We start from the raw sequence: 40,893 nt of genomic DNA, 5'->3' as shown, positions 1-40,893 counted from the left end.
CGTGGCGGCAGGAGCGATTGTGGTGGCAGCATCGTCGGCGTCCGCCGAGACCGCGACCGCCGGCTTCTCGATCTCGAGGCTCTCGGTCTTCGGCGACTCCGCCTTCGGCGACTCGGTCTTCACCGGCTCGGTCTTCGGTGACTCGGTCTTCACCGACTCGGGGCCAGCCGATTCCGCCTGATCGGGCGCCCGGCCAACTTCCGTTTCCTTGCTCACATCGGTCCGCTGAGTACGCGGCCGCGGTACGAACCCCGTACTACGGGGTGAACGCTCGGGCTTCACGTCCGGCCCACGGCGCGTGGGCGCGGGGACGGGACGCTGCGCCGCGGCACGCTGCTCGGTCTGATCGTGCGACTGATTCAGCAGGTCACCTGCCGCCGTCGTCGAGCCCGACAACAACTCGGGCTCGCTGAATCCAGTGGACCCGGTAACGGGCGACTGCCCAGCCTTCGGCGCGGCCTTGGGTGCGGCCTTGGGTGCGGCCTTGGGTGCGGGATCGGCGATCACCGGCGCCTCGTCCGAGGCTGGATCGGCTCGAACCACCGGGATTTCACCGGTCAACTCGGCGACCGAGATTCCACCCTTGACGCCACGCCTGCGACGTCCACCCGAACTGGCGGCAGTCGTCTTCTGACCGTTACGCGCCAACAACTCGGCAACGGAAATCTGCCCGGTGTCCTCCGGGTTGGAGTTGTTCTCGGTCATGTCGAACGCACCACCAGATCGCTGTCCGATTCAGTGTCCAGCTTCCGCAAAATCAAACCTTCCCTCAGCGCCCACGGGCAGATCTCGATCGTATCGATCGACAGCGCTCGCATACTCGCTTCCGCCACCAGCGCCCCGGCCACCAATTGCGGCGAGCGGTCGGCGCTGACTCCTTCCAATTCTGCACGGTCCGAGGCCGTCATCCGCGAAATGAACGCAATGAGTTGCCGCAAACCGTCCGCCGTCAGCGTTCTGGTCACTCTCGGGCCGGCGGCCGACGGGGCGGCACCGGTCAGTCTCGCGAGCGACCGGAATGTCTTGGACGTGCCCACAGCGCGATCCGGATCACCCGCCGACAAGATCTCCTTCGCCGGCGTCGCGAGCTCGGCGTCGAGCCAATCCCGCAGCACCGCCACGCGTCGCTTGCCGGGCGGGTCGGCGTCGAGCCAGTCCCTGGTCAGGCGGCCTGCACCGAGCTGAAGCGAGAACGCGGCATCGGGGTCCTCATCGCTGCCCGAGGTGAGTTCGAGAGACCCGCCGCCGATGTCGAGATTGAGAATGCGCCCGGCGCTCCACCCGTACCAACGCCGAACTGCGAGGAACGTCAGACGGGCCTCGTCGACGCCCGACAATGTCTGCAGGGTCACCCCCGTCTCGGTTCGCACGCGCTCCAAAACTGCGTCACTGTTGTGTGCGTCACGTACCGCCGAGGTCGCGAACGCCATCAGCTCTTCACAACCGGACTTTCTGGCGATCGTGGCGAAGTCACCGACCTCGCCCACCAGGCGGTCTGCACCTGCACGGGTGATGTTGCCAGCGGCATCGGTGTTCTCCGACAGCCGCAATGTGGCCTTCGAAGAGCTCATGGGTGTGGGATGCCCACCTCGGTGGGCATCCCACCAACAGATGCACTGTGTTGCTTCCGACGTCGAGCACCCCTAATCGCACAGGTCCACGGTACTGGGTCTAGCGTCGTCTCTTGTGACAGCAGGTGGTAAAGCGCAGACGTTCGCTTCAGAGGTAGAACTGGACTTCCCCCGAGAATGGGTGGAGTTCCCCGATCCGGACAACTCCGAGCACATCATTTCGGCGGACCTGACATGGCTGCTGTCGAATTGGACGTGTGTGTTCGGCACACCTGCCTGCCAGGGCACCGTCGCGGGACGTCCCGACGACGGATGCTGCTCGCACGGCGCCTTCCTCTCCGACGACGACGACAAGAAGAAACTCGACGCGTCCGTCAAGATGCTCACCGCCGAGGACTGGCAGCTGATGCCCAAGGGGCTGGGCAAGAAGGGATACGTCGAGTACGACGATCTCGACGACGAGCAGTCGCTCCGGACACGTCGCTACAAGGGTGCGTGCATCTTCCAGAACCGTCCCGGGTTTGCCGGCGGAATCGGCTGCGCGCTGCACTCGATGGCTCTGCGGAAGGGCATCGAGCCGCTCGAGGTCAAGCCCGACGTGTGCTGGCAGCTGCCGATCCGCCGAACCCAGGACTGGGTGACCCGGCCGGACGGCACGGAGATCCTCAAGACCACCATCGGCGAATACGACCGCCGAGGATGGGGCGAGGGCGGCCACGATCTTGACTGGTACTGCTCGGGTTCCCCTGATGCCCATGTCGGCAGCAAGCAGGTGTTCGAGTCGTACAAGCCGGAGCTGACGGAGCTACTCGGCAGAGCGGCTTACGACGAGTTGGCATCGTTGTGCAAGCGTCGACGCGGGCTCGGGCTCATCGCTGTCCACCCTGCTACCCGCGAGGCCCAGCGCACCAAGTAAGCGGCTTCGCCGCATGTGCGCGGAAATACATAGCCTGCTATGTATTTCCGCGCACATGCGCGCAGCGCCTAACCCTCCAGTTTGTAGCCCAACCCGCGGACAGTCACGAGGTGCTCCGGCTTCGCTGGGTCGGACTCGATCTTCGAGCGGAGCCGCTTGACGTGCACGTCGAGGGTCTTGGTGTCGCCGACGTAATCGGCGCCCCACACTCGATCGATCAACTGCCCACGCGTCAGCACGCGACCCGAGTTCCGGAGCAGGTACTCGAGGAGGTCGAACTCCTTGAGCGGCAAAGTGATCTGCTTGGAGTCGACCATCACCACATGCCGTTCGACGTCCATCCGAACCGGTCCAGCTTCCAACACACCGGAATCGGCCACGCCATCGAGTTCGGCGTCGCTGCCCCGCCGCAGCACTGCGCGGATACGGGCGATGAGTTCACGCGCCGAGTACGGCTTGGTGACGTAGTCATCAGCGCCGAGTTCGAGGCCGACGACCTTGTCGATTTCGCTGTCGCGTGCGGTCACCATGATCACAGGAACGCCAGAGCGGGCACGTAGCTGCTTGCAGACGTCGGTTCCGCTCATACCGGGGAGCATCAGATCGAGGAGGACGATATCCGCTCCGGCGCGATCGAACTCGGCGAGCGCCGACGGCCCGTCACCGACGACTGTGGCTTCGAACCCCTCCTTTCGCAACAGAAAGGCAAGGGGATCTGCCAACGACTCTTCGTCTTCGACGATCAACACGTTGGTCACTGCAGTTCTCCGGTCGCCGAAGTTCGTGTCACTGTTGTTCTCCTTCTGACGACGCGAGGTCGTCTTCTTCGAAATACGCAGGAATCTGCAGAGTGAAAGTGGATCCGGTGCCGAGCTTGCTCCACAGCGAGATGGTGCCGTTGTGGTTGGCTGCGACGTGTTTCGCGATGGCGAGCCCTAGGCCGGTGCCACCGGTGGCCCTCGAGCGTGCTTTGTCCACCCGGAAGAATCGTTCGAAGACCCGCTCCTGGTCCTCTTTGGCGATGCCGATGCCCCGGTCGGTGACGGCGAACGCGACGAATTCCCCGCGGAGCGCGCGGCTGACAGAAACCGGAGACCCATCCGAGGAATACGCGATGGCATTCTGGATGAGGTTGGCGAGCGCGGTGACCAAGAGCGCCTGGTCCCCCAGCACCTCCAGGCCGCTGGGATGGTCGGTAGTGACCGTGATGCCGGCGTTCTCGGCCGCGAGTTTCGATCGATCGAGGGCCTCGTTGACGACTGTGTCGACATCGACGACTTCGAGATCGGGCAGCTTCTCGGCACCTTGCAGTCTCGAGAGTGCGATCAGTTCTGTCACCATGTTGCCCAGGCGCTTGGACTCGGCGACGACCTTGCCACCGAAATGTCTGACGGAGACCGGGTCCTCGGCTGATTCGAGCAACGCTTCGGCGAGCAGGCTCATCGCGCCTACTGGCGTCTTCAGTTCGTGGCTGACGTTGGCGACGAAATCGCGACGGGTCGCTTCCATCCGGACCTGCTCCGAATCGTCGTCGGCGAAAAGCACCACGAAGCGTTCGTCCTGCTTGCTCAGCATCCGTGCCACGCATCGCACCGCCATCCGATCCCGGCTGGTGCTCAGACGTACATCTCTCGAACTGATGTCCACCTCGACCGGATGCCCGTCGGCGAGAACCTTCTGCGCAGCCTCCCAGGCGCGATCCTCGATGAGTCGGTTGTGCACCAGACCGAGTTCCTCGGCGCGGGGGTTGGACAGCACCACGTCGTGGTGCCGGTCGACAACGGCGATCCCGCTTTCCGAAGCCAGGATGATCAGGTCCAGGACCTGCGACATCGTCAGACCCGAGGACGCCTGACGCCGCTCGGAATGCCGTGTTGCGAGGTAGGGGATAAGAACACTGCCGACGAGGTATCCCCCGAAGGCGGCGGCGATAGCCAGTAGTACGGCCGATGCAACACTCACACCGGAATCGTACGTTCGATGGACAGCTCACATACGCAGGGTGCAGGCATTTCCCTGGTGGTCATAGTCCCCGTCGGCAGTGTTCTTCGAGCGTTCACCTGAAGTTGGGCGGAACCCCTACTTGGCGCCCTGGTTCGCCACCGCCGCCGCGCCGGCTGCTGCTGCCTCGGGGTCGAGGTAGGTGCCACCCGGGTTCGACGGGACGAGCTTGCCGCCTGCGCCACCTTCGGCGAAGTCGTACTGCAGCGGGATGCCCGTCGGGATGTTCAGGCCGGCGATATCGGCGTCGGAGATCTCGTCGAGGTACTTCACCAGCGCACGCAACGAGTTGCCGTGGGCCGCGACGATGACGTTCTTGCCCGCCTTCAGGTCCGCGACGATGGTGTCCTCGAAGTACGGAATGAGACGATCGACGACATCCTTCAGGCATTCCGTGAGCGGGACGTCGGGCAGCTCCGCGTAGCGCGGGTCGGCGTCCTGGCTGTACTCCGAGCCTGCCTCGATGGTGGGCGGAGGGGTGTCGTAACTGCGACGCCACAGCATGAACTGCTCGTCGCCGAACTTGTCCTTGGTCTCGGCCTTGTTCAGACCCTGCAGCGCACCGTAGTGACGCTCGTTGAGACGCCAGTCCCGGACGACGGGGATCCAGTGCCGGTCAGCGGCGTCGAGTGCCAGGTTCGCGGTGCTGATCGCACGCCGCAGCAGCGAGGTGTACAGCACGTCGGGCAGCACACCCGCCTCGGCAAGCAACACACCGGCTCGCTTACCCTCCGCCTCACCCTTCTCGGTGAGGCGGACATCGACCCACCCGGTGAACTGGTTGGACGCATTCCATTCGCTCTCGCCGTGACGAAGCAGGATCAAAGTTCCGATACTCATGGGGAAAGTTTCTCACGTGGCCGGGTCGTCTTCCTTCTCAGCCGGGCTGCGTCGCAGCGGCGTGCGCATCGGTCGTCGGCTGGCGAAGCACGAGCACGACGACGATGAGTGCGATGACGATGGCTGTCAGCGCGAAGGGAATCGGGATGAGCGGATCGAGGAGTACCAAGACCGCTCCGACAGGAACGGCCGTGTTGACGACGCGGTCCGCGTTGTCCTTGATGGCGATGTACCAGACGCCGAGGACGAAGATGGCGATCGGAACGGTCACCGTGAACGACGCCGCCAGGTCCCCGAGTTCGCTGTGATCGGTGAGTACATCGATCTCCACCTCGACGCCGGCCGAGAAGGCGCCCGCTGCGGCGAATATGAAGTAGTGCGCGTATCCGTACTTGAGCGAACTGCCCAGGTCCGAGATCGCTGCGTGATGCGGTGGCCAGAAGTAGATCCACCACAGACCTGCTGTCACCACAAGAGCAAGGACCGCCAGAGTGATCAGAGGAAGGAGGGCCGTATCGCCGCGCAGAGCTTCGATGATGGCATTCGCAGATGCGAGCAGGCTCTCACCGAGAAGGATGATCGTGAACAGGCCGTACCGCTCGGTGATGTGATGCGCGTGCCAGGGAGTCGTGCCTTTTCTCTCCGCGATGACCGGAACGGAGAGTTCGACGAGGGCGAGGACGACGAATCCCAGAATCTGTGCCGGACCTTCCGGAAGCAGAAGCCACAGCAACCACAGCACCTGCACGCCCGCAATGCCGGCCGCGTAGGTCAATGCAGTCTTCTTGTGCTCCGGCGATCTCGATGCGCGCAGCCACTGTGTGACCATCGCGAAACGCATGACGACGTAACCGACAACCACGATGACGAAGTTCGAATCGGTGAACGCCGGCCCGATACCGGCGGCCAGGACGAGCACACCCGCCATCTGAACGACCGTCAGGACGCGGTAGAGCCAGTCGTCGGTGTCGAACGAGGTGGCGAACCACGTGAAGTTCATCCATGCCCACCAGATGGCGAAGAACACCAACATGTAGCTCAGCAGGCCGTCGACGATGTGGTTTTCGGTGAGTGCATGGTGCAGCTCGACCGCGGCGGTAGCGACCGCGATCACGAAGACGAGGTCGAAGAACAGCTCCAGCGGGCTCGCGGATCGCCCCTGCTCCTCGGGGTCGCGCGGACGCATCGGTATCAGACGAAAGCGCGTGTTCGACGTGGTTGAGTTCACGACGCAGACGATAAACACCTTCGGCGCAGTTGTCGCGTGTTGTGCGAATCTTGTCGGTCCAGTCGGGTGGAGCGACTCCGAGTCGGTTCACCGGTGTCACACGTCAAATACAGATTCCCGACGAATCCGCCGCTCCTCATCCCGAATCTGGGCATGCCGGTACGCGATGAACGCACCAACCCCGATGATGAACAACCCCAGCAGAACGAAGAACAGGCCCATCCCATTCTCGACGACATGCCAGACGAACCATCCAAGCCAGATCAATCAGCCACTGGAAGCTCCCCGTGTTCAACCTTCCCAACACAAGGAATATCGCGGTGACTATCAAGACCACGGCCCTCCCTTCGGCCTTCGCTCCTTCTTCCCATTCGAGCCGTGGACCGTACCCAGGCGGTTCGGGGTGTGGCTTCCGAGGAGGGATGGTCGGTGTCTTTCGCGAAACAGATACTGATCGGGGCGCTGCGGGGGGGGCGAGGCTCACCCGACACCGGATTGGGCCGAGGCGGTAGATCTGTCGAACTCCAGTCCGAGCACTTGCTCGACGCGCATGGCACACTTCGGCACACGATGGCATACTTTTCTCATGAGTGTCACGGTGACGTTGGGAAAGCAAGGCAGGTTCGTCGTACCTGCCGATCTTCGGGCCGAGTTGGGTCTCAGCGAAGGCGACGTGCTGTCGGTTCAGCGAGTGGGCACGAGGTTGATCGTCGAGCGCCCATCCGATGCCGCACGCTCGATGCGCGGAATGCTCGCGGACCATTCGAACGGGCGATCACTGGTCGAGGAATTGCTGGCCGAGCGAATCAGTGAGGCCCAGGCCGAGCGGTGACCATTCTGGACGCCTCGGCGGTGCTCGCTGTTCTCAACGACGAACCTGGGGCGGATGTCGTCGAACAGGCCATGTCGACTGGCGGCACGACCATGTCGTCGGCGAATCTCGCCGAGGTCTTGGGCAAGGTCGTCGACGTCGGCGGCGACGTGTCGGCGGTGACAAGCGCTCTGCGTGCGTCTGGGGTCGAGATCGTTCCGTTGGACGAAGCCGATGCGGCGGTCGTCGCGGCGCTCCGCGCCGTCGATGGCGGCAAGTCACTGTCACTAGGAGACCGATGCGCACTTGCCTTGGCGGCTCGGAGTCGGCCGCCAGTGGTACTGACTGCCGATCGCGCATGGGCGGACCTCGACCTTCCGCTCGAGGTCAAGCTGATCCGCTAGCCCAGAAGCATTGACTGACAATAAGACTCGGGCATCTCGGTTGCATCCCCCACGTGCCCGAGATTGCGCGCAGCTGCGGGTAGTCGGAGACTCGGACAGTTGGCGTGTCAGGGTTCCTCATCGCCCCTCCTGTGCGTCGGTTTGGAACCAAGGTTGCGCCCGCACCCGCTCTCAGTGCGGCGGCTTATCCTTGAACCGGGCACTGTTCCAGTCGATCAAAATTGTCGCGGAATCGGTGTCACCGAGGCAACCAACCGACGACAACGGCCCCCTCCCGATTGTCGGAAAGGGGGCCGCGTCGAGAAAGATCTACTTGCCGGCTTCTGCGGCGCGCAAATCCTTTCGAAGAATCTTGCCTGCGGCCGACTTCGGCACGGTCGCGATGAACTCGACCTTGCGGACCTTCTTGTGCGGCGAGACGCGCTCGGAGACGAATGCCATCACGGCCGCCTCATCGAGCGAGGCGTTCTCCTGCAGCACGACGAACGCCTTGGGCACTTCCTCACCGTCCTCGTCATGGACGCCGATCACGGCAGCGTCGGCGATGTCGGGGTGCGTGAGCAGCAACGCCTCGAGCTCCGCGGGCGGAACCTGGTAGCCCTTGTACTTGATGAGTTCCTTGAGCCTGTCGACGATGTAGACGACGCCCTCCGAGTCCACGACGGCGATGTCGCCGGTGTGCAGGAATCCGTCATCGTCGAGGGTCTCTGCCGTCGCGGTGGGGTTGTTGAGGTAGCCCGCCATGACGTTCGGGCCCTTGACCCAGAGCTCGCCCGGCTCGGACAGGCCTTCGGTGGGGAGGTCGATCTCGGCCTCGGTCGCCGGATCGACGAGCTTGTTGACGGTGTTGGCCAACGGCAGACCGACCGAACTGAGGGGAATATCGTCGCGGTCGAACGGGATGGCATGACTGACGGGGCTGAGTTCGCTCATTCCGTAGCCCTGACGCACCCGGGTGTTCAGCCGCGTGGCGACGGCTTTGCCCAGTTCCTCGTCGAGAGGCGCGGCACCGGAGAAGACGGTGTGGACGCTGGAGAGGTCGTACTGATCGATGAGCGGGTGCTTTGCGAGTGCAAGCGCGACCGGCGGCGCGATGAACAGGTAGGTGAGCTTCTGGTCCTGGATGATGCGCAGGAATTCGGCCAGATCGAACTTCGGCATGGTCACCAGACGCGCACGCAGTTTGAGCGCGATGTTGAGCAGCACGGTCAGGCCGTAGATGTGGAAGAAGGGCAGCAGCGCGAGAACCGCGTCGTCGGAGTCGATGCCGACCCGCGGTTCCATCTGCGCGATGTTTGCGACGAGGTTGCGGTGCGTGAGGATGACGCCCTTGGGGACGCCGGTGGTTCCCGAGGAGTACGGGAGGACGGCGATCTGGGTTGCGGGGTCGAATGTCACCTCCGGTGCCGGTGCACCCTGGGTGAGCAGATCACGCAGATTGGGGTGTCCCTCGGCGCCGTCGAGCACGATGACGTGGTCGTCGGCAATGCCGGCTTTTTCTGCCGCGGCCTTGGCCTGCGGGTACAGCGGCGAGACGGTGAAGAGGAACTTCGCCTCCGAACCGGTGAGCTGCTTGGCGATGTCCTCAGCCGTGTAGAGAGCGTTGATGGTCGTCGCGGTGCCGCCGGCACGCAGAATGCCGTGCAATACCGAAGCGAACGCCGGGACGTTCGGCGAATGCAGCCCCACCACGTCGCCCAGCTCGAGCCCACGGGCAGCGAGGGCGCCGGCGATTGCGTTGATCTGCCCGATCAGAGTCTCGTACGTCGTGACCGCGCCCGAGGTGCCGTCGATCAGTGCGGGCTTGGCAAGATCGGAATCTGCGATGGACCCGAACAGGTAGTCGTAGATACTCAGGTTCGGAATCTCGACATCGGGGAAGGGGCTGTTGAAGCTCATTACTCTCCTTCGAACATGCAGCGGCAATATGGTGAAACCTTACAGTGAAAGCCATCACAGCGGACAGGCACCTACCTGCCGGTCAGTTCCCTTTCGCCCCGGCCGAAACAGGGCCGAAGTTACGATTTCACGTAGGGTTTGCCCGCAGCTGCCGGGGCGCGCACATGCCCCACCAAGCCTGCGACGGCGAAGATCGTCACCACGTACGGAAGCATCAGCATGAACTCGCTCGGCACCGGTGATCCGATGATGCCCAGCACGTTCTGCAGGTTGGACGCGAACCCGAACAGCAAGGCCGCCAACGCCGCTCGCACCGGGTCCCAGCGTCCGAAGATGACAGCGGCGAGTGCGATGTAGCCCGCACCGGCTGTCATTTCCTTGCCGAAGGATCCGACCGAGCCGAGGGTGAAGTACGCGCCGCCGAGCCCCGCGATCGCTCCGGCGAGGCAGACGTTCCAGAATCTGGTGCGCACCACATTGATACCGACGGTGTCGGCTGCCTGCGGGTGCTCACCCACGGCACGCAGCCGCAATCCCCACTTGCTGCGGAAGAGACCGAACCACACCAGTGCGACCGCGATGTACATCAGGTAGACGATCAACGTCTGCTGAAACAGAACCGGTCCGATGACGGGGATCTGCGAGAGGACCGGGATGTCGATGCGCCCGAACCGCGGTGGAGAGTTGAGGGTCTCGGAATTCTTCGTCAGCACCACCGAGTAGAGGAAACTCGTCAATCCCACGATCAGCACGTTGAGCACGACGCCGACGATGACCTGGTTGACGAAGTACTTGATGGAGAACATCGCGAGCAGCGAGGCGGTCAGTGCTCCTGCGATCAGGGCGGCGAGCAGTGCGACGTAGGTGGATCCGGTCACCGACGCGACCACGGCGCTGACGAAGGCGCCGGAGAGCAGCTGCCCTTCGATGGCGATGTTGATGACGCCGACGCGCTCGGAGATCACCCCGCCCATCGCCCCGAAGATCAACGGGGTGCTCAGAGCGACGGCTCCGATCAGCAGTCCCGGCACTGGGATAGTGGCCCCCGCCGCGGCCCAGGTGAGGAACCCGAACACGAACAGCACGCCGTACACGGCCAGCAGCCATACAGGTGTGGACAACCGGCGAAACACGTTCACTCCCGCATACACGGTGATGATCGCCAGCAGCACCACCAGCACGATGCCCGTCGCGCGCGTCGGGACACCCACCGCGGGCAATCTCACGAAGTCGGTGCCGGTGGCGAGATCGAAGGTGGTGGTACCCGACTCGGCGCGGAGCACGAACAGAACCAGAGCCAACAGCGTCACGACGCCGAGGACGCCGGGAACCTTCCAGCTACGAGCGGGGGCCGATGCCTCGCTGTGCGCGGCAGGATGGTTCTCGGTGTGATTGTCGACGGCGGTCACAGCGCGCCTACCTTCGCGGTCTCGGGCCGACCGGCGCTGTCGGCGCCCGGTGGTGACAACCGGAACACCGCGCGAACGAGTGGCGGGGCAGCAATGAAGAGCACGATGACCGACTGCACGACGAGCACGATGTCGATCGGGATGCCTTCGGCCGCCTGCATCGCGAAGCCGCCTGCCTTGAACCCGCCGAACAGGATGCCCGCGAAGAACACTCCCCACGGCTTGGATCGGCCCAGCAGTGCCACGGTGATGGCGTCGAATCCGATTCCGGCGTCGATGTCGGCTCCGAACCCCGTCGTTACCGTGCCGAGCACCTGCGCAACTCCGGCGAGTCCGACCAGCGCGCCCGAAAGCACCATCGCGTACAAGTACATGCGGTTGACGTTTATACCGGCGATCTTCGACGCCTCGGGGTTCTCCCCGACGGCGCGGAAGCGGAAGCCGAGTGCTGATCGCTCCAGCAGCCACCACACACCCACCGTCGCGAAAATCACGAGGACGAAACCGAGATGGAGGTTGTACTGGTCGCCGAAGAGCTTCGGAAACACCGCCGTCGATTCCATCCCCGGGGTCTTCGGATTGTTCTGGCCAGGGGCTTGAAGGGCTCCCGGCGTCCGCAGCAGGTAGGCGACGAGGTAGAAGCCGATGTAGTTCAGCATGATCGTCACAATCACCTCGTGGGCGCCGGTGCGCGCCTTGAGAAGTCCGGCAATACCGCCCCACACGGCGCCGCCGATGACGCCCGCGGCGATCGCGAGGACGAGGTGCAGCCCGGCGGGCAGTTGGAAGGTGAATCCGACCCAGCCCGCACATGCTGCCGCGATGAGCATCTGCCCGCGTCCGCCGATGTTGAACATGCCGACCCGAAATGCCAGTGCCACACCGAGTCCGGCCACGATCAGCGGCGTCGCGAATGTCAGCGTCTCCATCAGCGGCCGGATGCCGTTCTCGAACCCTGGCCGGCGGAAGTTGTACACCGCCCCTTGGAAAAGCGACGAATAGGCGCCCGATACCGAATCCCACACGGCGAGAAGCATGTCCGATGGTCGCGAGAAGAAGTAGCCAGCGCTCTCCTGCACCTGCTCGTCGGTAGCCGCGATGAGGACGGCGCCGACGAGTACCGCGAGCAGCACCGCGAGCACGGAGATGATGGCGTTGCCGGTGACGATCTGCCTTAGAACCTTGTGTGCTCGCGACGGCTGCGGCTCAGTCATGTTCTCCACCCATCATCATTCCGAGAACCTCGCGGGACGTCTGAGCCGGCACGATGCCGACGATGGTCCCCCGGTACATGACGGCAATGCGGTCGGCGAGGGCCGCGACCTCGTCGAGTTCACTGGACACCACGATGACCGGGACACCCGAGTCCCGGGTCGCGACGATCCGCTTGTGTACGAATTCGATCGATCCGACGTCGATTCCGCGGGTCGGTTGCGAGGCCACGAACAGCCTCAGCTCTCGGCTCAGTTCGCGGGCGAGCACCACCTTCTGCTGATTTCCACCGGACAGCCGACCCACCGGGGTGTCGATTCCGGGGGCGCGGACGTCGAACTCCTGCACCTTCTCCACAGCGAACGTATCGAGAGTCTCCCGTTGGATAGCCCCGTGCCGCACGAAAGGCTCACCTGTCGATCTGTCCAACATCAGGTTCTCGGCGATCGAGAATTCGCCGACGAGGCCCTGGGTCTTGCGGTCCTCGGGGACGAAGCCGACGCCCGCCCTAAGCACCTCGTGCACCGAGGACCCGACGAGCGAGTTGCCGTCGAGAACAATGTCACCGGTCACCTGTTTGCGAGCGCCGAGAAGCGCCTCGACCAACTCGCTCTGGCCGTTGCCCTGCACACCGGCGATGGCGAGAATTTCCCCGGCGTGCACGTCGAAGCTGACATCGTCGACCACCTTGTGCCCGTTCGAGTCGAACACCGTCAGGTTCCGGACCTCGAGTGCTGTCCCGCCGGGCTGCGCCGGTTCCTTCGACACCGTGAGCTGCACGTCGCGTCCGACCATCAGCGCCGCGAGTTCGGCGTTGCTCGCGGACGGTTCCGCTTCGCCGACCACCTTGCCGAGCCGGATGACGGTGATCCGATCGGCCACCTCACGCACTTCACGCAGTTTGTGCGTGATGAAGACGATGGTGGTGCCCGACTCGGCCAGCTCACGCATGATCGCCATGAGGTCGTCGGTTTCCTGCGGGGTGAGTACCGCGGTGGGCTCGTCGAACACCAGCACTTCAGCGTTGCGTCCTATGGCCTTGATGATCTCGACGCGCTGCTGCACGCCGACGGGGAGATCCTCGACCTTGGCGTCGGGATCGAGCTCGAACCCGAACCGAGAGGATATCTCCCGCACCAACTTTCGAGCCGCGTCGAGATCGAGCCGGCCACCTGCACGGGTCGTCTCGTGGCCGAGGATGATGTTCTCCGCGACCGTGAACACCGGAATAAGCATGAAGTGCTGATGCACCATGCCGATTCCGGCGGTCATCGCATCTCCCGGGCCGGCGAAATGCTGCTGCACGCCGTCGAGAAGAATCTCGCCCTCCTCGGCCCGATAGAGGCCGCTGAGAACATTCATCAACGTCGACTTGCCGGCACCGTTCTCACCGAGCAAACAGTGGATCTCGCCCGATTCCACCACTAGATCGATCGAATCGTTGGCGACGAGAGATCCGAACCGCTTGGTGATGCCCCGCAGTTCGAGCTTCATGTACTCAGTTGGGTGAAGAGGGCGACTCGACGGTGATGGAACCGTCGATGATGCCGGCTTCGATCTCGTCCAGCTCGTCCTGCAGTGCCGGGTCGACCTTCGACTCGAAATCGTGGAACGGGGCGATACCGACGCCTTCGTTCTCGAGTGTGCCTACGTAGGGCGAGTTGTCGAACTCGTCGCTGCCCGAGGTGGTCACCACCTCGTCGACGCTCTCCTTCAGACCCTTCATCGCCGAGGTGAGCACGAGGTCGCCCACCGACGGGTCGGATTCGAAGACATCGGCGTCCGCGCCGATCAGCGCGACTGGACGCGAGGAGTCGCGAATCGCCTGCGCCGCACTCTGATAGATCGGCCCACCGACGGGGAACACCACGTCGGCGTTCTGATCGATGAGCGCCTGCGCTGTGTTCTTCGCGACGGCGTTGGCCTCGAATCCACCGGTGAACGAACCGTTCTGGGCTGCGACGTCCCAACCGATGACGCGAACGTCCTCGCCCTTGCTCTCGTTGAAGTACGCGACGCCGTCGGCGAATCCGTCCATGAAGATGGTGACAGTCGGGAGCTGGGAGCCACCGAACGTTCCCACCACACCGGTCTCGGAGTAGCTGGCCGCTGCATAACCCACGAGGAACGCGGACTGCGCGGCGTCGTAGGTGAGCGGCTTGACGTTGGGCAGGTCGATGCTGGCATCGTCGATGATCGCGAAGTCGATGTCCGAGTTGGCCTCTGCCGCAGCCTTCGTCGCGTCGGCGAGATCGAAACCGACCGTAAGGATCAGTGAGCAGCCCTGATCGATCAGGTTGGAGATGTTGGGGTTGTAGTCCGTCGGAGAAGCGGACTCGACCGTGATCGGCTCGACCCCCAATGCGTCGGAGGCCTCGGTCAGACCTTCGAAGCTGAGCTGGTTGAAGGATTTGTCGTCGAACCCGCCGGCGTCGGAGACCATGCACGGCTTGAAATCTGAGGAAGCAGTGGTCTCGGCTCCGGATTCACTGTCCTCGGGTGCCGAACCGCAGCCGGCGACGAGTGCGAGTGCACCGAGCGAGGCAATTCCGCTCACCGTCACCTTCCGGGAGAACAACGTCCGACTCTGTAGACGGGTGACGGTCAAAGGTTCCTCCAGTGTTGTCCAGACAGGTGTTGTGCAGACGGGTGTACCCGCCTCGTGAACGAGCCGTATTCGTGCGCGACCAGTTTTCTCTGAGAGCGGACGCTACCCCCAGCTCGGGATGTCCGCATATTTTCAGCTCACGAGGAGATGAGATGCTCGAATGCCTGGAGGTTGGCCAGAGATTCACCGCGGGACACGCGCCAGGCCCATTCCCGTTTGATGGACTCGGCGAAACCGAGTTCGAGCAGCATGTTGAAGTCGCCGTCGGCGGCCTCGAGCACCTGCCCGAGGATGCGGTCGATTTCGTCACCCGTCACCGCATGCAGCGACAGGCGTCCGACGAGATAGATGTCGCCGACCTTGTCGATGGTGTAGTGGACGCCGTAGAGCCTGCGATTGCGTCGGAGCAGGTACCGGTAGACACCCTCGAAGTTCTCGTCGGGTTTGCGGCACACGAACGCCTCGATGCGGACTCCGTGATGGCCGACTGTCAGCATCGTCGTCGTCTTCAGTTTGCGCTCGCCGGGCAATTCGACTACGAACGAGTTCTCGCCTTTGCGTTGGTAATCGAGCCCACGTTCGCTCAAAATCGAGTCGATGAGTGTGACAGTCTCGCTCATGCAGTGACTCCTTTTCGTCGTAGCTTCGAAAGACCGCGCGTGCGCCGGGGCGAGAATTCACTCGGCGCCTCATGCCGGTCGAAATGCGATTTCGCGGCACGGTAGCTTCCGATAAGGCCCTCGGCGGTGTGCTCCCAGGAGAAGTCCGCGGCGTGTTCGGGTGCAGCGGAAGCCATCCGGGCCAAAGCTTCGCGGTCGCGAACCATCGCCGACAATGCCGTAGCCCAATCCTCGGTTCGATGGCCCTGAACCAGCACCCCGGTCTCGCGCGACCGTACGGCCACGCCGAGCCCGCCGACATCGGCCGCGATCACCGGGGTACCGCTCGCCTGGGCTTCGATGGCGACCAGCCCGAACGACTCGTTGTAGCTGGGGACAGCCACCACATCGGCGGCCCGGTAGATCTGCACCAGCTTCTCGGACGGCTGCGGCGGCAAGAACGTCACGCGCGCAGTGATGCCCAGCTCGGCGGCGAGTTCGATGAGACTGTCAGGCCGGTCGAGACCACTTCCCGACGGTCCTCCGACGACAAGGACACGCAGCGGTATGCCCGGCTCACGCACGAGCAGTTCCGCGGCGGCGCGCAGCAGCACGTCGGGCGCCTTCAACGGTTGGATTCGGCCGACGAACGCCACGACGGTCTCGCGCGGATCGATGCCGAATTCGGCGCGGGCAGCGAGCTTGTCTCCGGGACGGTACCGACTCAGGTCAGCGCCCGGTGCGACGACGTCGATGGCATCGGGCAACGCGCCGTAGATCTCGATGAGCTGCTTCGCCTCTTCGGCGGTGTTGGCGATGAGGCGGTCCGCTTCGGCGACGACCTGCTGCTCACCGATCTGCCGTGCTGCCGGTTCCGGGGCGTCCCCTACTGCGAGAGATGCGTTCTTCACGGCTGCGAGTGTGTGGGCCGTGTGTACCAGCGGCACGCCCCACCGATCGCGAGCCAACCAACCGACCTGGCCCGAGAGCCAGTAGTGCGAATGGATGATGTCGTAGTAACCGGTGGCGTGGCGCGCTTCCTCGCGGAGAACGCCCGCAGCGAACGCACAGAGTTGCGTCGGCAGATCCTGTTTCTCGAGGCCCTCGAAGGGGCCGGCCACGATATTGCGCACCAGAACGCCGGGGGCTGCCTCGCGCACCGGCTCGTCCGACGAGGACGTGGCGCGGGTGAAGATCTCCACCTCGATACCGCGTCTGGCCAGTTCTTTCGCGCTCTGGAGAACGTAGACGTTCATCCCGCCCGCATCCCCCATCCCGGGCTGGGCCAGCGGGGAGGTATGCAAAGACAGCACCGCGACCCGGTTCAACTGGCGATCACTCACCGTTCCAGTCTGCACTCTCCCACCCTACGGACGTTCACAGCCCCTCGACGAAGTCCGATACCTCACGCGCGAAGCGGTCGGGGTCGGCGACGAACGGACCGTGGTCGACGCCCTCCCAGTACGACTCGGTGACCTGCGGGATCAGCGACGCAGCGTGCCGTCCGGCAGCGACGTCGACGACGGTGTCCTCGGTGCCGTGCAGCACGAGTGTCGGCACGTCCAGCGCGCTCAACACGTCGTCGTGCGAGGCCGTGCGATCGAACAAGGCTGCGCGAACACGGGGAGCTGTGGACAGTGTGGCGCCGAACAGGGCCTGTGCCTGCGCACCCTTTCCCTCTACCGGGCCGGTCAGCGCGAGCCCGAAGCTGCCGAGCGCCTTGATCGCGATACGCGGCTCCTCGGCCATCGCCCCGGGGATCGCCGCGCGCATGGCTGTGCCGACGCGTCCCCCGGCCTCGCCGCGGCCGATGCTGGTGATGGCACCGACCAACACCAGACCCGCCACCGCGTCGGTTCCGTGCTCGGCGAGGTAGTCGCAGATGACGAGGCCGCCGTAGGACCAGCCGAGCAGTACTGCGTCGGCGGTGATGTCCTCCGCGGTCAACACTGCATGCACGTCGCCGGCCCAGATCGCGGAGTCCGCGTATCCGCTTTCCGGCGCATCGGAGTAGCCGTGCCCACGAAGATCCACCGCAATCACGCGGAACCTCGTCGCCAATTCGGCGAGGAGTGCATCGCCCCAGCATGCCGACGACTGCGCCCATCCGTGCACCAGCACAAGCGGCCGGTGAGATGGATCGCCCGATACTCGGTAGACGATGTTCGCCCCGTCGATGCCCTGCGCCTGCCGTACCGGTCCTGTTTGTGCCATGACGTTCATGATGGACGGTGACCCCGGCGCACCTGCAGCCGGGACTAAGATCTCCGGCATGGCATTGTCAGAACAAATCTCCCCCGACGCCCGCATAGCCGTCGTCACCGGAGCCAGCTCGGGCATCGGCGAGGCCACCGCTCGCCAGCTTGCCGAGCAGGGCTACCACGTCGTCATCGGTGCCCGTCGCGTCGACCGGCTCGAAAAGCTTGCCGACGAGATCGGCGGCACCGCTCTGCAACTCGACGTCACCGACGAGGATTCGGTGGCAGCCTTCACCTCCGTCATTCCTCGGGTGCACGTTTTGATCAACAATGCCGGCGGCGCCAAGGGGCTCGCTCCCGTCATCGATGCAGATCTCGACGACTGGCGCTGGATGTGGGAGACCAACGTGCTCGGCACGCTGCGCGTGACCAAGGCTCTGCTACCCAAGCTCATCGACTCCGGTGACGGACTGATCGTGACGGTGACGTCGGTGGCCGCGTTCGAGGCGTACGACAACGGCTCGGGCTATACCTCCGCCAAACACGCGCAGGCGGTGCTGCACCGGACGCTGCGCGGCGAACTGCTCGGCAAGCCCGTTCGGCTGACAGAAATTGCGCCTGGCGCCGTGGAGACCGAGTTCTCACTGGTGCGCTTCGATGGGGACGAGTCCAAGGCCGGGGCGGTCTACCAGGGCATCACCCCGCTCGTGGCGAGCGATATCGCCGAGGTCATCGGCTTCGTCGCTTCCCGGCCCTCGCACGTCAACCTGGACCAGATCATCATCAAGCCGCGCGATCAGGCCGGTCCGGGGCGCTTCGCCCGCACGTAGGCGCCTAGCGGCGCCTACAACGCCGACATCGACTCCCACGTCGGCCAGTCGATGGCCCAGTCGTAGAGGTCGCCGTCGGCCGCGGACAGGTCGATCCGAGTTCCGGACACTTCCACCGGGTCGCCGTACAGCGCAGTCTGGAAATACTCCTGGGCATCGGCGTCGGAGAGATTGATGCACCCGTTGGTGACGTTGGAGGCGCCCTGCACCCCCGTCGTCAACGGGTTCGCGTGAATGAACTCGCCGTTGTTGGAGATACGGACGGCCCAGCGTTCACGCACGTTCTCGTAGTACGGCGGGTTCGACATCAGAAAATCCTCGTGCTTCTCGGTCACCACGTGAATGCCGCTCCGAGTGACGTTGCGGTCCTCGTTGCCCTCGCCGTAGCTGACCGGGATGTCCAAGATCGTCTGACCGTCACGGACCACCAGCATGCGATGGCTCGTGGCGTCGGCGATGACTACCTGACTGCGGCCGATCGAGAAGTCCAGCGTCACATCGTCAGCGCCGTACACCCCGCCGCCGTAATCGACGCCGTACAGTTTCGCGACCACCGACACCGTCGTGCCCGGCGCCCAGTAGTTCGTCGGCCGCCAGTGCACTCGCGAGCCGCCGTCATCGGGGAGCCAGGCCCACGCGCCGGGCGTCGGCGGGTTGGTGGTCACCGTCAACGCCTGCTCGACGGCAGCCTTGTCCTCGATCGCGGAGTCGAACTTCAGGATGATCGGCGCCGCGATCCCCACTTCCTGACCGTCGCCGATGTTGGTGCTCACCGAGCTGCGGCTCTCAGGAGTGACCGTGGTGAAGCTGCCGTCCACCGGGACGGTCTTGCCGTCGGTGCCGACGGCGGTGCCGGTCCAGGTGTACGTCGAGCCGTACCCGAGGGGTTCGGTGATGGTGTACGACGCCTGCTTCGGTGCCAACTCTCCCTGCACGAGCTTGCCGTCGGGATTGGTGAGCGCGATCTCACGCAATGTTCCGTCTGTCACCGTCACCGAGATCGGGGCGACGGGGCTGACGTCGACGGCTCCGGCTGCCGGGTTCTGGGTTACCACGGCCACGGGGGACGCCTCAGCGCTCGGGCCTGCACCACCCGGGGACGTGCCGCTATCGCCGATGGTGCACCCGGCGATCAGAGCTGCCACCGCCGCGATCGCCGCCAGCAACAACCAACGAGTCCGCTTTGTCCGTTCTACCTGCGCATACACGTGTTCCAAGGTACCTGCGGAGAATCAGTGAGCCTCAATCGAGAACATTTCTCACACCTTCGACGACCGCAGTTCGTGCCCCTTGGAGGTCAGGCACCGTCCGGTGTCGAGGTTCCAATCCCAACCGTGGAGGTTGCAGGTGAGTTTGTTGCCCTCGATGATCCCGAACTTCGACAGGTCCGCCTTCAGGTGCGGGCAGCGACGCTGAATCTCCCAGCCGTCCTTGACGATGGTCGCGGTGTCGTCGTGTGCCTCGGCGAACCAACCGTCGGCGTAGGCGATGCGCTCGTCGGTCAAGCATTTGAAGAACGTGTAGAGGAACTCGTTGTAGCCGCCCACACGGCGAGCGCGGAACCGCGTCGAGAGGAAGATCGTGTTGACCCAGTCGGGTTCTCCGTCACGCACCACGGTGCGAACCAGTTCGGGGGCGATGGTGAAGCTGTATCGGAACCGTTCGTTGGCGATGGGTTCGCGCACCATGCGCTTCGGGAAATCGAGCACGACGGTCTCCGCGCCGAGCATCAGCGCGACGGGATAGCCGATGCCGTCGCAGATCTGATCGGTCTGCGCCATGATCGGCTCGAACAGCTCCCGCAGCGGCTCGAGCAGCGGCTCACCCTCGGCAGGGGCCCAGGCTGCCTTCTCGGCCGCGATCACGTCGGCTTGGCGCTGCGCGTACGCCTCGATGTAGTCGGCTTTTCCGGTGGTGAAGATAGCCTCGACCTCCGCGACGGGCAGCGGATGCTCGTGCGAGAGCAGCTCGCTACCGTCGAAGGTCGACGTGGTGCCGGGCATCATCAGCAGTCCACGGTCATTACCGTTGCGACGCATCTGGTCGAGGAAGACCATCTGATCCGGGAAGATGTTCGCCGGGTCCTCGTAGACGTCGTTGAGGAACCGAAGTTCGTCGTCGAGGAAGCAAGGCGGGCCGGCCGACGGAATCACCCACGTCGCACCGATCTGATCGATGTATTGCCGTGCGCGGTCCATCCCGCGCTGGCGCTTCTGCTCACCGAACGACTTCTTCGCGCGTTCGACCATGTCGTAGACCATCGGGTACCAGATAGCGCCCGAGTACTGCAGCATGTGCACGTCGACGTGACCGAACTGCTCGGTGAGCACGTCCAGGTCCACCGGCCGCGCATCGTTCATGTTGAAGGCGACGGTCTTGCCGTCGGAGACAACCAGACCGGAGTCGCCGATGGGGCCGTCGGCGGGCGCTCGCAGCGCGATGATCATGATGTCGAGATCGCCCTTGGGCCCCGATAGGCGGTGCTTGACCGAGTCGGTCGTTTCGAAGAACTTGTGAAACCCGAGCTTTTCGAGTTCGCGCTTCAAATCCGGGACCGGGTAATCCGGCAACAGCACTGTCGTGTCCTTGTCGATGAACTCGGCCAGGTGTTTCGGATCGAAATGATCTTTGTGCAGGTGCGAGACGTACAGGTAGTCGCAGTTGCCGAGGGTGTCCCAGTCGAGCTGCGAGTTGTCGGGGAACGGGAACCACGAGGTGAAGTAGGCCGGATTGACCCAGGGGTCGCACAGAATGCTGCCCGCTGCGGTCTCGATGTGAAATCCAGCGTGCCCGACGCTTGTTACCTGCACAGAACTTCTCCTCATCTGTGAGTGGTTTTACATAGCCCTGTATGTACTTCCACTCACATACATAAATTTCGATGGTAGGCCCACCGACCGACTCAGGTCAGCGAGCAGCCGACCAAATCGCATTCCGGAACCAAGGTGATTCCGAACTCGGCCTGCACACCGTCGCGGATGTGCGAGGCCAGGGCCATGACGTCGGCCGTGCTCGCTCCGCCCCGATTGGTGACGGCCAGCACGTGCTTGGTCGACAGCGCAACCGTGCCGTTGCCGAACTCGGTTCCGAAACCGTGCGCGAAACCGGCGTTCTGGATGAGCCAGGCCGCGTGGATCTTGATGCCCGACGGGTCCGGATACTGCGGAGCTCGCGATGCCTTCTCCGGAACCTCGGCGAGAACCGGGTTGAGAAAGAACGACCCGACGCTCCAGGTGTCGTGATCGGCCGGGTCGAGGACCATGCCCTTCTGTCCACGCAGGTCGAGAACTGCCTCGCGAACATCTTTCGCCGGCACGGTGTCCCCGATGGTCACCCCCAGGCGATCCGCCAGACCCGCGTACCGAACGGGGTCCGAAACCGTCGAGCGGCGCAGTGCCATCGTCGTGTCGAGAATGACGTAGCGCATCGAATGCTTGAACACCGACTGCCGATGCAGCCCGAACCCACATCGATCGGGCCCCCACACCTCGATGCGGCCGCTCTCACGGTCGTACACGGTGAGCTCACGCAGCACATCGGAGGTGACGGTCCCGTAGGCGCCGACGTTCTGCACCGGCGTCGCTCCGGTCAGACCGGGGATGCCGGAGAGCGCTTCGAGACCGGCGAGCCCCTCGTCGAGGGAGGCAGCGACCACGGGATCCCACGGTTCGCCGGCGGCCACCCACATCGAATCACCGTCGATCCGTGTGCCAGAGGTCTCCACCTTGATCACCAGGCCGTCGAAACCGGTGTCGGCGACGACCAGATTGGAACCGCCTCCGATCAACAGCACAGGCGTGTGCGCTGCGTCGGCGGCGCGGACGAGCGATACCAACTCGTCGGACGTTTTCGCGACGGCGAACTCGCGGGCCGGGCCGCCTACACGCATCGTGGTGAGCTCGGAGATTGCGGTGGGCACGGGGGCCCAGCCTACCGGTGATCCGAGTAGGTCGGAGCCACCGGTACCCTGCGCGTATGCCTCGTCCCATCGCGCACAGCGCGCCCGTTCCCGCACCCGTCCACAAGGTGCACGCCGCGCTCGTGTCCGAGCAGTACTGGATAGACCGCATCGTCGAGATCGGCGGCCCGGACGCCAAACTGCTCAGCGTGACCGCGCTCAACGGGACCATCAGCATCGTCATGTCGCAATCGGTCCCGGAAGAAGAACTGCCCGCCGCGGTCACCGCGTTCAAGAAGGGTCCGCTGGTCATCGAGCGCACCGAGTCCTGGGGTCCGCTCGGCGGCAATCGCGCGGAAGGCAAGTTCGGCGCAACGGTCGAGGGTGCGCCTGCTGTCATCTTCGGCACCACCCTGCTCGTGGGCAACGAGGCGTCGGCGACGATGTCGCTCTCCGGCACCACCGAGGTCAAGGTGCCCATTTTCGGTGGGAAGATCGAGGCCATGATCAGCGAGCAGGTTCTCGAGCTCATCGACTCCGAGCACGACTTCACGGGCAACTGGATTGCGAAGAACCTCGGGTAGGTAACCTGGCTCACTATGGCGCGCCGAATGAACTACTCAGCCCGGTTCACCTACTCGACCGAACAGGTGTACGCCGCGTTGTCCAGCCGCGATCACTGGGACGCTCGCATCGAGGAGATGAAGAAGTACTCCCACAACGAGCTCATCAGCTTCGAGGTCGGTGAGTCGGGAATCGACGTCGTGATGCACCACATCATTCCCAAGACCGAACTGCCGGACATCGCGCAGACGGTGATGAAGAAGGACATGATCATCACTCGCAACGTCCACATCGACTCGTACTCCGAGGAAACGACCGGGCATTACGACGCCTCCATCCCTGCCGGGCCCGGCAGCCTCAAGGGCGTCACCTCGCTTTTCCCCACCGCGACCGGGTCGACGCTGCGCACCTCCTCCGAGGCGAAGGTGTTTCTCCCCTTCATCGGTGGAAAACTCGAACAGCTCATGCTCGTCAACCTTCGGGACCTCTGGCGCGGCGAGGGTGAAGTGACGGCTGATTGGCTTGAAAAGAACGCCTGACTTTTCGCGACCGGTCGGCACTATCACTCGCGGGACCACCGGTATCAACAGGCTGCGACGCAGCGATCGCTGGCTCGTGCACAGCCCGCAGATTCGGCAGGCCCTCGCACGTGCCGACGATCCCCACGTCGTCGATCTCGGCTACGGGGCCCGGCCCGACACCACCCTGGAACTGGCGCGCAGGCTCAGGACGATCCGGCCGGACCTGCGTGTCACGGGCCTCGAGATCGATCCGGCACGGGTGGTCCCGTCCACCGAGAACGTCACTTTCGCCCGCGGCGGTTTCGAACTTGCCGGCCTGCGCCCGAATCTCGTCCGCGCGTTCAACGTCCTGCGGCAGTACCCCGAGGATGCAGTCCCCGACGCCTGGTCGCGCATCCTTTCCGGGCTGGCCCCCGGCGGGCTGCTGGTCGACGGCACCTGCGACGAGCTCGGGCGTCGGTGCGCGTGGATTCTGCTCGACGCCTCCGGGCCGATCTCACTGACGCTGGCATGGGACCCGTTCACCGTGCATACCCCGTCGGACATCGCGGAGCGCCTCCCCAAGGCACTCATCCACCGCAACGTCCCGGGCGAGAACATTCACGCTCTGCTGCAGTCCGCGGACCGCGCTTGGTCCAACGCTGCGCCGCTGGCACCGTTCGGCCCCCGACTGCGATGGCGGGCCGCACTGAAGCAGCTGGCGGCGACCGGTACCCCCGCGGTGGTGCCGCGCCGAACCCAACGCGACAACGTCCTCACCGTTCCCTGGTCGGTCGTGCAACCTCGCACCGAGCGCTAGGTACAGGCAGACAGAGCCAGCTCCACCCGTTCCGCGACACGTTCGGGGCAGCTCACCGCCTCGGTGTAGAGCAGCCCGGCGTCGGCCCGCCCGATGGCGACGGCGTCACCGACCACCTCGTCGAGGGTCACCTGCGAAATTCCCCCGGCGGCAAGATCGAGGACCGTTCGAACCGGAGTTGTGATTCGAAAGGTCCCCGTCGACTCCACGTCGCGCGCACTGAGCTGCAATCGATGCACTGCCAGTCGCGTATCGGTCAGGCGCAGATTCGTGTGGGCGGACACGTGCACGAACTGCGGGTGCAGATGTCCGAACCCATGGAGTTCGGCCGCACTCTGGTGCGAAATCACAGCCTCACCGCCGAACCACGCACACCACATCGCGAACTTCTCGAGGTCGTTGTGCGGCCACCCGGCGAGGCGATACAGATTGCGCTCCACCCGGGTCCAATCACCCGCGAGCAGACTGGCGTGCACACCAGCCTGATCGAAGCCCAATTCCCCCGCCTGTTCGGTGGTGAAGTAGCCGTCCTGGCTCGTCGCCAGCCGGTGCAACTGCTCGGTCGACCGTGTCGAACTCATGCAGACCAGAATACGACACAATGTGTTACACATCACAATAATTGGCAGGTCGTTTCGGCGGCGACGCTCCGACGATTCGAGATTCACAGAGCTCTTTCAGACTTATCGGGAAGACTGCCACGAATGACTCGTCGCAAAGCTCCCATGATCGCGGTTCTGGTGGTTCTCGTCCTCGTCGCCGCACTGCTGGGCGGAGAACTCTATGTCCGTCAACAGATCAAGTCCTGCCTCGCCGGCCAACTCGAGAACGAACTGGGCAGCGAAGTCGAGGTCGGATTGGGCTGGAAGCCGATCCTGATCTCCCTCGTCGACAAGCAGGTCTCCTCGGTCACCCTCGACAGCAACGACGCGCGGTTCGGCCCCGCCGTCGACATGACGGTCAGCGCGGAGGTCGAGGACGTCGATCTCGAGCAATCGGCAGAGTCCGGCGGCACCATCGGCAGCTCGAACGCCGACATCGCGTGGTCCACCGAAGGAATCGCGGCAACGCTGCAATCACAGGGCATCGGCGGCCTCGTCTCCGACGTCACCTCCGACGCATCCACGGGGACGCTCTCCTTCGCGATCGGCGGCCTCGCGCAGCTCACCGTCGAACCGACGGTCGCCGGAGATCGCGTCGACGTCCGGACAGTCGATGCATCGATCCTCGGCCTCGGCATCCCGACGGACCTCGTCGACAGCATCGTCGGAATCCTGTCCGACAGCCTGCAGCAGTATCCACTCGACATGACACCGACATCCCTCACGGTCACCGACACCGGAATCGAGCTGCAACTCGAAGGCGGCGCGTACGTGATTCCGCCGCGACAAGCCGATCAGACGGTGGAGGCACCCGAGGGCTGCGGTCTGCTCGCCTGAGCGAAATCTAGCCCGATAGCCCTTGGAAATGGGTCATTCCGCAGGCTCCACTCCCGCGAGCACAGCTCGGCTGCCGGACAGCCCCAACCGGGTAGCACCCGCCTCGATCATCGCCAGGGCGGCATCCGTGGTGCGGATGCCGCCGCTGGCCTTGACCCCGAGCCTGCCACCGACTGTGTCGGCCATGAGCCGGACCGCCTCGACGCTCGCCCCGCCCGCCGGGTGGAAGCCCGTAGACGTCTTGACGAAGTCGGCGCCCGCCTTCTCCGCGGCCAGACACGTTTCGACGATCGCCTCGTCGGTCAGCGCAGCCGACTCGATGATGACCTTCAGAACGGCGGTCGGGCCCATCGCCTCACGCACGGTGAGGATGTCGGACAGCACGGCGTTGTAGTCACCGGCGACCGCAGCTCCGACGTCTATCACCATGTCGACCTCGTTGGCTCCCTGATCCACTGCAAGTCTCGCTTCGGCACCCTTGACAAGCGAATGATGTTTGCCCGACGGGAATCCCGCCACCGCTGCGACGACGAGTCCGCCGGCCCGCACCGGCAACATCGACGGCGAGACGCAGACCGCGAGGACACCGAGAGCGAGTCCCTCCTCGATGAGCGCGGTGACGTCCTGCGGTGTCGCTTCCGGCTTGAGGAGTGTGTGATCGACCATGCGGGCCAGGGCGCCCCGTGTGAGTGACATGTGACCACCCAATCACAGGCCTGCCGCGGCTAAGCTCTGCGGTTATGTCCGATTCCCGTATCGCCGAGACATTCCAGTCCACGAGCGAGTATTTCGACGCTGTCACTCCAGTCGTGTGGGGCCCTGCTGGGCAGGCCCTGACATTCGCGCTGGGTCTCACCACAGGGCAATCGGTGCTCGACGCCTGTGCCGGGTCGGGTGCGTCGGCGCTACCTGCGGGGCGGGCCGTCGGGCCCAGCGGCGTCGTGCATGCAATCGATCTCGCCGACGATCTCCTCGAGCTGGGCCGCGCGAAGGCGGCGGCGTCCGCGCTACGCAACATCGACTTCGTGTGCGCCGACGCAACGGAATGGGAGGCGCCGGGCGCCATTGGCGAAGGGTACGACGCGTTGGCCTGCTCGTACGGCATTTTCTTCCTCCCCGATATGGAAGCGGACTTCGCACGCCTGGTGGGCCTGGTTCGGCCCGGTGGCCGAGTCGGGGTGACAGTGTGGCGCAAGGGCGCACTCGAAGAGTTCGGGCGGGCATTCTTCGAGGTCGTCGAAGAGTTCGCATCCGCACGCAGTCCGGAAAGTCATGCTCATCACGGCCCGCTCTCCGCGGACGACTACCAGCGCCATCCCATCAGGCGCGTGGAGACACCCGCCAGGCTGAGCACCTGGCTCGAGCACGCCGGGTGCACCTCGGTACAGGTGAGCGAGCTGTCCAATTTCATTCCCGTCACCGCGGACTTCGCCTGGAATCTCATCCTGGGCAGCGGTTTCCGCGGCGGGCTCAGCGGGTACGACGACGCCACCCGAGAGTCGATCCGAGTCCGGTTCCTCGAACTGCTGACCGCCCGCGGTGTGGATTTCGTCGACGCCACGACACTGGTCGCAACAGGCGACCGGGCGTCCTGAGAGAATCGGCGTCATGAGTTCAGGTATCGCCGACGACCACCGCTACGTTCTGTCCCTGGGATGCCCCGACCGCACCGGCATCGTGGCCAGGATCTCGACATTTCTGGCCGATATCGGTGGCTGGATCGTCGAAGCGGCGTACCACGCCGACCCGGACACAGGTTGGTTCTTCACCCGCCAAGCGGTGCGCGCCTCATCCGTGGGCATGAGCATCGACGAGTTGCGTTCGAGGTTCGAGCCCGTCGCCGCGGACATCGGCCCGGAAACCGAGTGGTCACTGCACGATTCAGGGGAGAAGAAGCGTGTGGTGGTGCTCGTCAGCAAGGAGGCCCACTGCCTCCACGACCTGCTGGGACGGGCTGCAGGCGGGGAGCTGCCCGCGGAGATCTCGGCGGTGATCGGTAACCACAAGTCGCTCGAACCCGTTGCCTCCGCGCACGGAATCCAGTTCCACCACGTCGAATTCGCGAAGGATCCGGCCGAACGCGGACCGGCATTCGACGAAGTACGCTCCCTCGTCGATTCCTACGACCCGCACGCGGTTGTCCTCGCACGGTTCATGCAGGTCCTCCCCGAGGAGCTGTGCAAACACTGGTCCGGGCGCGCACTGAACATCCACCACAGCTTCCTGCCGTCGTTCGTCGGTGCGCGGCCCTACCACCAGGCGTTCGCACGCGGCGTCAAACTCATCGGCGCAACGTGCCACTACGTCACGGCCGAACTGGACGCCGGGCCCATCATCGAGCAGGACGTCATTCGTGTCGATCACGCCGACGAGGTCGCCGACATGGTCCGTCAGGGGCGCGACATCGAAAAGCTGGTGCTCTCACGCGGGTTGCGCTGGCACCTCGAAGACCGAGTCCTCGTACACGGAAGCAAGACCGTCGTCTTCAGCTGATGCGGCCTCAGCCCAAGCCGCGAAGCCGGGCAACCTCGGTGTTGAACTCGTCGATGGCCTCGACCGAGGTCATGTGCCCGATGCCGGGGATCTCGATGAGCTTGCTCAGGTGATCGTGCGCGTCCAGCGCCTGCGCGAGCTTGCGGGCGTGCACGGGGGGCGTGAGGCGGTCGGCGGACCCGACGAGCACCGACGTGGGCACACTCATGTTCGCCAGGGCCTCGTAGATGTCGAGATCGGTCAGTGCCGCGCCCCAGATGCCGCGGGTCTGCGGTTTGCACTCGAGCACGATCTTCTCGCAGAACGCGACCTCGGCCTGTGTCGAACCCGGAGCCATGGACACGTACTTGATTGCCTGACGGGTCACCGATGACGGTCGCAGCGGCACCGCCGAACCCAGGAGCCGGCGTCCTACAGGCACCGGCACCCGCGGGAAGCGCTGCGGTAACGGGATCACCGTCGTTTCCCTGACCAAGGAGTCCGTCGCCGTGCTCGCCAGCAGCACGGCACTGACGAGGAGATCGACCTGGTCCGGGTAGCGGCCCGCCCAAGCCATGATCGACATGCCACCCATGCTGTGTCCGACGAGGACGGCTTTGTTGCTCTCGCGCACCGTGGCGGCGAGGACGTCGGCGAGGTCGTCGGCGAGTACGTCCGGCCCCAACGGCCGTGTCCCGACGTCGCTACGACCATGGCCGCGCTGGTCGTAGACGATCACCTGGTAGTTCTCGGCGAACGCGTTGATCTGCGGAATCCAGTAGTCGGCCGAACACGTCCAACCGTGGCTGAACACGATCGGCTGCCCCTCGGGATCCCCGTACACGCGCACGTGCAGTTCGGCACCGTCGTCGGTGACGACCGGTACCAGGCGGGCGTCGTGCGTGGGCGCAGACAGCAGAGCGTTGCGCGGGGCCTCGGTGGTCTTGGTGAAGGACCGCTGCTGCCGGCGGCGGAGCATGAACGCCCCGACTCCCGCCGTGGCTGCCAGCCCTCCGATTCCGAGAAGTGCTCCCCGTGCTGCTCTCCGTGTGACCACGTATATCTCTCCTTGGTTGGGTCGGTTTACCAGCGTGGGCCGCGTTGAATCGCGTCGACCTTAGGTCGTACGTCGACCAGGTAGACACATACCGCGACGACGCCGATGACCCACAGGAAGATGATTCCTGGTCCGACGATCATGAGTAGTGTGGCCACGCCCAGGATTCCCAGCCAGGCCGGCTTGGTGAGTTTGCCGACTGCGGGAAACGCGTCGGAACGCTGACGCACAGCGTGGAACAACGCTATGACAGCGCCGACAAGCGAGATGAGCTGCAGTATCCAGAAAGCCATGGCCTGCGCGCTGTAGACGGTTTGCACGACCCCATACTACGCAAAACGGCCCCCGCACTGTGAGGTGCAGGGGCCGTGAAGCTCACGTTCAGCGAGTGGTCTTCTTCGCCGGTGCTTTCTTGGCCGGAGCGGCGGTCTTCTTCGCAGCCGGTGCCGGTGTGGCCTTCTTGGCCGGTGCGGCCTTCTTGATGGGCGAACTGTCGGTGCCGCGGGTCTTGGACTCGACCTTGCCCGCCTGGCCGCTGACCTTGTCCGAGGCCGAGGTGGCTGCTTCCTTGGCGTCCTCGCCGGCCTCGTCGATCTCGTCGGCGAGCTCTTCAGCGGACTCGCGAACCTTGTCCGACGCCACGCCTGCAAGTGCTGCGGCGCGCTCGCCGACTGCGCGGGTCTGCGACGCCACGGTGCCCAGTGCCTGCTCGGTCAGATCGACGACGTCGTTTGCTGCCGCGTTGGCGCGCTCGAGGCCTTCTTCGATGGCAGGTGTACGCCGGATGCGCTCGACTGTTTCTTCACCGCGCTCTGCGAGCGAGGTGTACAGGTCCGATGCGACCTTCAGGTATGCCTCGGCAACCTTGCGCAGTTCCTCGGGGGTGAAACGCTCACGGAGGTCGGCGATCTCGTCGGGCAGCTCGGCGGGCAGAGCGGTCAACCGCTCGCGAAGGGATTCGACACCCTCGGTGACGTCCTCGGACAGGTCGGCGATGCGAGCGCGAGCGGTATCGACACGCTCGGTCACCTCACCGCCGCGGGTCTCGGCGCGCGAACGCACCTGCGCGACGACGTCGGCCACTGCCTGCACGACCGCGTCACCGGCGCCGACGGCTGCGTAGATGGGTGTCCGGACGTTGTCGAAGTTCTTGGGGTCAGTCATGGAAAAACTCCTGATGAGTGATTGGCGGTTCGCTGCTGACATCTTGCGGTGCCGACACCGGCGGTGTGGTCTCGGCCGTGTTCTGCGTCTGCTCGTTTTCACGACGGAACGAGTCGTAGATCTCCATCAGCACGTGCTTCTGTCGTTCGGTGATCTCTGTGTCGCCGAGCAAGGCATCTCGAACTGGACCGTGCGGACGTTCTTCCAAGAACCCGGCCCGTACGTACAACGCTTCCGAGGACATTCGCAGACCCTTGGCGATCTGCGTGAGCACCTCTGCGGATGGCTTCCGCAACCCGCGCTCTATCTGGCTCAAATACGGGTTGCTCACCCCCGCCCTCGTCGCGAGTTGCCGCATCGAAACCTGGGCAGCCTCGCGTTGGCTGCGGATGTAACTGCCGATATCCGACGCCGCAGTGGTCACGACACTCGCGACGAGATCACTCGCCTCGGCTACGACCTCCGTTGCCTCGGACACTTTGGCGACTATCCCCTGACTGTCGATCTGATCATCGTCTTTTGGGGTCATGCTCACCACTCGATCCGTATCTCGAAACTTGTGGTTCCGGCGTACGGGCAAGACGATACCGAAGGGTGCTAGCTATAGCAAGCACTCTGCTAGCGCTGGTCTCGGCTACCCGAAGATCAGATCGGACACCGTGTAGATCGTCAGACCCGCCAGGGCGCCGACGACCGTGCCGTTGATACGGATGAACTGCAGATCCCGACCCACCTGCAGCTCGATCTTGCTGCTCGCTTCCTCGGCGTCCCAGCGGGCGACCGTGTCGGTGATGATCGTGGTGATCTCGTCGGCGTAGTTCGCCGCCACGTACCGAGCGCCGCCGAGCAGCCAACCGTCGACCTTGTCGCGCAGTACGTCATCGTCACGGATACGCGCGCCCCAGCTCTCGACGTTCTCCTTGATCTTCACCCGCAAGGTGCTCGACGGGTCGTCCACCGATTCGGTGATGAGTCGCTTGGCTACCTTCCACGTCGCAGCGGCGAGGCTGGTGATCTCCTCGCGGCCCATGATCTGCGACTTGAGCGATTCGGCCTTCTCGATGGTTACCGGATCGTGCTGCAGATCGTGGGCATAGTCGACGAGGAACTTGTTGGCGGCCAATCTCAGTTCGTGCTGCGGGTTCGAGCGGACCTTCCACGTGAATTCGACGATCTCCTTGTAGATCTTCTCGCCGAGGAGTGTGTCGACGAACTTCGGCGACCACGTCGGCGAGTCACGGGAGATGACCCGGTCGATGGTGTCCTGACTGCTCAGCGCCCACTGGTGTGCGCGTTCGGCGAGCATGTCGATCAGCGGGAGCTGCCGGTTCTCCTTGATCAACTCGTCGAGCACCCGTCCGATGGGCGGCCCCCACTGCGGATCGGCGAGCCTGCGGACGATGGTGTTGTCGATCACCTGCGTGATGTCCTCGTCGTTGAGCACGCCGACAACTCCGTGCAACAGCGTCGACGATTCGGCGGCGACGCGTTCGGCATTGCGAGGTTCGGCCAGCCACGTGCCCAATCGCAGCGGAATCTGCGCCGACTGCACCTTCTCCGACACCACGTCGGGCGCGAGGAAGTTGTCGCCCACGAACGATCCGAGGCTCGTCCCGAGCTGATCCTTCTTCTTTCTGATGATCGCGGTGTGCGGAATCGGAATGCCCAAGGGGTGCTTGAACAGAGCTGTCACCGCGAACCAGTCCGCGAGTCCACCGATCATCCCGGCCTCCGCGGACGCGCGCACGTAACTGACCCACTCGCCTGCGCCCTGCGACTCCTGCCAACGGCAGAAGAAATAGACAGCCGTTGCGAATGCGAGGAACCCTGTCGCGACGAGTTTCATCTTGCGGAGATCGCGCCGCTTGGTGGCGTCGTCGAAATTCATCAGTTGCACACCGCCATTGTGCCTGCGCCCGCGAGCCCCTCCACCGCCCGACGCGCTGCGCGCGAGCGAGGCTGCGGACGCCTAAGCTGATCCACGGAGCAGTCGACGATGGGATACGGCGGGCACACGTGGCAAGTAATGCGACATCAGAGGGCACGAGCGACACGAAGTCGGGGGCCAAGACGGAGAAGCCGGACGGACGGAAACGGCGCTGGCGCGAGCACAAGATCGCGCGTCGCGAGGAACTCGTCGACGGCACCCTCGCAGCAATCCGGCTGCGCGGCCGAGACATCGGGATGGACGAGATCGCGTCGGAGATCGGTATTTCCAAGACGGTTCTCTACCGCTACTTCACCGACAAGAGCGATCTGACGACCGCAACGATGAGCCGGTATGTCGAGACGACCCTGGCGCCGCGGATCTACCTCGCCATCTCGGAGCAGCTCGACGAGTACAGCCTCACCCGAGCGGTCATCACCGCATACGTCGAGACGGTCGCCACCGACCCCGAGGTCTACCTCTACGTGATGTCGAACAACGCCAACAGCAACCGGGACGTCGTCGCCGAATCCGAACGCATGATCGCGGAACTGCTCGCCACCGTGCTCGGTGAGCGCCTGCGCGCCCGTCAGATGGATTCAGGTGGTTCGGTGCCGTGGGCGTTTGCGATCGTCGGCGCCGTCCAGCTGGCAACGCACTGGTGGATATCGAACAAGTCGATGTCGGCCGAGGACCTCATCGACTACCTCAGCATGATGACCTGGGGCGGAATCCACGGCGTGGCGATGGCAAACGGCTCACCCGCGAAGTTCAACTCTCAGCCCCACCCGCTCGTCGACGAACAGGCGCGCGAGGAACGGGCAAGCCAAGAGCCTGGGACGGCAGACTAGCGCTCGTCCTCGGGGTCGATGGGGACCTCGATGTGCTGTTCGACGACGTCGGCGGGATCAGCTTCCGTGGGAATCGACAGCGGTTCGTCGGACTCCTCGCGGGTGGCCTCGAGCCGATCCTCGATCGATGTTTCCGGGCTGGGTTCTGTGTAGTCGGCTGCCATGCATCCGAGCCTACTCACGAGAACCCGCTCTGCAGGCAGCGCACAGGTTCCCTAAAACCGCCGACATAGGTTAGCTTTACCTATGCGCAAATCCCGTCTCTCGATTCTCGTCCCAGGTCTGGCCCTCGTCGCCGCACTGACCGTGTCCGCGTGCACCAGCTCGGACTCGGCTTCCGATACCGACTCCGCATCGCCCGAGGGTGCCACCGTCAGCACGATCTTCGGCGAGGTGACCGTGCCCGAGGACCCGCAGCGAGTCGTCGCACTCGGTTGGTCCGACGCCGAAACCGCGCTCGCGCTCGGCGTGCAGCCGGTCGGCGCGAGCGACTGGCTCGGTGTCGGCGGCGACGGCCTCGGCCCGTGGGTCGAGGATTCCTACGACACACCCCCGACGATCATCGGCACCAACGAGATCTCGATGGAATCGGTGGCGGCGCTCGCGCCCGACCTCATCCTGTGGACCCGCAGTAGCAACGAGCAGGACATCTACGACGAGCTCTCCGAGATCGCTCCCACCGTCGCCGCCCCCGAGGGCACCGACATTGCCTACGGCACCAGCTGGGACGGCCAGACCGAGCTCGTTGCCCAAGCACTGGGCAAGGTGGACGAGGGCCGCCGGCTCATCGACGAGACCGACGCGGCCTTCGATGCAGCGGTGCAGGCCAACCCACAATTCGCCGACAAGACCGTCGCCGTCGGCACCGTGTACAGCGGCCAGCTGGGCGCTTACGTCGACGGAGACGTACGGGTCGATTTCATGAAGCGACTCGGATTCGTCAACGACGCCGAGATCCAGGAACTCGCGCAGGAAGGCCGATTCTCGGTGAATCTGTCGGCGGAGAATGCGTCCGTGCTCGACGCCGACCTGACTGTCATGTTCCCGATCGGCGACACCGCCGAGGTCATCGAAGACGATCCCTCCATCCAGAATCTCCCCAGCGCGCTCGATGGCCGACTGGTGGTCCTCGACGATCAGGTTCTCAGCAACGCGTTCTCCAGTGCCTCGGTTCCGGGGACCCTGTACGCGATCGAGAACGCTGTTCCACTGTTCGCAACGCCGCTGCAGTAGCCAGCGGTCGCGCTTGGCCCGAGGTGTTTTGATTCTCGACGTGCTTTGATTCTCGACGTGCAAGCCCTTACGCGTGGACGGTCCCGAGGAACTACGACGGCTGTTGCGAGCGCATCGGTCGTCATCTGCGCCGCGCTCGGTGCCTGCGCCACCGACACGGCAGCACCCGCCTACTCGACGTCACCACCCACGGCCACCGACGAGGCCGTCGCGGCGCGCGGATCGATAGTGTCGACCTCGACCGACACCGAGTTCGATCCGAACGACTTCCCCGACGGCACCGTCGCCGCCACTTTCGTCTACAACTCGATATCCGGCGTCACCGGTGAATCCACGAAGGTCACCGGCGCCCTGTTCGTGCCCGGTGACCCCGCGCCCGCAGAGGGTCACCACGTCGTCGCCTACGCGCACGGCACCGTCGGCATCACCCCCGGCTGCGCACCGACGGAGGCGAGCGAGCTGGCCGGTGACGCCGGTGCGGTCTCGTTCCTGCTGCAGCAGGGATATGCCGTGGTCTACACCGACTATCAGGGATTGAGCAGCAGCGTCGACTCCCCACCGCATCCCTACCTGGAGCCGCGGACCGCTGGATTCAACGTCATCGATTCCGTACGCGGCGCCCGCAACCTGGACCCGAGTCTGTCCACACGATGGGTTGCTGCCGGAACGTCTCAGGGCGGACATGCCGCGTGGGCCGCGAACGAATACAACGACCTCTACGGCGATGGCCTCGAACTTCTGGGAACGGCAGTTCTCGCGCCCGCGCTGGACGTCTCGCCCGTCGTCGCGCTGGCCCAGACCTCGACGCTTTCCGGTGGGCAGCAGGCGCTGTATCCGGTCATCGTCGAGGGTGCGGCCGCCGTCGATCCGTCGATCGAACCATCCGAACATTTGCACGGATTGCTCGGCGAGCGCTCCGCGGAACTCGGCTCCTGCGGCCCCGAAGGGATTGCGGCTCGCTCAGCGGTGGCCGGGCGAATCGACGCCGGCGACACCACTGCAACGGACACCGAAGCAGCCGGCCAACTCACCATGCGGTTGCAGGACTACGCACTGCCCAAAGCCCCTTCGTCGGCACCGATCCTTGCCGTCTACGGAGACGCTGACGACATCGTGCGACCGGCATGGACCGAGGACGCACTCGGACGCGCATGCGAACTCGGCGACACCGTCCTCCGAGTCGAACTCGAAGGTCAAGGACACTCGGTCGATCCCGGCCCCCTACTCGAGAACTGGATCGCCGACCGATTCGCGGGTGCGCCTTCACCGAACAACTGCTGAGCGGCGGTTATGGTCTGAAGTCATGGCCGACACATCGAAAAAGAGCGAGAAGCTGTGGTCCTCACCTGCGGTGGAGGTACTGAGGGCAACCGCCGACACCCGCGTCACCGATATCGACTACGCCGCCACCCCCGGGTTCGAAGGCGACAAGACCGACGGTGAGGAACTGCTCGCCGAACGCGGCGCCAGATTGTCCGACCTCCAGGAGATGCTCTACGCGCACGGGCGTTCCGGGGACCTTCGGTCGATCCTGCTCGTGCTGCAGGGAATGGACACCGCCGGCAAAGGCGGCATCGTTCGCCACGTGATCGGCATGGTCGATCCACAGGGCGTCGATCTCGCATCCTTCGGTGTGCCTTCGAAGGAAGAAAAGCAGCACCACTTTCTGTGGCGGATCCGCAAAGCACTCCCTCGCGGTGGTCGAATCGGTGTTTTCGATCGCTCGCACTACGAGGACGTGCTGGTCGTTGCCGTGCACGACCTGGTCCCCCGCGCGGTGTGGGAGGAGCGTTTCGACGAGATCAACGCCTTCGAGAAGGAACTTGTCGACGAGGGCACCCTCATCATCAAAGTTGCCCTGTTCGTGTCCGCCGAGGAGCAGCGGTCGCGGCTACAGGATCGCCTGAACCGCCCGGAGAAGCACTGGAAGTACGATCCCAGCGATGTCTCCGAGCGAGCGTTCCTCGCCGAGTACAAGGCTGCTTATCAGCGTGTCATCGACCGCACCAGCACCGACTACGCGCCCTGGCACATCATCCCGGCCAACAACAAGTGGTACAGCAGGCTCGCCGTCGCGGAGCTGCTGATCGAGGCTCTCGAACGGTTGGCTCTGGATTGGCCGACTGCGAGTTTCGACGTCGAACGGGAGAAGCAGCGACTCGCCGAGAGTTAGACACTCGGGGCGGCGCTGCCACTGGCGTGCGGGTCTAGAAGGTCTGCGCGTCGATCACGAACCGGTAGCGCACATCGCTTTTCAGCACACGCTCGTAGGCTTCGTTGATCTGGTCCGCCGCAATGGTCTCGATCTCGGCGCCGATCTTGTGCTCGGCGCAGAAGTCGAGCATCTCCTGCGTCTGCGCGATGCCGCCGACCATGGAACCGGCGAGACTGCGGCGATTCGCCGCCAGGCTGAAGCCGCGCACCTTGATGGGTTCGGACGGCAGTCCGAGGATGACGAGCGAGCCGTTGATCGCGAGCAGTGACATGTGCTTGTCCATGTCGATCTCGGCCGAGACGGTGTTGATGATGAGGTCGAACCGGCCGCGGAGCTTCCTGAACGTCTCCCGATCGGAGGTGGCGTAGTAGTGATCCGCGCCGAGCCGCTTGCCGTCCGCTTCCTTGCTGAGGCTCTGGCTGAGGACGGTCACCTCGGCGCCGAGTGCATGTGCAATCCTGACGCCGACGTGGCCGAGTCCACCCATGCCGATGATGGCGACCTTCTTGCCGGGTCCGGCGCCCCAGTGCTTGAGCGGCGAGTACAGCGTGATGCCAGCGCACAGCAGTGGAGCAGCTACGTCGAGCTCGATGCCCTCGGGAATCGAGAGTACGAAGCCCTCCGTGACGACGATGTGAGTGGAATACCCACCCTGGGTGGTGGTGCCGTCCGCCAGCCTGGAGTTGTACGTCTGCGTCACACCTTTGAAGCAGTACTGCTCCTCACCGGCGAGGCAGGCTTCGCATTCACCGCAGGAGTCGACGAAGCAGCCGACACCGACGCGGTCGCCGACCTTGTGCTTGGTGACCTCGGAGCCGACCTCGGCGACGATTCCGGCGATCTCGTGGCCGGGAACGACGGGGTAGGTCGTGCCGCCCCACTCGTTGCGTGCGGTGTGGATGTCGGAGTGGCAGATGCCCGCGAACTTGACCTCGATGAGGACGTCCTTCGCACCGAGCTCGCGCCGCTCGATGGTGACCTTCTCGAGCGGCGCGTCCGGTGCGGTCGCTGTGTATGCGGTAGCTGAAGTCATGCCTACATTGCTACCCACGCATTGTTCGCCTGGCAAGCTCCGGATCCTCGTGAGCTGCCTATTCCCATCTCAGAGGAGTTTCATTCAACAGTTCAACTGTTGCGGGCGACGTTGAATCCCAACCATCCGAGGTAGGCACCGAGCCCGAGGAGACCGATCTTGCGAGTCTTCGGGTAGGCGATGGCCGCGCCCACGGCGATCTCTGTCGCGCCGTTACGGCTGATCCAGTCCTTGGTGTCCTCGGGGAACGGGAGCTTGGTGATGCCCTCGAACGCTTCCGGAACGACGAAGTGCGCCGCGCCCGTTACTCCCAAACCGATTCCAAAGGCCTTCGGGAGGAATCCACCCGACTTCTTCGACGTACTCACCGATGAGTCCCCTGTTCCGCTCGTCGGCGCACCGTCGCGCCGCTGAACCCAAGCTACGCAGTAACGGTTCGAGTTGCCAGTACCGACGCGCGCCACATGCACGCATTGTCTTGTCTTGCGCCCTATCTCGCGATGCGACCGTTCTCGTACTGGTAGAAGCCCGCCCCGGACTTCTTTCCGACCAGATTGGCCTCGACCATCCGCAGCAGCAGTGGCGGCGCCGAGAACAGCGGTTCCTTGAATTCGGCGTACATCGAGTCCGCAATGGATTTGACCGTGTCGAGTCCGACGAGGTCTGCCAGCGCCAACGGACCCATGGGGTGCGCAAGCCCGAGCACCGTTGCCTTGTCGACGTCTTCCTTCGTGGCGAAACCGGACTCGACCATGCGTATGGCGGAGAGTAGATACGGCACGAGCAGTGCATTGACCACGAAACCCGAACGGTCCGCAGATCGAACTACCTGCTTTCCGAGCACGTCGCCGGCGAACGTCTCGGCGCGCGCGGATACCGCGTCACTGGTCTTGAGTGTGGTGACGAGCTCGACGAGTGGGAGCACCGGCACCGGATTGAAGAAATGCAGTCCGACGACGCGCTCCGGCGCCGTCGTCGCGATTCCCAATTTCATGATCGGAATGGAGGAGGTGTTCGAGGCGAGCACCGCGTTCGGATCCGTGACCACCGTGTCGAGCTCTGCGAAGATCTCGGCCTTGATCTTCTCGTCCTCCGACACTGCCTCGACCACGAGTTGACGGTCGGCGAAGTCGCCGAGATCGCAGGTGAAGCGCAACCGCCAGGCGGCTTGCTCACGTTCGCGCTCGGTGATCTTGCCGCTGCTCACGCCGCGGTCCAGCGACCGAAGGACGCGTGCGCGTCCTGCGGTCGTCAGCTCACGTGTTTGCTCGTAGACCAGCACGTCGACATGCGCGCGGGCGCAGACCTCGGCTATGCCGGCGCCCATCTGCCCGGCGCCGACGACGCCTACTCGCTCAACCGTCACGGCACACTCCTTTTCAGTCATGTTGCTGGGCAACAGCTTCAGGTGAGATGGGGGGACTCTGCCGGGGAACGCCCAGAGCCGGCGTCATACGAGTCAGGCGGCCCGCAGCGAAACGCTGGGGCCGCCTGACTAGTGCGCTGATAGATCCGAAGGAGGCGGAACAGCTTAGTGGAACTGACCCTCTTCGGTGGAGCCCTTCAGAGCAGCCGTCGACGTGTTCGGGTCGACCGTGGTGGCGATGCGGTCGAAGTAGCCTGCACCGACCTCACGCTGGTGCTTGATGGCGGTGAAGCCGCGCTCTTCGGCTGCCTTGAACTCGCGCTCCTGCAGGTCGACGAAGGCGGTCATGCCCTCGCGGGCGTAGCCGTGTGCCAGGTCGAACATGCCGTAGTTGAGCGAGTGGAAGCCGGCAAGGGTGATGAACTGGAACTTGAAGCCCATGGCGCCGAGCTCCTTCTGGAACTTCGCGATGGTCGCGTCGTCCAGGTGCGCCTTCCAGTTGAACGAAGGCGAGCAGTTGTAGGCGAGCAGCTGGTCGGGGAACTCGCTGCGAACCGACTCGGCGAACCGCTTGGCGACCTCGAGATCGGGAACACCGGTCTCCATCCAGATGAGGTCGGCGTACGGCGCGTATGCCTTGGCGCGGGCGATGCAGGGCTCGATGCCGTTCTTGACGCCGAAGAAGCCCTCGGCCGTGCGGGTGCCGTCGAGGAATTCCTTGTCACGGTCGTCGACATCGGAGGTGATGAGGGTTGCGGCCTCGGCGTCCGTGCGGGCGATGATGACCGACGGAACGTCGGCGACGTCGGACGCCAGGCGAGCCGAGGTCAGGGTACGGATGTGCTGCTGGGTCGGGATGAGGACCTTGCCGCCGAGGTGGCCGCACTTCTTCTCCGACGCGAGCTGGTCTTCCCAGTGCACGCCGGCAGCGCCGGCAGCGATCATGGCCTTCTGCAGCTCGTATGCGTTGAGAGCGCCACCGAAGCCGGCCTCGGCGTCGGCGACGACGGGAGCGAGCCAGTTCTGCACGGACGTGTCGCCCTCGACCTTGGCGATCTCGTCGGCGCGCAGCAGCGCGTTGTTGATGCGGCGCACGACGGACGGCACCGAGTTGGCCGGGTAGAGGCTCTGGTCCGGGTACGTGTGGCCCGAGAGGTTGGCATCGCCGGCGACCTGCCAGCCGGAGAGGTAGATGGCGCGCAGACCGGCGCGGACCTGCTGAACTGCCTGGTTACCGGTGAGGGCTCCGAGCGAGTTGATGTAGTCCTCGTTGTTGACGAGATCCCACAGGATCTCCGAGCCGCGACGAGCAAGTGTTGCCTCTTCGACGACAGTGCCCTGCAGCTTCGAAACCTGCTCGGCGGTGTAGTTGCGTGTCACGCCGTTCCAGCGGGGATTGGTGTCCCAATCCTTCTGGATCTCTTCGGTGGTCTTCGGTGTGCCGGTGGTCGACATCGTCAGCTCCGTATCTTTTTCTGATCTGATCGGCCGGCTCGCTGCGGAAATTCTTCACACCGTTGCCAGGCCCTGCGGGTGTTCTTCAAAACAATGACACAACGAAAAAGGCCCGTCTACCTGTTGCTAGTGCCAATCTCGGCTAGGTTTTCACCGCACCTTGCTAACGTTGCTAATTTTTGTGAGGCCGCAACCTCTCGGATCGGACAGCATCACTACTCGCCAGTAGGGTGAATCCGCAGTTCGTGACGGGGATTTCGTAAACGGGTCATACGGTCTTTTTGACCCTCTCGAGTTTCCTGTAAAAACGTCTGAATCGAGCAAGATAGCCAAGCCGCTGTGACAGCAATCACTTTGGTTCGCGCCCCGGGTC

General features: G+C 64.3%; 42 protein-coding genes and 2 pseudogenes. 14 read left to right on the top strand and 30 right to left on the bottom strand.

The window, feature by feature from the left end; genetic code table 11:
• Together J1M86_RS06885 and J1M86_RS06880 are read right to left on the bottom strand one after the other, a co-directional pair.
• Positions 1-705 (bottom strand): annotated as a pseudogene (locus J1M86_RS06885) (hypothetical protein); the annotation flags it as partial.
• Positions 702-1,653, bottom strand: a pseudogene (locus J1M86_RS06880) (hypothetical protein). The pseudogenes J1M86_RS06885 and J1M86_RS06880, both read right to left, overlap by 4 nt.
• Before the next feature lie 33 nt (positions 1,654-1,686).
• Between J1M86_RS06880 and J1M86_RS06875 the strand changes: the two are divergent.
• On the top strand, positions 1,687-2,487 hold the full coding sequence (locus J1M86_RS06875) for a hypothetical protein (RefSeq protein WP_206509315.1): 801 nt from the start codon (positions 1,687-1,689) through the stop codon (positions 2,485-2,487).
• 68 nt (positions 2,488-2,555) lie between these two features.
• Here the strand turns inward: J1M86_RS06875 and J1M86_RS06870 are convergent, their stop codons facing one another.
• The 5 genes from J1M86_RS06870 to J1M86_RS06850 all read right to left on the bottom strand — a co-directional run bounded on the left by J1M86_RS06870 (position 2,556) and on the right by J1M86_RS06850 (position 6,823).
• Positions 2,556-3,245: a response regulator transcription factor gene (locus J1M86_RS06870; protein ID WP_075839220.1), complete on the bottom strand. Its 690-nt coding sequence runs from the start codon at positions 3,243-3,245 to the stop codon at positions 2,556-2,558.
• Positions 3,246-3,273: 28 nt separating this feature from the next.
• Entirely contained in the window at positions 3,274-4,449 is a 1,176-nt protein-coding gene (locus J1M86_RS06865; protein WP_206509314.1) for a cell wall metabolism sensor histidine kinase WalK, read from the bottom strand.
• A gap of 117 nt (positions 4,450-4,566) precedes the next feature.
• Entirely contained in the window at positions 4,567-5,328 is a 762-nt protein-coding gene (locus J1M86_RS06860; protein ID WP_075839186.1) for a phosphoglyceromutase, read from the bottom strand.
• Positions 5,329-5,365: 37 nt separating this feature from the next.
• Positions 5,366-6,514, bottom strand: a complete 1,149-nt coding sequence (locus J1M86_RS06855) for a low temperature requirement protein A (RefSeq protein ID WP_206509966.1) — start codon at positions 6,512-6,514, stop codon at positions 5,366-5,368.
• 138 nt (positions 6,515-6,652) lie between these two features.
• Complete coding sequence (locus J1M86_RS06850; protein WP_206509313.1) at positions 6,653-6,823, bottom strand: hypothetical protein; 171 nt, start codon at positions 6,821-6,823, stop codon at positions 6,653-6,655.
• A 319-nt stretch (positions 6,824-7,142) separates the two neighbouring features.
• On the opposite strand from J1M86_RS06850, the gene J1M86_RS06845 reads away from it, so the two are divergent.
• On the top strand, positions 7,143-7,388 hold the full coding sequence (locus J1M86_RS06845) for an AbrB/MazE/SpoVT family DNA-binding domain-containing protein (RefSeq protein WP_075839218.1): 246 nt from the start codon (positions 7,143-7,145) through the stop codon (positions 7,386-7,388).
• A complete protein-coding gene (locus tag J1M86_RS06840) occupies positions 7,385-7,771 on the top strand; it encodes a type II toxin-antitoxin system VapC family toxin (RefSeq protein ID WP_075839185.1) in 387 nt (128 codons plus the stop codon). The genes J1M86_RS06845 and J1M86_RS06840 overlap by 4 nt, the downstream gene beginning before the upstream one ends.
• 309 nt (positions 7,772-8,080) lie before the next feature.
• On the opposite strand, the gene J1M86_RS06835 is transcribed toward J1M86_RS06840, so the two are convergent.
• The 8 genes from J1M86_RS06835 to J1M86_RS06800 all read right to left on the bottom strand — a co-directional run bounded on the left by J1M86_RS06835 (position 8,081) and on the right by J1M86_RS06800 (position 17,712).
• Positions 8,081-9,670, bottom strand: a complete 1,590-nt coding sequence (locus J1M86_RS06835; RefSeq protein ID WP_206509312.1) for an AMP-binding protein — start codon at positions 9,668-9,670, stop codon at positions 8,081-8,083.
• Positions 9,671-9,789: 119 nt separating this feature from the next.
• Positions 9,790-11,079, bottom strand: a complete 1,290-nt coding sequence (locus J1M86_RS06830; protein WP_206509311.1) for an ABC transporter permease — start codon at positions 11,077-11,079, stop codon at positions 9,790-9,792.
• A complete protein-coding gene (locus J1M86_RS06825; RefSeq protein ID WP_206509310.1) occupies positions 11,076-12,293 on the bottom strand; it encodes an ABC transporter permease in 1,218 nt (405 codons plus the stop codon). Before J1M86_RS06825 ends, J1M86_RS06830 begins: the two co-directional genes overlap by 4 nt.
• Positions 12,286-13,785, bottom strand: coding sequence for an ABC transporter ATP-binding protein (locus J1M86_RS06820; RefSeq protein ID WP_075839217.1), 1,500 nt, complete (start codon positions 13,783-13,785; stop codon positions 12,286-12,288). Before J1M86_RS06820 ends, J1M86_RS06825 begins: the two co-directional genes overlap by 8 nt.
• Before the next feature lie 4 nt (positions 13,786-13,789).
• Positions 13,790-14,899 carry a BMP family protein gene (locus tag J1M86_RS06815; RefSeq protein WP_206509309.1) on the bottom strand — a complete coding sequence of 370 codons (1,110 nt, stop codon included), beginning with the start codon at positions 14,897-14,899 and terminating at the stop codon, positions 13,790-13,792.
• Positions 14,900-15,036: 137 nt separating this feature from the next.
• Positions 15,037-15,519, bottom strand: coding sequence for a YbjN domain-containing protein (locus J1M86_RS06810; protein WP_075839183.1), 483 nt, complete (start codon positions 15,517-15,519; stop codon positions 15,037-15,039).
• A complete protein-coding gene (gene mshA, locus J1M86_RS06805) occupies positions 15,516-16,841 on the bottom strand; it encodes a D-inositol-3-phosphate glycosyltransferase (RefSeq protein WP_206509308.1) in 1,326 nt (441 codons plus the stop codon). The genes J1M86_RS06810 and mshA overlap by 4 nt, the downstream gene beginning before the upstream one ends.
• A 34-nt stretch (positions 16,842-16,875) precedes the next feature.
• A complete protein-coding gene (locus tag J1M86_RS06800) occupies positions 16,876-17,712 on the bottom strand; it encodes an alpha/beta fold hydrolase (RefSeq protein WP_206509307.1) in 837 nt (278 codons plus the stop codon).
• A gap of 58 nt (positions 17,713-17,770) precedes the next feature.
• On the opposite strand from J1M86_RS06800, the gene J1M86_RS06795 reads away from it, so the two are divergent.
• Positions 17,771-18,526 (top strand): SDR family NAD(P)-dependent oxidoreductase, encoded by a 756-nt coding sequence (locus J1M86_RS06795; RefSeq protein ID WP_075839216.1) that lies wholly within the window; start codon positions 17,771-17,773, stop codon positions 18,524-18,526.
• Positions 18,527-18,540: 14 nt separating this feature from the next.
• Here the strand turns inward: J1M86_RS06795 and J1M86_RS06790 are convergent, their stop codons facing one another.
• From J1M86_RS06790 to J1M86_RS06780, 3 genes are all read right to left on the bottom strand, one after another.
• On the bottom strand, positions 18,541-19,743 hold the full coding sequence (locus J1M86_RS06790; RefSeq protein WP_241259714.1) for an Ig-like domain-containing protein: 1,203 nt from the start codon (positions 19,741-19,743) through the stop codon (positions 18,541-18,543).
• 42 nt (positions 19,744-19,785) lie between these two features.
• Positions 19,786-21,336 carry an MBL fold metallo-hydrolase gene (locus J1M86_RS06785; protein WP_206509306.1) on the bottom strand — a complete coding sequence of 517 codons (1,551 nt, stop codon included), beginning with the start codon at positions 21,334-21,336 and terminating at the stop codon, positions 19,786-19,788.
• Positions 21,337-21,428: 92 nt separating this feature from the next.
• Positions 21,429-22,445: a UDP-N-acetylmuramate dehydrogenase gene (locus J1M86_RS06780; RefSeq protein ID WP_206509305.1), complete on the bottom strand. Its 1,017-nt coding sequence runs from the start codon at positions 22,443-22,445 to the stop codon at positions 21,429-21,431.
• A 56-nt stretch (positions 22,446-22,501) separates the two neighbouring features.
• Here J1M86_RS06780 and J1M86_RS06775 point away from each other — a divergent pair, with 56 nt between their 5' ends.
• Genes J1M86_RS06775 through J1M86_RS06765 form a run of 3 tightly spaced genes read left to right on the top strand, consistent with a single transcriptional unit; the run spans position 22,502 to position 24,308 of the window.
• On the top strand, positions 22,502-23,008 hold the full coding sequence (locus J1M86_RS06775) for a DUF2505 domain-containing protein (protein ID WP_206509304.1): 507 nt from the start codon (positions 22,502-22,504) through the stop codon (positions 23,006-23,008).
• A 15-nt stretch (positions 23,009-23,023) separates the two neighbouring features.
• A complete protein-coding gene (locus J1M86_RS06770; RefSeq protein WP_075839179.1) occupies positions 23,024-23,527 on the top strand; it encodes a DUF2505 domain-containing protein in 504 nt (167 codons plus the stop codon).
• 22 nt (positions 23,528-23,549) lie between these two features.
• The gene (locus tag J1M86_RS06765; protein WP_206509965.1) at positions 23,550-24,308 is read left to right on the top strand and encodes a class I SAM-dependent methyltransferase; all 759 of its coding nucleotides are present in this window, start codon (positions 23,550-23,552) and stop codon (positions 24,306-24,308) included.
• On the opposite strand, the gene J1M86_RS06760 is transcribed toward J1M86_RS06765, so the two are convergent.
• Entirely contained in the window at positions 24,305-24,889 is a 585-nt protein-coding gene (locus J1M86_RS06760) for a type IV toxin-antitoxin system AbiEi family antitoxin (RefSeq protein ID WP_075839178.1), read from the bottom strand. The genes J1M86_RS06765 and J1M86_RS06760 overlap by 4 nt on opposite strands.
• 123 nt (positions 24,890-25,012) lie before the next feature.
• Here J1M86_RS06760 and J1M86_RS06755 point away from each other — a divergent pair, with 123 nt between their 5' ends.
• Positions 25,013-25,747, top strand: a complete 735-nt coding sequence (locus J1M86_RS06755) for a DUF2993 domain-containing protein (RefSeq protein WP_230555175.1) — start codon at positions 25,013-25,015, stop codon at positions 25,745-25,747.
• 33 nt (positions 25,748-25,780) lie between these two features.
• Here J1M86_RS06755 and deoC read toward each other — a convergent pair whose 3' ends face one another.
• Positions 25,781-26,443, bottom strand: coding sequence for a deoxyribose-phosphate aldolase (gene deoC / locus J1M86_RS06750; RefSeq protein WP_206509303.1), 663 nt, complete (start codon positions 26,441-26,443; stop codon positions 25,781-25,783).
• 44 nt (positions 26,444-26,487) lie between these two features.
• On the opposite strand from deoC, the gene J1M86_RS06745 reads away from it, so the two are divergent.
• Positions 26,488-27,342: a class I SAM-dependent methyltransferase gene (locus J1M86_RS06745; protein ID WP_206509302.1), complete on the top strand. Its 855-nt coding sequence runs from the start codon at positions 26,488-26,490 to the stop codon at positions 27,340-27,342.
• Positions 27,343-27,355: 13 nt separating this feature from the next.
• On the top strand, positions 27,356-28,240 hold the full coding sequence (purU, locus tag J1M86_RS06740) for a formyltetrahydrofolate deformylase (protein WP_075839176.1): 885 nt from the start codon (positions 27,356-27,358) through the stop codon (positions 28,238-28,240).
• Between the two features lie 7 nt (positions 28,241-28,247).
• Here purU and J1M86_RS06735 read toward each other — a convergent pair whose 3' ends face one another.
• The 5 genes from J1M86_RS06735 to J1M86_RS06715 form a co-directional block, all read right to left on the bottom strand.
• Positions 28,248-29,276 carry an alpha/beta fold hydrolase gene (locus tag J1M86_RS06735; RefSeq protein WP_075839175.1) on the bottom strand — a complete coding sequence of 343 codons (1,029 nt, stop codon included), beginning with the start codon at positions 29,274-29,276 and terminating at the stop codon, positions 28,248-28,250.
• A 26-nt stretch (positions 29,277-29,302) separates the two neighbouring features.
• The gene (locus J1M86_RS06730; protein WP_075839174.1) at positions 29,303-29,569 is read right to left on the bottom strand and encodes a DUF2516 family protein; all 267 of its coding nucleotides are present in this window, start codon (positions 29,567-29,569) and stop codon (positions 29,303-29,305) included.
• Between the two features lie 88 nt (positions 29,570-29,657).
• A complete protein-coding gene (locus J1M86_RS06725; RefSeq protein ID WP_206509301.1) occupies positions 29,658-30,440 on the bottom strand; it encodes a heparin-binding hemagglutinin in 783 nt (260 codons plus the stop codon).
• Entirely contained in the window at positions 30,433-30,978 is a 546-nt protein-coding gene (locus J1M86_RS06720; protein WP_230555274.1) for a helix-turn-helix domain-containing protein, read from the bottom strand. Before J1M86_RS06720 ends, J1M86_RS06725 begins: the two co-directional genes overlap by 8 nt.
• A gap of 96 nt (positions 30,979-31,074) precedes the next feature.
• Positions 31,075-32,328: a DUF445 domain-containing protein gene (locus J1M86_RS06715; protein WP_206509963.1), complete on the bottom strand. Its 1,254-nt coding sequence runs from the start codon at positions 32,326-32,328 to the stop codon at positions 31,075-31,077.
• A 128-nt stretch (positions 32,329-32,456) separates the two neighbouring features.
• On the opposite strand from J1M86_RS06715, the gene J1M86_RS06710 reads away from it, so the two are divergent.
• Complete coding sequence (locus J1M86_RS06710; protein WP_206509300.1) at positions 32,457-33,218, top strand: TetR/AcrR family transcriptional regulator; 762 nt, start codon at positions 32,457-32,459, stop codon at positions 33,216-33,218.
• Here J1M86_RS06710 and J1M86_RS06705 read toward each other — a convergent pair.
• Positions 33,215-33,382: a hypothetical protein gene (locus tag J1M86_RS06705; protein ID WP_158050636.1), complete on the bottom strand. Its 168-nt coding sequence runs from the start codon at positions 33,380-33,382 to the stop codon at positions 33,215-33,217. The genes J1M86_RS06710 and J1M86_RS06705 overlap by 4 nt on opposite strands.
• Before the next feature lie 82 nt (positions 33,383-33,464).
• Between J1M86_RS06705 and J1M86_RS06700 the strand changes: the two genes are divergently transcribed.
• The 3 genes from J1M86_RS06700 to J1M86_RS06690 are packed head-to-tail and all read left to right on the top strand — an operon-like array spanning position 33,465 to position 36,624.
• Positions 33,465-34,451 (top strand): iron-siderophore ABC transporter substrate-binding protein, encoded by a 987-nt coding sequence (locus J1M86_RS06700; protein ID WP_206509299.1) that lies wholly within the window; start codon positions 33,465-33,467, stop codon positions 34,449-34,451.
• A 57-nt stretch (positions 34,452-34,508) separates the two neighbouring features.
• Positions 34,509-35,732, top strand: coding sequence for a lipase family protein (locus J1M86_RS06695; RefSeq protein WP_307786548.1), 1,224 nt, complete (start codon positions 34,509-34,511; stop codon positions 35,730-35,732).
• A gap of 22 nt (positions 35,733-35,754) precedes the next feature.
• Positions 35,755-36,624: a polyphosphate kinase 2 family protein gene (locus tag J1M86_RS06690; protein WP_206509297.1), complete on the top strand. Its 870-nt coding sequence runs from the start codon at positions 35,755-35,757 to the stop codon at positions 36,622-36,624.
• Positions 36,625-36,658: 34 nt separating this feature from the next.
• On the opposite strand, the gene J1M86_RS06685 is transcribed toward J1M86_RS06690, so the two are convergent.
• The 4 genes from J1M86_RS06685 to aceA form a co-directional block, all read right to left on the bottom strand.
• On the bottom strand, positions 36,659-37,699 hold the full coding sequence (locus tag J1M86_RS06685) for an NAD(P)-dependent alcohol dehydrogenase (RefSeq protein ID WP_206509296.1): 1,041 nt from the start codon (positions 37,697-37,699) through the stop codon (positions 36,659-36,661).
• A gap of 92 nt (positions 37,700-37,791) precedes the next feature.
• Positions 37,792-38,067 carry a hypothetical protein gene (locus J1M86_RS06680; protein WP_075839215.1) on the bottom strand — a complete coding sequence of 92 codons (276 nt, stop codon included), beginning with the start codon at positions 38,065-38,067 and terminating at the stop codon, positions 37,792-37,794.
• Positions 38,068-38,189: 122 nt separating this feature from the next.
• Positions 38,190-39,086, bottom strand: coding sequence for a 3-hydroxybutyryl-CoA dehydrogenase (locus J1M86_RS06675; protein WP_206509295.1), 897 nt, complete (start codon positions 39,084-39,086; stop codon positions 38,190-38,192).
• Positions 39,087-39,230: 144 nt separating this feature from the next.
• Positions 39,231-40,520: an isocitrate lyase gene (gene aceA / locus J1M86_RS06670; RefSeq protein ID WP_206509294.1), complete on the bottom strand. Its 1,290-nt coding sequence runs from the start codon at positions 40,518-40,520 to the stop codon at positions 39,231-39,233.
• Between the last annotated feature and the right edge of the window lie 373 nt (positions 40,521-40,893).

The organism is Rhodococcus sp. KRD197, from assembly GCF_017168235.1.
Lineage (GTDB): Bacteria > Actinomycetota > Actinomycetes > Mycobacteriales > Mycobacteriaceae > Rhodococcoides.
Note: the sequence above shows the minus strand (reverse complement) of the source record. Positions and strands in the feature narration are given on the sequence as shown.

Bases quoted from the DNA above. Each gene is read 5' to 3' on its own strand.
- J1M86_RS06755 (WP_230555175.1), top strand. From the start codon at position 25,013: ATGACTCGTCGCAAAGCTCCCATGATCGCGGTTCTGGTGGTTCTCGTC.
- aceA (WP_206509294.1), bottom strand. From the start codon at position 40,520: ATGTCGACCACCGGCACACCGAAGACCACCGAAGAGATCCAGAAGGAT.
- J1M86_RS06775 (WP_206509304.1), top strand. From the start codon at position 22,502: ATGCCTCGTCCCATCGCGCACAGCGCGCCCGTTCCCGCACCCGTCCAC.
- deoC (WP_206509303.1), bottom strand. From the start codon at position 26,443: ATGTCACTCACACGGGGCGCCCTGGCCCGCATGGTCGATCACACACTC.
- J1M86_RS06745 (WP_206509302.1), top strand. From the start codon at position 26,488: ATGTCCGATTCCCGTATCGCCGAGACATTCCAGTCCACGAGCGAGTAT.
- J1M86_RS06810 (WP_075839183.1), bottom strand. From the start codon at position 15,519: ATGAGCGAGACTGTCACACTCATCGACTCGATTTTGAGCGAACGTGGG.
- J1M86_RS06705 (WP_158050636.1), bottom strand. From the start codon at position 33,382: ATGGCAGCCGACTACACAGAACCCAGCCCGGAAACATCGATCGAGGAT.
- J1M86_RS06700 (WP_206509299.1), top strand. From the start codon at position 33,465: ATGCGCAAATCCCGTCTCTCGATTCTCGTCCCAGGTCTGGCCCTCGTC.
- J1M86_RS06825 (WP_206509310.1), bottom strand. From the start codon at position 12,293: ATGACTGAGCCGCAGCCGTCGCGAGCACACAAGGTTCTAAGGCAGATC.
- J1M86_RS06795 (WP_075839216.1), top strand. From the start codon at position 17,771: ATGGCATTGTCAGAACAAATCTCCCCCGACGCCCGCATAGCCGTCGTC.
- J1M86_RS06675 (WP_206509295.1), bottom strand. From the start codon at position 39,086: ATGACTGAAAAGGAGTGTGCCGTGACGGTTGAGCGAGTAGGCGTCGTC.
- J1M86_RS06855 (WP_206509966.1), bottom strand. From the start codon at position 6,514: ATGCGTCCGCGCGACCCCGAGGAGCAGGGGCGATCCGCGAGCCCGCTG.
- J1M86_RS06715 (WP_206509963.1), bottom strand. From the start codon at position 32,328: ATGAATTTCGACGACGCCACCAAGCGGCGCGATCTCCGCAAGATGAAA.
- J1M86_RS06860 (WP_075839186.1), bottom strand. From the start codon at position 5,328: ATGAGTATCGGAACTTTGATCCTGCTTCGTCACGGCGAGAGCGAATGG.
- J1M86_RS06800 (WP_206509307.1), bottom strand. From the start codon at position 17,712: ATGGCACAAACAGGACCGGTACGGCAGGCGCAGGGCATCGACGGGGCG.
- J1M86_RS06845 (WP_075839218.1), top strand. From the start codon at position 7,143: ATGAGTGTCACGGTGACGTTGGGAAAGCAAGGCAGGTTCGTCGTACCT.
- J1M86_RS06760 (WP_075839178.1), bottom strand. From the start codon at position 24,889: ATGAGTTCGACACGGTCGACCGAGCAGTTGCACCGGCTGGCGACGAGC.
- J1M86_RS06730 (WP_075839174.1), bottom strand. From the start codon at position 29,569: ATGGCTTTCTGGATACTGCAGCTCATCTCGCTTGTCGGCGCTGTCATA.
- J1M86_RS06690 (WP_206509297.1), top strand. From the start codon at position 35,755: ATGGCCGACACATCGAAAAAGAGCGAGAAGCTGTGGTCCTCACCTGCG.
- J1M86_RS06835 (WP_206509312.1), bottom strand. From the start codon at position 9,670: ATGAGCTTCAACAGCCCCTTCCCCGATGTCGAGATTCCGAACCTGAGT.
- J1M86_RS06770 (WP_075839179.1), top strand. From the start codon at position 23,024: ATGGCGCGCCGAATGAACTACTCAGCCCGGTTCACCTACTCGACCGAA.
- J1M86_RS06725 (WP_206509301.1), bottom strand. From the start codon at position 30,440: ATGACTGACCCCAAGAACTTCGACAACGTCCGGACACCCATCTACGCA.
- J1M86_RS06685 (WP_206509296.1), bottom strand. From the start codon at position 37,699: ATGACTTCAGCTACCGCATACACAGCGACCGCACCGGACGCGCCGCTC.
- J1M86_RS06820 (WP_075839217.1), bottom strand. From the start codon at position 13,785: ATGAAGCTCGAACTGCGGGGCATCACCAAGCGGTTCGGATCTCTCGTC.
- purU (WP_075839176.1), top strand. From the start codon at position 27,356: ATGAGTTCAGGTATCGCCGACGACCACCGCTACGTTCTGTCCCTGGGA.